Origin of the sequence: Candidatus Brocadia sinica JPN1 (assembly GCF_000949635.1) — a bacterium.
Lineage (GTDB): Bacteria > Planctomycetota > Brocadiia > Brocadiales > Brocadiaceae > Brocadia > Brocadia sinica.
The window spans coordinates 1-57,671 of record NZ_BAFN01000001.1; the positions used below are offsets into that span (position 1 = coordinate 1).

37 protein-coding genes, 2 pseudogenes and 5 riboswitches (1 of these 44 running past the window's edge) are annotated in these 57,671 nt (G+C 41.1%); of the genes and pseudogenes, 4 read left to right on the forward strand and 35 right to left on the reverse strand.

Annotated elements, in window-relative coordinates:
* Nucleotides 1–865, reverse strand: an 865-nt coding sequence (locus BROSI_RS00005; RefSeq protein ID WP_102046772.1) for an ABC transporter permease, incomplete at its 3' end; no start/stop codon positions are given.
* A 314-nt stretch (nt 866–1,179) separates the two neighbouring features.
* Here BROSI_RS00005 and BROSI_RS00010 point away from each other — a divergent pair.
* Entirely contained in the window at nt 1,180–2,580 is a 1,401-nt protein-coding gene (locus tag BROSI_RS00010) for a hypothetical protein (RefSeq protein ID WP_052561150.1), read from the forward strand.
* Nucleotides 2,581–2,645: 65 nt separating this feature from the next.
* Here BROSI_RS00010 and BROSI_RS00015 read toward each other — a convergent pair whose 3' ends face one another.
* The 10 genes from BROSI_RS00015 to BROSI_RS00060 all read right to left on the reverse strand — a co-directional run bounded on the left by BROSI_RS00015 (nt 2,646) and on the right by BROSI_RS00060 (nt 22,867).
* Nucleotides 2,646–3,875: a class I SAM-dependent methyltransferase gene (locus tag BROSI_RS00015; RefSeq protein ID WP_052561152.1), complete on the reverse strand. Its 1,230-nt coding sequence runs from the start codon at nt 3,873–3,875 to the stop codon at nt 2,646–2,648.
* Entirely contained in the window at nt 3,872–4,942 is a 1,071-nt protein-coding gene (locus BROSI_RS00020) for an NAD-dependent epimerase/dehydratase family protein (protein ID WP_052561155.1), read from the reverse strand. Before BROSI_RS00020 ends, BROSI_RS00015 begins: the two co-directional genes overlap by 4 nt.
* Before the next feature lies 1 nt (nt 4,943).
* Nucleotides 4,944–5,717, reverse strand: coding sequence for a glucose-1-phosphate cytidylyltransferase (gene rfbF / locus BROSI_RS00025; RefSeq protein WP_052561157.1), 774 nt, complete (start codon nt 5,715–5,717; stop codon nt 4,944–4,946).
* A 107-nt stretch (nt 5,718–5,824) separates the two neighbouring features.
* Complete coding sequence (locus BROSI_RS00030) at nt 5,825–6,799, reverse strand: glycosyltransferase family 2 protein (RefSeq protein ID WP_200891657.1); 975 nt, start codon at nt 6,797–6,799, stop codon at nt 5,825–5,827.
* A 51-nt stretch (nt 6,800–6,850) separates the two neighbouring features.
* Nucleotides 6,851–10,522: a LamG-like jellyroll fold domain-containing protein gene (locus BROSI_RS00035; RefSeq protein ID WP_162183207.1), complete on the reverse strand. Its 3,672-nt coding sequence runs from the start codon at nt 10,520–10,522 to the stop codon at nt 6,851–6,853.
* Nucleotides 10,523–10,558: 36 nt separating this feature from the next.
* A riboswitch (cyclic di-GMP riboswitch) is annotated at nt 10,559–10,642 on the reverse strand.
* A gap of 611 nt (nt 10,643–11,253) precedes the next feature.
* Nucleotides 11,254–11,673, reverse strand: coding sequence for a carboxypeptidase regulatory-like domain-containing protein (locus tag BROSI_RS00040; RefSeq protein ID WP_052561161.1), 420 nt, complete (start codon nt 11,671–11,673; stop codon nt 11,254–11,256).
* 178 nt (nt 11,674–11,851) lie between these two features.
* On the reverse strand, nt 11,852–13,411 hold the full coding sequence (locus BROSI_RS00045; protein WP_052561163.1) for a hypothetical protein: 1,560 nt from the start codon (nt 13,409–13,411) through the stop codon (nt 11,852–11,854).
* A 252-nt stretch (nt 13,412–13,663) separates the two neighbouring features.
* A riboswitch (cyclic di-GMP riboswitch) is annotated at nt 13,664–13,775 on the reverse strand.
* Nucleotides 13,776–14,228: 453 nt separating this feature from the next.
* Nucleotides 14,229–17,090, reverse strand: coding sequence for an FG-GAP-like repeat-containing protein (locus tag BROSI_RS00050; RefSeq protein WP_052561165.1), 2,862 nt, complete (start codon nt 17,088–17,090; stop codon nt 14,229–14,231).
* Between the two features lie 142 nt (nt 17,091–17,232).
* Entirely contained in the window at nt 17,233–20,337 is a 3,105-nt protein-coding gene (locus BROSI_RS00055; RefSeq protein WP_052561168.1) for a LamG-like jellyroll fold domain-containing protein, read from the reverse strand.
* Between the two features lie 65 nt (nt 20,338–20,402).
* A riboswitch (cyclic di-GMP riboswitch) is annotated at nt 20,403–20,500 on the reverse strand.
* A 165-nt stretch (nt 20,501–20,665) separates the two neighbouring features.
* The gene (locus BROSI_RS00060) at nt 20,666–22,867 is read right to left on the reverse strand and encodes a hypothetical protein (RefSeq protein WP_157842278.1); all 2,202 of its coding nucleotides are present in this window, start codon (nt 22,865–22,867) and stop codon (nt 20,666–20,668) included.
* 134 nt (nt 22,868–23,001) lie between these two features.
* Between BROSI_RS00060 and BROSI_RS20635 the strand changes: the two are divergent.
* Nucleotides 23,002–23,220 (forward strand): annotated as a pseudogene (locus BROSI_RS20635) (DDE-type integrase/transposase/recombinase); the annotation flags it as partial.
* A gap of 147 nt (nt 23,221–23,367) precedes the next feature.
* On the opposite strand, the gene BROSI_RS00070 reads toward BROSI_RS20635, so the two are convergent.
* The 14 genes from BROSI_RS00070 to BROSI_RS00140 all read right to left on the reverse strand — a co-directional run bounded on the left by BROSI_RS00070 (nt 23,368) and on the right by BROSI_RS00140 (nt 44,538).
* Nucleotides 23,368–24,660, reverse strand: a complete 1,293-nt coding sequence (locus tag BROSI_RS00070; protein WP_052561173.1) for a glycosyltransferase — start codon at nt 24,658–24,660, stop codon at nt 23,368–23,370.
* A 119-nt stretch (nt 24,661–24,779) separates the two neighbouring features.
* A complete protein-coding gene (locus tag BROSI_RS00075; RefSeq protein ID WP_052561175.1) occupies nt 24,780–25,676 on the reverse strand; it encodes an NAD-dependent epimerase/dehydratase family protein in 897 nt (298 codons plus the stop codon).
* Nucleotides 25,673–27,010, reverse strand: a complete 1,338-nt coding sequence (locus BROSI_RS00080; protein ID WP_052561177.1) for a B12-binding domain-containing radical SAM protein — start codon at nt 27,008–27,010, stop codon at nt 25,673–25,675. The genes BROSI_RS00075 and BROSI_RS00080 overlap by 4 nt, the downstream gene beginning before the upstream one ends.
* A complete protein-coding gene (locus BROSI_RS00085) occupies nt 27,007–28,176 on the reverse strand; it encodes a glycosyltransferase family 4 protein (protein ID WP_052561179.1) in 1,170 nt (389 codons plus the stop codon). The genes BROSI_RS00080 and BROSI_RS00085 overlap by 4 nt, the downstream gene beginning before the upstream one ends.
* A 411-nt stretch (nt 28,177–28,587) precedes the next feature.
* Complete coding sequence (locus tag BROSI_RS00090; protein WP_200891658.1) at nt 28,588–29,658, reverse strand: glycosyltransferase family 4 protein; 1,071 nt, start codon at nt 29,656–29,658, stop codon at nt 28,588–28,590.
* A 171-nt stretch (nt 29,659–29,829) separates the two neighbouring features.
* A complete protein-coding gene (locus BROSI_RS00095) occupies nt 29,830–32,061 on the reverse strand; it encodes a WD40/YVTN/BNR-like repeat-containing protein (RefSeq protein WP_052561181.1) in 2,232 nt (743 codons plus the stop codon).
* Nucleotides 32,062–32,094: 33 nt separating this feature from the next.
* Entirely contained in the window at nt 32,095–32,979 is an 885-nt protein-coding gene (locus BROSI_RS00100) for a sulfotransferase (protein WP_157842280.1), read from the reverse strand.
* Nucleotides 32,980–32,995: 16 nt separating this feature from the next.
* Complete coding sequence (locus BROSI_RS00105; protein ID WP_157842281.1) at nt 32,996–34,384, reverse strand: O-antigen ligase family protein; 1,389 nt, start codon at nt 34,382–34,384, stop codon at nt 32,996–32,998.
* A 397-nt stretch (nt 34,385–34,781) separates the two neighbouring features.
* The gene (locus tag BROSI_RS00115) at nt 34,782–35,108 is read right to left on the reverse strand and encodes a sulfotransferase family protein (RefSeq protein WP_052561188.1); all 327 of its coding nucleotides are present in this window, start codon (nt 35,106–35,108) and stop codon (nt 34,782–34,784) included.
* A gap of 53 nt (nt 35,109–35,161) precedes the next feature.
* Entirely contained in the window at nt 35,162–35,434 is a 273-nt protein-coding gene (locus tag BROSI_RS00120; RefSeq protein WP_052561190.1) for a sulfotransferase family protein, read from the reverse strand.
* A 33-nt stretch (nt 35,435–35,467) separates the two neighbouring features.
* Nucleotides 35,468–35,728, reverse strand: coding sequence for a hypothetical protein (locus BROSI_RS00125; RefSeq protein WP_052561191.1), 261 nt, complete (start codon nt 35,726–35,728; stop codon nt 35,468–35,470).
* Nucleotides 35,729–35,984: 256 nt separating this feature from the next.
* A riboswitch (cyclic di-GMP riboswitch) is annotated at nt 35,985–36,096 on the reverse strand.
* 453 nt (nt 36,097–36,549) lie between these two features.
* The gene (locus tag BROSI_RS00130; RefSeq protein ID WP_052561193.1) at nt 36,550–39,435 is read right to left on the reverse strand and encodes an FG-GAP-like repeat-containing protein; all 2,886 of its coding nucleotides are present in this window, start codon (nt 39,433–39,435) and stop codon (nt 36,550–36,552) included.
* A 116-nt stretch (nt 39,436–39,551) separates the two neighbouring features.
* Nucleotides 39,552–41,993: a LamG-like jellyroll fold domain-containing protein gene (locus tag BROSI_RS00135; RefSeq protein WP_052561196.1), complete on the reverse strand. Its 2,442-nt coding sequence runs from the start codon at nt 41,991–41,993 to the stop codon at nt 39,552–39,554.
* A gap of 65 nt (nt 41,994–42,058) precedes the next feature.
* Nucleotides 42,059–42,156: riboswitch (cyclic di-GMP riboswitch) on the reverse strand.
* A gap of 165 nt (nt 42,157–42,321) precedes the next feature.
* Nucleotides 42,322–44,538, reverse strand: coding sequence for a hypothetical protein (locus BROSI_RS00140; RefSeq protein ID WP_052561199.1), 2,217 nt, complete (start codon nt 44,536–44,538; stop codon nt 42,322–42,324).
* Between the two features lie 133 nt (nt 44,539–44,671).
* Here BROSI_RS00140 and BROSI_RS20640 point away from each other — a divergent pair.
* A pseudogene (locus BROSI_RS20640) lies at nt 44,672–44,890 on the forward strand (DDE-type integrase/transposase/recombinase); the annotation flags it as partial.
* 286 nt (nt 44,891–45,176) lie between these two features.
* Here the strand turns inward: BROSI_RS20640 and BROSI_RS00145 are convergent.
* The 9 genes from BROSI_RS00145 to BROSI_RS00185 all read right to left on the reverse strand — a co-directional run bounded on the left by BROSI_RS00145 (nt 45,177) and on the right by BROSI_RS00185 (nt 57,259).
* Nucleotides 45,177–46,475, reverse strand: a complete 1,299-nt coding sequence (locus BROSI_RS00145) for a glycosyltransferase (RefSeq protein WP_052561201.1) — start codon at nt 46,473–46,475, stop codon at nt 45,177–45,179.
* Between the two features lie 119 nt (nt 46,476–46,594).
* Complete coding sequence (locus tag BROSI_RS00150) at nt 46,595–47,491, reverse strand: NAD-dependent epimerase/dehydratase family protein (RefSeq protein ID WP_052561205.1); 897 nt, start codon at nt 47,489–47,491, stop codon at nt 46,595–46,597.
* Complete coding sequence (locus tag BROSI_RS00155) at nt 47,488–48,825, reverse strand: B12-binding domain-containing radical SAM protein (RefSeq protein WP_052561208.1); 1,338 nt, start codon at nt 48,823–48,825, stop codon at nt 47,488–47,490. The genes BROSI_RS00150 and BROSI_RS00155 overlap by 4 nt, the downstream gene beginning before the upstream one ends.
* On the reverse strand, nt 48,822–49,991 hold the full coding sequence (locus tag BROSI_RS00160; RefSeq protein ID WP_052561210.1) for a glycosyltransferase family 4 protein: 1,170 nt from the start codon (nt 49,989–49,991) through the stop codon (nt 48,822–48,824). Before BROSI_RS00160 ends, BROSI_RS00155 begins: the two co-directional genes overlap by 4 nt.
* A 410-nt stretch (nt 49,992–50,401) precedes the next feature.
* Nucleotides 50,402–51,667: a glycosyltransferase family 4 protein gene (locus tag BROSI_RS00165; RefSeq protein WP_052561214.1), complete on the reverse strand. Its 1,266-nt coding sequence runs from the start codon at nt 51,665–51,667 to the stop codon at nt 50,402–50,404.
* Nucleotides 51,645–53,876, reverse strand: a complete 2,232-nt coding sequence (locus BROSI_RS00170; RefSeq protein ID WP_052561217.1) for a WD40/YVTN/BNR-like repeat-containing protein — start codon at nt 53,874–53,876, stop codon at nt 51,645–51,647. The genes BROSI_RS00165 and BROSI_RS00170 overlap by 23 nt, the downstream gene beginning before the upstream one ends.
* A 33-nt stretch (nt 53,877–53,909) precedes the next feature.
* Complete coding sequence (locus tag BROSI_RS00175) at nt 53,910–54,821, reverse strand: sulfotransferase (RefSeq protein ID WP_052561219.1); 912 nt, start codon at nt 54,819–54,821, stop codon at nt 53,910–53,912.
* 89 nt (nt 54,822–54,910) lie between these two features.
* Nucleotides 54,911–56,341: an O-antigen ligase family protein gene (locus BROSI_RS00180; RefSeq protein WP_052561221.1), complete on the reverse strand. Its 1,431-nt coding sequence runs from the start codon at nt 56,339–56,341 to the stop codon at nt 54,911–54,913.
* Between the two features lie 30 nt (nt 56,342–56,371).
* Nucleotides 56,372–57,259 (reverse strand): IS1595 family transposase, encoded by an 888-nt coding sequence (locus BROSI_RS00185; protein ID WP_052561223.1) that lies wholly within the window; start codon nt 57,257–57,259, stop codon nt 56,372–56,374.
* 64 nt (nt 57,260–57,323) lie between these two features.
* On the opposite strand from BROSI_RS00185, the gene BROSI_RS00190 reads away from it, so the two are divergent.
* Nucleotides 57,324–57,608 carry a hypothetical protein gene (locus BROSI_RS00190; protein WP_052561225.1) on the forward strand — a complete coding sequence of 95 codons (285 nt, stop codon included), beginning with the start codon at nt 57,324–57,326 and terminating at the stop codon, nt 57,606–57,608.
* Here the strand turns inward: BROSI_RS00190 and BROSI_RS00195 are convergent.
* Nucleotides 57,605–57,671 carry the 3' end of a sulfotransferase family protein gene (locus tag BROSI_RS00195; protein ID WP_052565544.1) on the reverse strand. Its footprint extends 914 nt past the window's final position, so the window shows 67 of its 981 coding nt (coding positions 915–981); its start codon lies beyond the right edge, outside the window; the stop codon is at nt 57,605–57,607. The two genes, BROSI_RS00190 and BROSI_RS00195, sit on opposite strands and share 4 nt — an antisense overlap.

Sequence of the window (57,671 nt, forward strand, 5' to 3'; positions counted from 1 at the left end):
AGCTCGGTACCCGGGGATCCCACTCCATCCGGCGAAAATAGAAAATCCCACCTGCCAGCAGAGATAATGCGGCGAATGAAGAAACGACGATGATCGGTCCCGGCGCTGTATTTGTGCCCAATAATGCCCAACGGAACCCCTCCACCACACCAACCATGGGATTAATTCCATAAAGAGTTTGCCAGGGTTTCGACAGCAGGCTACTTGGATAAGCAATGGGTGTTGCAAAGAGCCATAGTTGGGTTAAAAAAGGTATTATATAACGCACGTCACGGAACTGTACATTCATTGCAGAAAGCAATAAAGATACACCGAGAGACGTAACGAATGCTAATAGCAACAAGAAAGGGAGCCAAATCAAATTAATCGTGGGCACATATCCATAATAGAACAGCATACCGGTTAACATAAAAAACGCCAGGATAAAGTCAACAACTCCCGATAACACTGTTGCAATCGGTATTGCCAGGCGCGGAAAATATATTTTTTTAATAAGATTGGAGCTGGCTACCACGCTGTTTGATGCCTGACTCAGTCCGTTAGCAAAAAAGGTCCATGGTACCAATGCGGTGTAACTGAAGATTGGATAAGGTATGCCGTCTGACGGCACTTGAGCAAGTCTTCCAAAGAAAAGGCTAAACACCATCATGGTAAAAAAAGGCTGTATAATTGCCCACGCCGCTCCCAATACGGTCTGTTTGTAACGGACCTTAATGTCACGCCAGGCAAGGAAGTAGATTAATTCACGATATTCCCATAATTCATGTAACTTAAGCGAAACCCATCCCCTGGAAGGAGAGATAATGATAGTAGGCACGCTATATTTTTTGCCTTCTTCCCCGATATGATGGTTATCTGTCTTCATCTATTTTTTTATGCGTATGTGATTAATTTTCTCTGGGATTAACGTGACGCAAAAATTTACATAATAAAATATCATAACTCATATCATAATATATAGCAAGGGGTAAACCATCATGAATAAACCGATCAGGAGTAAGTTCTCTAAATCTTTGGAAACTTGTCTTTATTGCAAATATTGTTTCGTTTCCTTATCTCAAACCAGATAAATCTGTTGACAACAACACATCGTCTGTTAATATATCGGCTTTTATGCAAGTTTTTTTAACAAAATAATGGCATTACATTCAATAAAATTGTTTCAAGGAAAAGGCAAACATGAGAAAAGGTTTCTGGAGAATGATGGGTGTTCCTCTCTTTATTCTAGGACTGCTCTATACCACCCAGGTAAAAGCAGACGCCCCCGCTATTCATATCTGGTATGGCCATCATCAAGTTTTTGGGCGTTTTGGCCTCCCACAGCGCTGGGTCAATATCCTTGGCAACGTATCAGACCCGGATGGAATAACCTCGTTAAATTACTCACTAAATGGCCGGCCTGAACAGCCTCTTTCTCTGGGACCCGACAAGCGCCGTCTCGTTTCCCCTGGCGATTTCAATATCGAAATCGCATACGCAGACCTCATAATCGGCCAAAATCAGGTTGTCATTAAAGCCACAAATAGTCTTGGCAATCAGACCATTGAGACGGTAACGGTTGAGTGCACAAAAGGAAACGCCTGGCCTCTGCCATATGCTATAAACTGGAGTTCTGTGGAAAAAATACAAGATGTGGCCCAGATTGTCGACGGGTTGTGGTTTTTAGATAAAAATGGCATCCGTACGCACCCGGATCATGTTGGCTATGACCGCATTGTAGCCATTGGTGATATGCGTTGGACCGACTATGAGGTTACTGTCCCGGTTACGATTCACGCTATTGATGAATCGGCTTTTGACTCGAGCACAAGCGTGGGCCCCGGACTTGGCGTTCTTTTCCGCTGGCAGGGACACACAAATTTACCCGTGGTTTGTCCGCAACCGCACTGCGGTTGGGAGCCAGCGGGAGGTTCAAACTGGTATGAATGGAAAAGGAACCAGCGCAATCTGTTGCATATTCACGCCGGGCCTGGCAATCCACCAGACAGCCCTAGCCCCAGCACCGATACACACCAGTTTGAAACCGGGCATACCTATTGGTTTAAGGCAAGAGTGGAAACAATACAGGCCGGCAGCTTATATAGTCTCAAGGTGTGGGAAAAAGACGTAGAGTATGAGCCCATAACTTGGAACATCCGGAGACTAACTACCTCGGCCAACCTGTCCAGGGGTTCTTTTTTGCTCATTGCACACCACGTAGATGCGGCTTTTGGCAATCTAACGGTTGTACCGCTGAAGCCTCAAACACACTGGATACTGGTTACCAAACTCATCAGTTATTTATCCCATTCGCCCCTTTTTCTTGCTTCTTTTGCTGGAGTAATCCTGTCCTTAATATACAAGAAACGCTTTCCCAAAGTGTCACAATCGACCCTCATTGCAATGGTTATGCTCTTTATCGTGTCACTGGGAGGTACGTACGTAAATTTACAATTGCCCGGTATACTGCACGGACATGGGTGTAGTAGTCGCCGGATATTGATTATCGTGGCGGCAAGCGAATTTATCCAGTCTTTTATCATTGCAACATCATGGGGTCTCCTGTTGATTGCTGCCTTTCGGGGGCGGCGTGAAAAATGAAAAGTGTAAATCGTAACGTGTGATAATTTTAAAGGTGAGAATACCCCGAATACACCCCATGAGTTCTAAACAATGGCGGGATAGGGAATGGGAATGATGAATTTACCGCCACGCCTCCGGTATTCCTCTTGTTGCTGCAAAATTTCTTCCGAAAAATTCCAGGCAAGCAACAATACATAGTCCGGCATGTCTTCCAAAAGCTTCGTAGGTGAAAAGATGCGCAAGCGATTGCCCCCCATATAGCGTCCATGCTTGAATTTGTTTATGTCCACCACATAATCCACAAGTTTTTTATCAATTCCGCAATAATTCAGCAATGTAGTCGCCTTCGCCGCTGCCCCATAAGCCGCAATTTTCTTCCCTGCCTGTTTCAGATCCTGTAACAGATTACACAAAGAATTCTTTATCTCCTTTACCTGGTCTGCGAAATTGCGATAATACTCAACGCGATGAATTCCCTTCTTCCCCTCTTCATTCAGGAGCAAACGGAAAGATTCACCTGCGGCCGCGCGGTGTCCGATAAACAATCGCAACGATCCTCCATGTATTGGTACGCGCTTTATTTCATTAAGAAAAAGAGAATGCCTTCTCAATAATTTATCCAATGCAGTTACGGAAAAGTAGCAGAGGTGTTGATGGTAAATCGTGTCAAATTCGCAATGTTCAATAAGGTCAACTACGTAAGGTACTTCTATCACCGCTGTGCCTTCCTCTTTCAAGAGAATTCGAATGCCTTCCACAAAGCCATTAAGATCCGGCACGTGAGCCAGGACATTGTTGGCGAGAAAGACATCGGCCATCCGTCCCTCTTCCCGAAATTGCCTGGCCAGATCCTGCCCGAAGAATGTACAAAGCGTTGGGATACCGGCTTGCTGCGCCGCCCCGGCTGGTCCCATGGCCGGATCAATTCCCAGAACAGGAATCCCTTTTTCTACAAAATTTTTCAGCATGTACCCGTCGTTGCTGGCTGCTTCAACAACCAGACTGTCCGAATTCAAATGATGTGACTGTATTATAGCCAGCGCGCTTTCCCTGAAGTGTTGTAGCAGCGCCTTCGACACGGAAGAAAAATACGGGTAATCCCTGCAAAAGAGAATCTCGGGAGAAACGGATTCCGTTATCTGCACCAGGGAGCAATCAGGGCAAAATACCAAATCAAGGGGCGCCATCAACTCCGGTTCTTTTAATTGTTCTTCCGTTAGCAATGCATCGGCTAGCGGTGTCCGGCCAAAAGACAAAATTGACTCCAGGTCTTTTCCCCCGCAGGATCTACAAGCTATCTTTGTTTGATTCATGTGTAGCTCTTCTCTTTTCTTGATGTGTTTGCTGTGGCTTCCTCTTTTTTCCACCGGAGTGTTTCATCCAAACTACCCATGCTCAGCAACTTTTTAATGTGACCAATGCGTTTGTATCTTGGCCCTTCAAAATCTTCCAGGGACAATCCGGTCTTCTTGTACGCCGCATACAATTGAGCCGCGCCCCTGCGCGCGTTCCATTGAGGCTTAAATTCCGGCAGCATACGGGCCAGTTTACTGCAATCAACACGATAGCAGCGCTTATCCGGTCCTGCGTCCTCGGCGTATTCAATATGGCATCCCGGCACTGTTTCTTTGACGATCTCCGCAATCTCCCTAATTTGATAATTCTCCCCATTGATGCCAACATTAAATGCCTGGTTATGCACGAGTTCCCTCGGCGCGCCCAGCGCCGCTATAAAGGCATGGGATATATCTTCGATATGGACAATAGGGCGCCAGGGGGTGCCGTCGCTCTTAATGTATACACGACCGGTAGTAAATGCCCAGGCGACCAGATTGTTGAGCACAAGGTCAAAGCGCAGGCGCGGCGATACCCCATAGGCTGTTGCATTACGGAGAAATGTGGGACTGAAGTCTGCATCCGCCAGCTTTGCCACTTCCCCCTCAACAAGCATTTTCGAGATACCATAGGGAGTAACCGGATGAAATTCTGCTTCTTCAGTCACCATATTCTCGCCCGCAACGCCATAGATGCTGCAAGACGATGAAAAAATAAAGCGCTTAATTCCAGTCTCTTTCGACAATTTAGCCAGGCGCACCGATGCAGTATGATTAATTTCATACGTTAATTCCGGATTCAAATCACCGAGCGGATCATTTGAAAGACCGGCAAGATGCAACACGGCGTCAAACCCATCAAGATCGGACAACTCAACATCCCGGATATCCTTTTTTAACGATGGGATGTTCTGAGTATCATCTCCAAACGTGCATTGTGCATAGAGATCGCTGTCCAGCCCCACCACCTCATGCCCCGCAGCAATAAGCATCGGCGTCATAACGGCGCCGATATAACCGTTGTGTCCTGTTACCAATATACGCATGCTATTCCCTCCAGATTTTCCAGGGCGCATTACCCTCTTGCCAAAGACTTTCCAATAATCTCTTATCACGCAACGTATCCATGCATTGCCAGAAAGATGTATGACGGTATGCCATTAACTGGCCGTCTTTCGCCAGTCTTTCCATCGGTTCTTTCTCCCACTGCGTGTCATTACCGTCGATATAATCAAATACCGTTGGCTCCAAAACAAAAAAAGCCCCATTAATCCACCCTTCGCTCGTCTGTGGCTTTTCGGAGAATTCCACCACACGATTGCCATCCAGCTCAAGATGACCAAACCGCGCAGGCGGCCGAACGGCAGTTAACGTAGCATACTTGCCGTGAGAGCGATGGAAACTGAGCAGATCATGCAAATTTACATCGGAAACCCCATCCCCCCATGTCAGCATAAACGTCTCGTTTCCCATGTATGGAGAAAGTTGCTTGATACGGCCACCCGTTAGCGTCGGTATGCCGGTGTCAACCAGATCGATTGTCCAATCTGTTTTCGCTGCACTATGGACCTTTACCTCCCCGCTACCCAAATGAACAGTCAAATTGCTGTTCAGTGAGCAATAATCCACCATATATTTTTTAATCACCTCCCCCTTATAACCGAGGGCAATCACAAAGTGTTTAAAGCCGTAATGAGAATAGTGCATCATAATATGCCAGAGAATCGGCCGGCCACCAATTTCTACCATCGGCTTCGGCTTTACCTCTGTTTCTTCAACGAGGCGGGTGCCAACGCCTCCAGCAAGAATGGCCACTTTCATAGAATGTCCTCCATCGTTTCTTCCCTCTATTTACCGGTTTTATTCCAGGCGACAGCCATAGGAATAGAATCAACACGAAATTCCGGAGCTTATCAGCGAATCATTGTTCATTTTTGCAAAAACACCCTTTTTGCTTTCCACAGAAAAATCCAAACCGCGGACCTGACGGCCATTATCAAATCTTTCAGCAACCACTGCCAGTTAAATTTCATCCCTAACCATTGCACCATGTGCAGATAACAACGCGCACGCTCATACCGGTTTAATGAGGCGCGTCTGAGCGACCTAAGATACTCTAAAAACCTTTTCCAGTGCGGAAATGCCACCTGTCTCTCTTTTGCCGGGTCAAACCACGCTGCGCGTGAGTAGAAAGAGACGTGCCTTATTGAACGTTGTGGATGGTCTCTTGAAAAGAAGAGCCGCTCAGGAATTTCATAAAATCTATTTATGAGACCAAGTTCTACCAACAAATTTCTGTCCGATCCGGTAAAGTTGCCGATAAGAGACGTCATTTTAAGGGCGCTTGCCCGAATTAACCCAAAAATCTGATAACAACCATGAAAGATACAGATAAGATCATGAAAACGTTCGTTCGGTTTCGGCGAATCCGTGTTCAATTTCACATCGTAGTTCCTTAAAAATTTCCCATGTTCATCAATAATCTCCGTCCGGGGATAACACAGGACCACGGAAGCATCATGGTCGAGCACCTCAACGCATCTCAATAAAAAGTCTGGGGTTAACAGGTCATCATGGGCTGCCCATTTAAAATATTCACCCGATGATAACTCAAAGACCCGGTTAAAATTCCTGGCAGCTCCGAGATTCTTTTCATTTCTATAGTAACAAATGCGCCTGTCTCTGGCTTCATAGGCCTTACAAATTTCTTGTGTTTTATCGGTAGAGGCATTGTCAGAGATGATCAGTTCAAAATCTGAATACGTTTGGGAAAGAATTGAATCTATCGCCTCTTCAAGGTGCATCTCGCCATTAAACACGGGTAAGCCTATGCTTACCCGTGTTTTATTTTTACTCGTCATTCCTTTGTTAATTACAACCTTCTCCCTTCCAACCCCTATCAATTCATTTCCGTTAGGCCTTTAAGGAGCATTATACTAAATTTTCCAGGGAATTCAATAACCGATGCTATTGTACAAGTCTTGTACCTCCTGGTCGCTTAAGGGTTTATTGTAAAGGCGGACTTCGTCGATCTTGCCATTAAAATAACCATTATTAACCCTCGAGTACCCTATTCCCACATCAGCATAAGATGTCGATGGCACGATTGTATTACCGGCGGGATGGAATTTTGTATCAACCAGCAGGCCACCCACATAGAGCCTCTGTTCTCCCGTTGTCTTGTTGTATGTCCCTGCAACATGATACCACTTGCCCACTGAATTGCTCAAGTCCTTTACAGCAGTTTTCTGTGTTTTCTTCCCATTCCCATCCTGCGTCACAAGAATAAATTCAAGTCTATCAGGTGTGGTATTGTAAAATCGCACATCAAACCCCTCCTGAAGTTGCACATCAGAATTCCATTTCCATGCGCCCAAAATGGCGTCAACAGCCTTTTTATCATTTACGGTCTTGTAGAACCATGCAGCAATGGAAATTTCGTCCTGATTTGTCCGTGGAACTGACACGAAATCATTAATTCCATCAAAATTCAATGCCTTACCGTTTTTACCCGTTGTCCATGTTGCCCCCACGATGGCGCCATCGTTACCATTGCCGGATGAATCTGTGGCGACCAATCCGCTTCCTTCATCGAACGTATAGCGGGACTGCATGCCATCGCTAACGGCATTATACAAATCTTGCACTTCCTGGTCGTTCAAAGGTTTATTGTAAAAGTAGACTTCGTCGATCTTGCCATTAAAATAACCATTATTAATCCTTGAGTACCCTATTCTCATATCAGCATAAGATGTCGATGGCACGATTGTATTACCGGCGGGATGGAATTTTGTATCAACCAGCAGGCCACCCACGTAGAGCCTCTGTTCTCCCGTTGTCTTGTTGTATGTCCCTGCAACATGATACCACTTACCCACTGAATTGCTCAAGTCCTTTACAGCAGTTTTCTGTGTTTTCTTCCCATTCCCATCCTGCGTCATAAGAATAAATTCAAGTCTATCAGGTGTGGTATTGTAAAATCGCACATCAAACCCCTCCTGAAGTTGCACATCAGAATTCCATTTCCATGCGCCCAAAATGGCATCAACATTCGTTGTATCATTTGCATTTTTATAGAACCATGCTGCAATAGAGATCTCTTCACTATTTATGCAGGGAATTGATACGGAATCGCTGACGCCATTAAGACTTAACCCATTTCCATTTTTCCCTGCCGCCCATGTAGCACCGTTGATCGTACCGTCGTTACCATTTCCGGACTTATCTGTAGCAATTGTCCCGGTCCCCTCATTGAAAGGATAGCATGCTTGCAGGCCGGTGCCGGTGTTCGTTTCCAACTTCTCAACGGTAATTGTATCTGTCCCTGTGTTGTTTACCCCATCAGTGACTGTAACGGTAATTACATTATCACCTGTCGATAAACTTATACCGGAGATAGACCAACCGGTCGTTCCGCTGGCCGTGCCGCTTCCCCCCTTGTCGCTACTCCATGCCACCTTGCTTACACCGCTTGCGCTGTCTGAGGCGCTTCCGCCTAGGGTGATCGTGCCACTCGTTGTTGTATGAGTGGTATTGGATGTAGGACTCGTGATTGTTATCAGTGGAATAGTCGTATCTAAAGTGATTGAGTCGCTGGTTGTGTTTGATACATTCCCGGCGGCATCCTTATACCAGGCATATACCGTCTTGCCGCCGTCCCCGGCGCTTAGGTTATACGAAACGCTGGCATAAAAACCGGTAGTGGATGATACCGTAGTCCAATCTGCTGCCGACGCTAATGGAACCGTTGAATCCATAGAGAGATAATACCCTGTCACCCCCACATCATCAGTAGCAGATAAAGCCAGGGTCACGGCAGTGGATTTGGTATATAAGTCGCCATTGTTGATACTTATGGAACAATTTGGCGCCATAGTGTCTGATGTAGTAAAAAACATTTCACTCCCGTACGCAGTTCCTGCGCTGTTCTGCGCCACCAATCTGTAATAATACGTCTTCGCTGCCGACAATCCGTTTATGTCTATGCTTATCGCTGTATCGCCTGAACCGCTGACACCCTGCGCCGATGACTTGCTGCCATATGACCCGCTTGTTGTGCCATACTCAAACCATGCTGTAGTTGATAAGCCATTGGCATTTACTGTGCCTCCCAACGTGACAGAATTTGACGCCACATCGGTCGCCGACCCCGTCGTCACATTAGGGGCTATACCGGTTGATGTTGATAATGTAAAAATGTACCCCCTCCCCTTCACCTGACCGTTGGTTGCATCGACATCAATGCCAACCCCACTCTTTAACCTTATTTCATCGCCAAGGATATCGACATCTGCGCTCCCATCACCGGACTCAATAAAGTAGCTATCGGCACGTTGTACTCCAGTGACCGTCTCACCCGCATTGAGTTTTACCACCCCATTCGTTGTGTTAAATACCGCAAAGAGTTTTCCTGTCTTCGGCTGACGTGAATACATGACATCGCTGCTGGCATAACTCTTTGTGCTCCGATACACACTGCCATCCCATGAACGATCGGTGAGAGGAACATTATTTAAATTGTCCCAATTCGGCAAGCACCGTATGAGTTTAAGTCTTGGATAAACCTCTGTGATACTTTTGAAATTCGGCATATTTCCCGTGCCTCCGAATCTCCCAAACCAATTATACCATGCCCCATTAATGCCTGCCTTGGCTGCATAAAGACGATTTTCATACTCATTAACATTATTCGGTTGAGTAACACCTACCATATCTTTTGTAATAGTTACCCCTGAATTAAAGATCCTATCATCATCGACAAATTCAGTGTTCGAACCTTCTTGCACTAACATATCGTGAGTCAAAACATCTTTATCGGCACAATCTTTTATCACATTTACCCACCCCCAGTACATACTATAAGGTTCTCCAATCCATTTAGCATCTGGAAAATCTTGCAGCATTCTCTCCCGCAACTTCTTGAAAAATGCAGCTTTTCCTTCTTGATATGTTGCATACTTATGTACAATGGCATCATGCACCCGTCCAGATTCTGTCCCTGTCCAATAGGATAAAGAAGTTACACTATTCCTGTTTTTCTCCCAACGATAAAAAATGCCATTGAGACTTGGCTCATCATCCATATATCCTGCAAAGGTAAATGGCAAACTTGCGTCTTCATAGCCATGAAACATCGTCATGACTTTCTCGACAACCATATCAATAACTGCCTGTTGTTGAAAATCCCACATGGCGGAAAATTTGGTGGAGGTGCCTTGGAACCAACCTGACGCCAAATTGTAGGGGAACGTATCATAACTTTTCCACACCATGTGTTGGTTGTAAAAATCTTTTTCTGCTTGTGAATAAGTTTTCGTAGTATCTATAAACCTTTCATATCCAAATAAGTCAAAAGCCCAGTTCTTGGGGTCAATAAAATAGAATTTAAGATTAGCGTAGTCTTGCTTACCTTTATAGGTAGTATTAGTCTGTATTGCTATAGAATCATATCCCATTTGTTTTGCATATTTTGCATGCTCTGGTGATGTTCCTGTCCAGGCAATGCCGTAGAAATTCTTCCAGCCATCGTCTGCTGAAACCATAGACACGAATCCTGTTTCAGCTAAGAAAAACCCTTGGGTAATAATTAAAAAAATAAATCCTAAAAGATCATTTTTAACTTTCATAATTACTTCTCCCAACAAAAAGATTAGTAAAACAAACATGGCAACTTGGCATTCTTCATTCTTCATTGAAGACCCATAGCTTTGCGTCCCAATCTCACGATTGGTTTGCCTTTTTCAAATTTGCTACCTCTTTTGTAGGTCTAGCAAATTTATTAATCCATTCAGGTACCCAATCACCTCGCTTTCCCAATAATTAAGTGTGGATTTAGTATCTTTAGTCGTTAGATGGTAAAATTATCGGCAGATTTGTTAAAATATTTAGTGTTTGAGCGGAAATTCGTCTGATAGGCGGGTGATGTCCTGGATATGAAGCGTGGATTTGACGAGAATAATCCGTACGATAATTTGGCGTGACTATCGGGGAATCAGGAAAAGATAGGGTGAAAGCTGTTTGAGGTAAGACGGCGAGACAAGGAGCCGAGACTGTTTTTGTATGACGTAACGACGGTAACCAAGCCGTAGATAGAGGCGTTGCAGATAAAGCCGCCAGAGGTATTACCGAACCGGAACATAGGATAGTCACGAGAAAAAAGCTTCTTAATCAACGAAAAGACCAAAAGACTAAGGCTTTTCACTGCCTTTTTATTTTCCACTTCGGGGTGAACATCGTTCTAATGGTTCCCTTGGTCCGAGGATGAAGTGTATCTTGGCTGCAGTGAAGTTGATGGAAGTTATGGGTTCGGTGCGGGGCTAACTACGGGAAGGTCGTATAATTTAAAAATATACATCATCTAACGTATGCGGGTGTCTATGTGAATATCAAGGTGTGTCTCTTTACCTTTGATAATAGTTACTACGGTAGGTAAATCTTTTGTCATCTCTGATGATGAACGGAGCATTTCAATGCGATAAGTCCCTGCAGGCAAGGTGATACTGTATCTGCCATCATTGTCAGTCGCTACGGTCTCTACGGTCTTTCCTGATAAGGTCATGACCACAATTTTTACATCTATAGCCGGTTTTGTTTGAAGGTTCTCATCTTTACTCATAGGTGAAATTGGACCTCGTGTTACGACACCCACTAACTTTCCGCTTAATGTCTCTTTTTTTTCATTATTTCGCAAGACATTGTTATAGTCTTTAACACAGCTAAAAACAAATGCCATCATTGCTACAGTTATGAATAGCCTGAACCGAACTAAGCTGATCATATCGATTGATTTTCCTGGTTTTGCGTTCTGTGCATTATCGCAGAATGCATATAAGTATTGATTTTATCAGCGTTTATCTAAGTGTATCTGTAAACATTTGGTAAAAAATAAAAAAGGGGGGAGACTTGCCACTGCTCCCCCCCTTTATGCAACAATGATCTAATCTAGAAATCATCCCTTAGAAACCAATTCTGACTATCCTCGAACCCCATGTAGTGGGATTAATGATTGTTTCATTAACAAGCCAGGCACGGAGTTCACCTGCAACGCTTGAATCAACAGTGACCGCTGAGTAATCACCCCATCGATAACCAGTATAATATGTAGGACTTGTGAATGCTGCCACACCAGCTCCGATATCGAGAGGATCAAAATTCCTTCGGCCGGAGAGCCTCACTTGGGCGTTTGTGCCCGTGCTAGGATTATTTGATGTCCATGTTACATACACATCATTAAAGTTATTTGCTACAATCGAGGCATTCCAGTCATTGGATGGACCAGCCGCAAAGAAGGAATCGGCTACGGTAAGCGTGCCAAACCACCAATCGATCAGATACCACACGGGTGTGGGAAGTCCGCCCAAGTTAACTGTGTGGACTTGATAGAGATTATTACCGATCTGGGTGCCTGCATTAACAAAACGGCAATCCAGGGTGTCAAGCACACTAGCAGTACCGGGTTGGGTGGCGCTAGGTGGTATGAAGAAATCTGGCACATCCAGATAATACGGTCCCAACAGAGCAGCGAATGCTGGATTTTCCGCATTTTCCAAGTAATAAAGGTATAATCCCGTATTATCGGTAAATGGATCTGCAACTGCTAAAGTCGCCCACTCATTCTGGTCGCGCACTATAGGTGGTGCAATGGTTCCCATAAGGCCTCCCCAAAATGGGACACCAAGACCTAATCCGTTGTATGCGCGAGCCTTTGACATAGTGAACAAAGCTGATCCAATATAAAAAGGATCAAAAAGATTTGCCGTAATAATTAACGCATCCTGATCCATGCCAAGTTGAGGATAGTCCCAAAAAGCGCCACCGTAAATAGCTCCCACATTGAAAGCATAAATATACCATCCGCTAAAGGCATTCCAGTTCTTGGAAATTGCAATAAAATGCCATTGATCGCCATCTATTTCTGGAAACGACTCTGCGGTAATTATAAAACGATTCCAATCTTTATCATGAACGCATCGAGGATCAAAAAGAGCTTCTTCGAAATATCCAAAAAAAGCGTTCATTGAGACACTGCTTTGCAAAACCTGATCTGATTTCCTGTAGATACTAACATTAGAATTTGTTACCTCAACAAAATGTTGTTTTCCTACTGCCCCATGGGTATCAGGTGGATACCACCCTCCCGCTGCCGTTTGGTTAACTCCATTGAAATTAATCCCCATAATAATCGGTGGCGCCAAAGGGCCCTTTGCTTCTGGACGACCCTGAGGAGCTTTTGTCTTATCTTGCGCCTGTTTCTTCATTTCCTCGTATTTTTGGGGATCTCCGTGCGGACGGAATGATATCTCCTTTACCTGCAGCGGTTGCTTGGTTGCATTATCCGCCAGCATCTCTTCCATCGTTCTCGATTTTGCAGCCTCTAGCTGATGAGTTTGTTTTTGCATTTCTATTTTATTTTCTTCCACAAGCCTTGGAGCAGCAGCATTTGCTCCAACGTGAATAAGTGCAGGCAATAACAAAGTAGCTTGCGATAGTAACAGTAACCTACATATTTTACGCATATTCTCCTCCTTCTCTTCTTTAAATTAAAAAACAAAGTACGCTCCAAAATTACTATTTACAAATTGATTTTTTTGATGCACCCCCCTTTCTTAAGTTAAACATGGACAAACAAAGTTTGTCGTTCGATTGAGCGCTTACGACAAAGTCCATGCTACCCTGTAACCCGCTCAAATAAAATGAGAATTCTTATACAATTAAATTTTAAAATGCCAAAAAAAAGGCCTTACTGCAAAGATATTCTAAGATACATCTTCGGCAGTAAGGCTGTCTCATGAGCGGTTTAAATTGTTTAAACTGCTTAAATGGCTGACGAGATCCTTTACTTTGCGCCCCCTGATCACTCAGGGTTTGCCTTTTTCGGGACGGTATTTTTCGTACGAATCCTAATTTTTTGTTAAATTATGTCAACAATAATTCTATCCATAGATCAGGTTAAAAAAACTTGTAAAAAATGACTTAGAAGGCATCAACCAAGCATACTTTTAATTGTCAAAAAGAATGCCACAAACAAGACCAAAATGTTTATCGTGTAATATTTATCATAAACCATTTGGATGCAGTCTATTATAAGATACCATAAAGCAGAATCGTCCGTTGCTAAGGCAAAGGAAAAGTGTGACATGGCACACAAGTGTGACGTCGCACTTATGTGCCATGTCACACAAAACCCTTTTTTATTTGTTCATCGATATAAACTTCACCAGCTTCAATTGAACTGCCTATTTGAAATTGTTTTGAATTTCTGATTTCATGCCTTGGTGTTAACGGTTTTCTATGAATAAAACTTACAAAAAAGTTTTTAAAGGTAACACTCTACTACAGGGCATTATACAAATCCTGCACTTCCTGGTCGGTCAAGGCACGTTTGTAAATTCTAACATCATCAATCGTACCATTAAAATAACCATTAAACCCTGTATGCCCTATTCTCATGTTGGAATACAATGTCAATGGCACAACCGTATTCCCCGCCGGATGGGTTCGAGTATTGGCCAGCTGCCCATTTACATAGAGCATCTGTTTCCCTGTAGCCTTGTTGTAAGTGCCAACTACATGATACCAACCACCAACCGAATTGACCAAATCCTTTATAGCAGTTTTCTGTGTCTTATTTCCACTTCCATCCTGTGTCACGAGGATAAATTGAAGTGTATCAGGTGCGGTTTTATAAAATCGCACATCAAAACCCTCTCGAAGTTGCAAACTTGGATTCCATCCATATCCACCAAATATGGCATCAACACCCGTTGCATCATTTGCATTTTTATAGAACCATGCAGCAATGGAAATCTCTTCATGATTCATACGGGAAATTGATACGTAATCGTTGATTCCATCAAAGCTTAATCCATTTCCACTCTTCCCGGTCGTCCATGCGGCTCCGTTCACAGCGCCATCATTACCGTTGCCAGACGCATCAGTTGCAATCGCTCCTGCCCCCTCATCAAACGGATAGTGGGCTACCATAGAGTCATTTATATTCGTCTCGACAGTTGTTAGCTCCTGGTTCGCTGAAATCTGGCTTAATGTCTGGACGGCGCCACTTGGCCAGAATATATTAATAGTATCTACCACACTTATATTCCCCAAACCAAAATGAAGTGGGGACACCCCCTGTGAATAAACTTCACCTCCATTCCCATTTAGCTGGCGTGTTTGAATCCCCTGAGAAGTATTTAATACTACCCTGGCGCCAATTCCTGATCGGTTACTCTTTGTGCCTACCAATTTAATTTTTATCCAGTTATTACCATTCCCAGGATTTTTGTAAAGTATTGCCTTCCCATTTGATAGAGGAAATCCCCATCCAAATCCGTTCGACAAAAACAAATCCAGATTTCCGTCATTATTAAGGTCTCCCCATGAGGCGCCGTAATGACGCCCAACTGCATCTGCAGCGCCAACCCCGGCCGTCTCGGTAATATCCTCGAAAGTTCCGTCTCCCAGATTACGATAGAGGGTATTTGTCCTGTTTCCCAGGATATCGCTTGCGTCTACAACATATAAGTCTAAATATCCATCATTATCGAAATCTCCCCATGCTGCCCCGCCGTTATTGCCAATGTGCCCCGTACGTGATTCCTCGGTTACATCGGTAAAAGACCCATCCCCGTTATTCCGATAAAGGGTAGATTTGTAATTTGTAAGTAATGTTAAACTATTAGTCTTCACTTGCGAAAAATTCCCATCGGATACAATATGCCCCCAAAAACCCGGTCCAATTGCATTTGTAGCCTCGGTCCATTGTATATGCCAAACATTATCCGTATCTTCTTTCCAAACGAAGAAGGCGTCTTCTTGTCCGGTATTAATTACCGGCGTCCCTGTAACCTCATCGGAACTCAGATTGAAAGGAATTTGAGAGGGATTCCTTTTTTCACTTCCTATGTAGACAGAAGCGGGTTTTAATCTATTTCCTATGAGCAAATCAAAAGTTATCGTACTGCCCGAATCACATCGGAAGGTTACTTCGCCAGGATCAGTAAATTTTGTGAAACTAAAGACAATCTTTGTTTGATCCCAAAACAGTGTTTCATGATAATCATTATTACCTCTGGAAACATAAAGGTCAACGAATCCGTCGTTGTTGTAATCGCCCCACGCAACACCTCGACAAAGGACATTTTCATTTTTGACAATAAAAGAACTATTCAAACTATAAGTGCCATTTCCATTATTACGATATAATTTATCTTTGCCATAACCACCAGAAAAATAATCCATATCGCCATCATTGTCATAATCCGCAACAGACTGTACTATATTAAATGAATTGGCTAGTCCAATTGAATCCGTAACATCGTGAAAATAACTACCTTTGTCATTTTTATATACTACACCGACACCAGCACTCCCTTCAAAAGATTCAAACAAATCTAAATAACCGTCATTGTCATAATCTGCTAAACTTATTGCACGTGCATGAGGAGATATCTTATCAATACCTGTCTCATTTGTAACATTTGTAAATTTGCCTGTACCATCTCCTTTCCAAAGCTGGTCACCATGTATATTTATACCAATGAACAAATCCAGATTCCCGTCGTTATCATAATCGCCCAAGCCATATCCATGTCTATCAATATAATCAGTATTTATACCTGAGCTGTTAATTATATTCGTGAATGTTTCATCCCCCTTATTCTGGTAAAGCGAAGGACTCCCGCCGTGATGGGGGTCTACAATATCCAAATTGCCATCATTGTTGATATCTCCCAGCAAAGGATTTCCAAATGCTTGCTTTGTAGTCTGTTCTAACCCGGAGATCACTGAAATATCGTTAAATTGAACCGGACTAACCAGAGATGTCGACGGGATTGCAGAAACTTCAGTTGATGATAAGCTTTCACCAGACAAATTTTTTGCAGTAACAACGAAATAATACGTTGTTCCATTGTTAAGACCTGTTAGTTGATAGGGTGATGTGTTTCGACTTATTCGCATTCCTGCAAGATCTCTCCAATGTGATTTATTTATTCCAGGGTGTCTTGAAAAATATATGTTATAATCGGTTGCTCCAGCAACACTGTCCCATGAGAGGTTAACCATGCCGCTTCCAGCCGTCGCCTCAAGGTTAGCAGGAGTTCCTGGCGCCTCGCCATTGACCTTCGATTCCACAATAAAATTAAAAATCAACGACAGCATTAATGTAACAGCCAATAAAGTGAATTTTTTCATTGCCATTTTCTCCTTATAGAGACAAATTCTCCTCTCAAAATAATTTCAATGGGAAACACTTTTTTACCATCCTTTAGCCCCTTCCTTAGCAAGGAGGGGCTAAAGGACGATTCATTTTGGTCGCATTTGCAAACCAAATGCCTCACAAGGCATTATACAAATCCTGCACTTCCTGGTCGGTCAAGGCACGATTATAGATTTTGACGCCATCAATCTTGCCATTAAAGTAACCATTACCATTCATTGAGTGCCCTATTCTCATATCGGAATACCATGTCAATGGCACAACCGTATTCCCCGCGGGATGGATTCGTGTATTAACCAACTGGCCATTTACATAGAGCTTCTGCTCCCCTGTAGCCTTGTTGTAAGTACCTGCTACATGATACCAGCTACCCACCGAATTGACCAAATCCTTTACTGCAACTTTCTGCGTCCTATTCCCACTTCCATCCTGTGTTATAAGAACAAATTCAAGCCTGTCAGGCGAGGTTTTATAAAAGCGCACATCAAAACCCTCCCGAAGTTGCACATCTGAATCCCATCTATGCCCACTCAATATAGCATCAGCGCTCATTGTATCATTTGCATACTTATAGAACCATGCGGCAATAGAAAGCTCTTCATTATTCATGCGGGGAATTGATACATAATTGCTGGCGCCATTAAAGCTTAACCCATTTCCACTCTTCCCCTCTGTCCATGTGGCCCCACTGATGGCGCCATCGTTGCCGTTGCCAGACGCATCAGTAGCAACCGTCCCACTCCCTTCGTCGAACGGATAGCTGGCCTGCAAACCCGTGCTAAAGGCATTATACAAATCTTGTACTTCCTGGTCGGTCATGGCTTGATTGTAAAGGCGGAAGTCGTCAATCTTGCCATTAAAGTAACCGTTACTAATCATTGATTGCCCTATTTTCATGTCAGAATATAATGTCAATGGCACAACCGTATTTCCTGCGGGATGGTTTCGTGTATTAACCAACTGGCCATTTACATAGAGCTTCTGCTCCCCTGTAGCCTTGTTGTAAGTGCCAACTACATGATACCAGCTACCCACCGAATTGACCAAATCCTTCACAGCAGCCTTCTGCGTCCTATTCCCACTTCCATCCTGTGTCACAAGGACAAATTCAAGCCTATCGGGTGTGGTTTTATAAAATCGCAGATCAAAACCCTCCTGCTGTTGCACATCTGAATTCCATTTGTAGCCACCGAATATTGAATCAATATTCGTTGTATCCTTTGCATTTTTATAGAACCATGCAGCAATGGAAACCTCGTCATGATTCATCAGAGGAACCGACACGAAATCATCAATCCCATCAAAACTCAACGCCCCACCATTCTTGCCGGTTGTCCATGTGGCCCCATTGATAGCGCCATCGTTGCCGTTACCTGATGTATCGGTTGCAGTCACCCCACTTCCTTCATCGAATGTATAGCGGGCATGCAAACCCGTGCTAAAGGTGTTATACAAATCTTGTACTTCCTGGTTGGCCAAGGCTTGATTGTAAAGGCGGACGTCGTCAATCTCGCCATTAAAGTAACCGTTATTGCCGGAATTTCCTATTTTCATGTCAGAATAATATGTCAATGGCACGACCGTATTTCCTACCGCATGGAATTTGGTATTAACCAGCAGTCCATTTACATAGAGCTTCTGCTCCCCTGTAGCCTTGTTGTAAGTGCCAACTACATGATACCAACCACCAACTGAATTGACTAAATCCTTTACGGCGGTTTTCTGTGTCCTATTCCCATTTCCATCCTGTGTCACAAGGTTGAATTGAAGTATATCAGGAGCAGTTTTGTTAAATCGTAAATCAAAGCCTTCCTGAAGTTGTACATCTGAATTCCACCTATATCCACCGAATATGGCATCAATATTTGTTGTATCATTTGCATTTTTATAGAACCACGCAGCAATGGAAACCTCGTCATGATTCATCAGAGGAACCGACGCGAAATCATCAATCCCATCGAAACTCAACGCCCCCTCGCTTTTACCCGTTGTCCATGTGGCGCCATTGATGGTACCATTATTTCCGTAGATTGAAGAATCAATAGCAATCGTCCCGTTCCCCTCATCAAATTTATAGTACCCTACCATACCGGCTTTAAAAACGGTAATATTCACTGCGCTAGAAGTCGTCGTTGCTCCATCGTTATCTGTTGCTTTTGCTGAGAGTACATAACTGCCAGCGGTTACATTGTTCCATGTGAGAATGTGAGGTTCGGAAGTTGTTTCACCAAGTTTTGTGCTCCCCGCGTAATACTCAACCTTGCTCACGACACCATCAATATCCGAGGCCGTTGCCGTTATCATTATGTCCGTTGGTGTTGTAAATGTCGTCCCCTCAGTCGGGTTGGTAATAGCCACAGTGGGCGATGCATTATCTCCCAAACCATCAGCAAGATTTTTCCCCCTTGAGAGTATTTCATTGGCGCCTCCACCCGTCACGACAAATAAATATGCAGTGTAGGGTGAATGTGTCCTGTTAAAAGTAGGGAAAAGTTCAAAGCCTTTGTTCCACAAAAGCTTTATAATATCTATCTGCGATACAGGCGCTACCCTACCAAATCCTCTCCCATTTGCCTCGTTGTATACACCCATGATAAACCATCCGTGATAATCCAGAGGCCCTGGTTGATCTATTTCGGTAATATTTTGGTAACCCACATCACCCGGATACCGATCAAAATAAATATTGGGATAAATTACGTAACCTCTTTTCCACTCACTCGCGCCATATATTTCGTACACCCCACTACTACTACCACCGCCTCCAGGAGATCCCTGGTCCACAATATTTGTGCCATACTTTAGGTATTTCGTTTTTATATAATGACTGTCTGGATAGATTGATACCTCTGACACCTTGGCTCCATTATCCCACTCGAGTCGAACGGTCTTGACATTTGCATCATCCTGCACAACAACCGCTGTTGTAAGTGTTCCACGATTAGCGCATGCATCAAGGTAAAGCCCTGCCTGATCCTCATTGACACTCTTGATTACCAGATCCTTGATCGCATGTTCATAATGGTGTCCGCCGAAAAAACGTCCATATTTCAGTCTTATCTTACTATTCTCTAGAGATACTTCCAATGCTCCATCTGTATCTGTCCCAATGCTAATACTTCCCCATTCTTGCGCAAAAGAGGGAAAAGACAGAATGAATAAAAATCCTAATATGCCGGTGAAAGAAATCGCCCCTAATATTAATTTATGTCGAATAGCCATTTTCTTACTCCCCAATTAACATTCAAATAAAAAAGCCTTACTGCAAAGATATTCATAAAAACATCTTCGGCAGTAAGGCTATCTTGTTTAAACTACTTCCCTGTATGTTTAAAGACCCTTTACTTTGCGTCCCCTGATTACTCAGGGTTTGCCCTTATCGTTCTGTTTTTCTTTATTTTTTGTTTTAAAAAGGTCGTTATTTTAAAATCACACAGATCATATTTTCTCCTTTTTAGCATAAATATTATTTTATGTCAAGAAATAATATAATAAATTTTTACAATGCCGGTTTATTTATAACGAAGAACCTTTTCCTCTAAAATAGTTTTTATTTTATCGTTACATCATCAATCCATAGGGTTCCAGGCCCATAGAGCCTGAATTCTACCCGCAAATATGCCGCATTGGATAGCGCCGTACCCTGAACGGTAATTTTCGTCCAACCCGACGTACCGCTTACCAGGCCGGATGATTTATAGCCTCCCAAATACTTTAAGGAGGAATCCCAGAAGTTTATGACGAGTTTTCCATATTGATTTATACTGCCCGCCTTCATCCAGACAGAAGCTGTATAATAAGCGCCGGCGAAGGCCCCAATCTCTGTCGTTTTGCTCATCCAGCGCGCAAATGTTCCAGTTGATTGGCTAGAAACTATTTTGAGGGATCGACTTCCGGTATATGCAGCATCAGCAGTCCAGGTGAATGCTCCATTGCCATCGGTAAAGTAGTTTACCATGGGGTCTGTTTCAAAGCCAGGATTGGGGGCAAGATTGGTTGTTGTGGGGTTGGTAGTAAAGGACCTTTCGCCTCCGTATTTGATTCCGGCGCTATTTTTTGCCACCAATCTGTAGTAATACGTCTTTGCCGCCGACAATCCGTTTACACCCATGTTTATCGCTGTATTGCTTGAACCGCTGACACCCTGCGCCGATGACTTGCTGCCATATGTCCCGCTTGTTGTGCCATACTCAAACCATGCTGTAGTTGATAAGCCATTGGCATTTACTGTGCCTCCCAACGTGACAGAATTTGACGTCACATCGGTCGCCGACCCCGTCGTCACATTAGGGGCTATACCGGTTGATGTTGATAATGTAAAAATGTACCCCCTCCCCTTCACCTGACCGTTGGTTGCATCGACATCAATGCCAACCCCACTCTTTAACCTTATTTCATCGCCAAGGATATCGACATCTGCGCTCCCATCACCGGACTCAATAAAGTAGCTATCGGCACGTTGTACTCCAGTGACCGCCTCACCCGCATTGAGTTTTACCACCCCATTCGTTGTGTTAAACACCGCAAAGAGTTTTCCTGTCTTCGGCTGACGTGAATACATGACATCGCTGCTGGCATAACTCTTTGTGCTCCGATACACACTGCCATCCCATGAACGATCGGTGAGAGGAACATTATTTAAATTGTCCCAATTCGGCAAGCACCGTATGAGTTTAAGTCTTGGATAAACCTCTGTGATACTCTTGAAATTCGGCATATTTCCCGTGCCTCCGAATCTCCCAAACCAATTATACCATGCCCCATTAATGCCTGCCTTGGCTGCATAAAGACGATTTTCATACTCATTAACATTATTCGGTTGAGTAACACCTACCATATCTTTTGTAATGGTTACCCCTGAATTAAAGATCCTATCATCATCGACAAATTCAGTGTTCGAACCTTCTTGCACTAACATATCGGGAGTCAAAACATCTTTATCGGCACAATCTTTTATCACATTTACCCACCCCCAGTACATACTATAAGGTTCTCCAATCCATTTAGCATCTGGAAAATCTTGCAGCATTCTCTCCCGCAATTTCTTGAAAAATGCAGCTTTTCCTTCTTGATATGTTGCATACTTATGTACAATGGCATCATGTTTCAATCCGGATTCTATCCCTGTCCAATAGGATAAAGAAGTTACACTATTCCTGTTTTTCACCCAACGATAAAAAATGCCATTGAGACTTGGCTCATCTTCCATATATCCTGCAAAGGTAAATGGCAAACTTGCGTCTTCATAGTCATGAAACATCGTCATGATTTTCTCGACAACCATATCAATAACTGCCTGTTGTTGAAAATCCCACATGGCGGAAAATTTGGTGGAGGTGCCTTGGAACCAACCTGACGCCAAATTATAGGGGAACGTGTCATAACTTTTCCACACCATGTGTTGTTTGTAAAAATCTTTTTCTGCTTGTGAATAAGTTTTCGTAGTATCTATAAACCTTTCATATCCAAATAAGTCAAAAGCCCAGTTCTTGAGATCAATAAAATAGAATTTAAGATTAGCGTAGTCTTGCTTACCTTTATAGGTAGTATTGGTCTGTATTGCTATAGAATCATATCCCATTTGTTTTGCATATTTTGCATGCTCTGACGATGTTCCTGTCCAGGCAATGCCGTAGAAATTCTTCCAGCCATCGTCTGCTGAAACCATGGACACGAATCCTGTTCCAGCTAAGAAAAACCCTTGGGTAAATACTAAAAACACAAATGCTAAAAAACTATTTGTAATTTTCATAATTATTTCTCCCAACAAAAAGATTTTTAGGTTGTTTGCAACAGAAACGCATACAATATGTCATATGGTTATCAGCTTGGCAACTATTACAACTAAATCTTGTGATAGGAAGAGAAAGAGTACAGAAGTTAATGCAAGTATGGAGCACCTATATAAGGCTCCAAGAGGAGTTCTTGTATCTTGTAGCTATCCTTGATTGGTATAGTCGATATGTTCTGTTGTGGAGGTTAAATAATTCGCTGGATGTTCATTTTTGAGTAGAGGCATTGGAGGATGTCTTGAAGAAAGGTTGTCCTGGAATATTTAACAGTGACCAGGAATCGCAGTTTACAAGTAATGATTTTACGGGTATCTCTTAAGCAAGGGGATAGCTGGTTTATCCATTCCCGACTTGGATGTATATCTGTGCTTCCTTGAGAGAAACATGGGTTTGGTGTTTATTGGCCAGTAAATTTTTCAACTGAAATGACTCTTATTACCGGAAAAGTCACTGACTAAGGCTATTCCTTATCATGTTCAATAACACCATCAATGGTTTTTTCCAGTTTCCTCGCTAACGATTGCCAATCATATTCTGCCAGAGAAGAATGATCAAAATGATTTTCAATTTGTCCCGACTGTTTCAGATTATACAAATGCTGAATGACATTGATTATATCTTCTTTTCTATTATTCACCACCACACCACATTTTTGTTTACTAATGATCTTCGCCGCAATATCTTGCTCATCATATTTAATCGCTAAAATAGGACGTTGCGCGCCAAAGTATTCATAGATTTTCCCTGGTATCTGATAACCATTCAACCATCCAAAGAGCAATAATACATCAGCGCCTTTTTGTAATGCGATAACTTTTTGGGAATTTTGATGGCCAAGAAAGATAATCTTTGTGTTCAATTGCTTTTCTTCGACCCATTTAGCGTAGTGAGAGTCAATATGCCCGGCTATTAATACTTCCACATTTTGATTGCTTAAGGATTTAATCGCTTCAAAAAAAACGTATGGCTCACGAAGCCCATTATAAAACGAACCTGTGTAAACTATACGAAATATCTTACCTTTTTCAGGTATTATTTCCTGATATTTCCGAATATCACAACCCTGAGAAATAACATCAATTCCTTTAGGGTCGAGAAACGGATAATGTTTTACAAAACCTTTTGCCGTCGATTCTGTAGTTACTATGATATGGTCTATGTTTTTTAATAGGCGCCCTTCAATGTGTTTATCGATATAATATCTCCATCGATGGAAGCCCGGGTAGAATGACCAGGGATCTCCATAATCAACAATCCATTTGGTTCCTGTCCACTTTTTGAAATAATAACCAAGGATATGATCGGTAAAAGGGTACCCTGATGAAATAATGAGATCATACTTCTTTTTTTTCAGTTTCAGGAGCGCAATAAGCGCATAAGGCAGCCATACGATGCATTTATCAGGGATGAGGAGGGGTTCGACAATCCTGGTAAAAGCTTTCTTTATATGGCTTCGCACTGTAGTTTGAAGAAATGTCCCGAAGGTCTTCACTCCATTACTTTTTGGAGGTAAATGATCGTAACTAAAGCTATAAATTGGACCCGGGTAGGTGCGAATGACATTTACCTCTTTTGGGATGGCATCAAGCAGCTTTTCATCATAAGCAGGATGTTTTTTTGACGCGAGTGTTGTTAGGATATCAATTTCGTACCCCTGACAAATTAAATATTTAACAAACTGCCCCCAACGCAAGGCTCTCGGGCCGGCGATAGGAAGGAACGTGTGACAAATCAAAAGAAGTCTTTTCCCCATAAAAATAGCCTTATCAGTCAAGATATTTTATCTTATTTTGTGTATATACGGTTTTTTGGGTATATTTATGTTATGGAAACAGGCATATTGCCCTAATAATTATCGGCAACAAGTATAATTTAATTAGCAATATACCTGGAAAGACCTTCTTTTAATGGTGTCACCTGTAACGGAAAAATATCCTTTTGCAACAATTTATCAACTATTATTTTATCATGGGGATACGTTTTTAGCTTATCTTCGAGTTGAATCCCTTTTTTGGAAAACAGCGAAAATACTTTTATTATAATATCTATAACCGATAGAGGGATGTAGCATTTATATTTTTTAACACCAATAATCTCAGAAATTACATCAACAAGCCCGGTATAAGAAACGATTTCCTTCCCCACCAAAAACAGCGTCCTGTCTTTGAACTGGCACAAATTGTTTAACGTCTCACAGATTGCTTTTATTACATCATCAATATAAACAGGTTGAAGTTTATATTTTCCATTTCCCAGGAGATAAATTATTTTTCTGTTTTTAACAGCATGTACGAGCCTTGCAATAGTTCCGTCATCCCCGTTGCCGTAAATAACAGATGGCCGTAAGATAGTAAAATTCAATCCGGATTTCCGAACAATGTCTTCGGCTTTTTCCTTAGACTTTGAATAGTGGTTTTTTACAGGCAACACGGCATTAAGTGTGCTAAAAAACACAAATTGTTCGACACCGTATTGTCTACTTGACTCAACTAAATTTCGGGTTCCCTCTACATTAACCTGGCAAACAACTTCCGGATCAGGGCTTTGTATGACCGCTGCCAGATGCACAACCTGCCGCGCCCCTTTTACAGCGCTATCTATTACCTTCTTGTCCCTTATGTCCCCTTGAATGACCTCAATGTGTTTATCGCAAATATTTATTTTTGCCGGTTCATTTCTGACCAAACAACGAACCCTTTTCTGCTGTCCCGCCAGGGCATTAACAAGATGATAACCTACGAACCCGGCGGCGCCTGTTACTAAAATCATGACGCCAATACCTTAGTCTTAATAAATTTCGATATCCACTTAAGTCTAAAATAATAGGAATTATATGCCTTCCCTTTCAGTTTGATTAGCTGCTCTTTGGAAAGATTTTTGTGCTTATACACCGGCGTATGGATATCATAATTTTCAAAGTCATAATCCAGAATGAGATTCGCCTTATCCATGTCCTGGAAGAACTGTGTTCCGGGATATGGGGTGCTGATAGTAAATTGTGCGCCAATGGTATTGAGTTTTTTGGCGTATTCAATCGTCTCTAAGATTGATTGTTCCGTATCGTCGGGCAAGCCTAAAATATAAAATGCGGTCACTGCGATTTTCTTTTTGTCACAGTAACTCAAAATTCGTTCCTGATGTTCGGTATTAATTGGTTTTCTTCCCGTATTGCTCAGGATTGTTTTGTTGGCAGACTCGATGCCAACCTTTATTGCGCGCAATCCTGAATCGTAAAGCAGATCAATCAGCGCTTCATCCAGACAATTCAGGTGAGTTTCACAAACATAATGGACATCTATGTTTCTTTTCATTATTTCTCTTGCAATAAGAGAGACCCTTTCCTTGTTAATGGTAAATATGGGATCTCTGAAGAGAAGGAGACACGCGTTTAATTTCCTTACGAGGAACTCAATCTCATCTACCACATTGTTTGGACTTCTATCACGCCATTTTTTCCCAGCCGTGATAGGATACGGGCAATAACTTGCACAAGAGAACGTGCAACCTCGGCTTGACACAATAGGAAAAAACCGTTTACCTTTGGAGAACATGAAATAGGGCTTATATTTGAAACTATCCAGGGGGAAAATCTCCCAATCCGGAAACGGCAATGTATCAAGGTTTTCTACGATACCGGCTTCAACAATACCGTTTGGAAGTGGAGAGCGTAAATCAAATTTCATGAAAAATGACTCAGGTTCTCCTTTTATTACAAAATCAACATGTGGCAAATAAATCTCCGGCTTTACTGTCGCGAAAGGGCCGACGATACAAATTTTGGCGCATATCTGTTCCTTAATTCTCCTCACGTACTCGATTTCATTTCTAAAATCCACTATAGAACTATAGATAATAACCAAATCAGTTTCCTCCGGAGGCACTGCATCACTGACCACGGAAACCACATGACCTCGTTCTTTCAGTATTCCCGCAAGATAGCCCATGGCAAGGACCGGATAATTAATCCCTTCTTTCTTCAAAAATGTCAAAATTCTCGCCATGAACGAATCGCCAAAATGACTGACCGTTCCCATGCCGCCTGAAACATCTTTATTGACAAAACCTTTTTTCCGGGACTTTGTTTGTAAAAGCGCTATTTTCATCTTGTTTGCCTCTTCTCGATAACAGATTCCAAAACCCTTTGAAACTTGTCAGCTTGTTTTTCCCACGAAATGCTTTCGATAAATTTTATCCCACTTTCAGACATTTTTTGTAGTTGCGCCGGCGAAGCTTTGAGCCTGGCTATACTATCTGCAATTTTTTCGGGATTATTTACTGGCACCAGTTCAATAGCGCCTGATATTTTAGCAAGATAGGGCACATCACCGACGGGCGTAGCTATCACCGGCGTTCCAAATGACATCGCCTCTAAGTACGTAATTGGAAATACCTCGTGATAAGACGTCCGTATCATCAAATCCGCCCGTTTTATTAATTGGTTCTTGATGTCACCCAGAACCGGACCAATCACGGAAATATACTCTTCTATACCAGAGCGGCTTGATTCTTCTCTGATTTCCTTTACCAGTTCACCACTTCCCGCGAAAATCAGCTTAACCTTAATACCCCTCGTTTTCAAAATTTTTATCGCCTCTACCAAATCAAAAATTCCTTTTTCTTTAATAAACCTTCCAAGATAGAGCAATACAAAGGCCTCATCCCCAATACCGTATTTTTTTAAAACATCGGTATCGGGTTTTACTTCCTGAAAATCCATTCCTGGATGAATCAGAAAGAGTTTATCCTGAGACAGCTTATGAACATCCAGCAAAAATTTTGCAAGCGAATCCCCCACCGAAATTACCGCGTCTGCATAATTCAGCGTTAATTTCTCGATAACAAAGTATACACGGGCAAAAAGATTATTACCGGCATGCTCTTTTGTAGAACCGAAAATGTGAACGCATACGACATAGGGTTTTTTCAAAAAGAACTTGCAAAAGGCTCCAATTAAAGCGCTTAAAGGGGTTTGTGCATTGATCACATCGGTCTGTTTTATGAGTTTTAGTGTCTTAAAGAAGGAGGAAACGGTCAGGCTTACTGGCTGCAAAACAGAATTTCCTAAAATTGCAGCATCATACACTTTGATATCTTTAGAAAACGTTTTATCGTTCATTTTACCGTTTTTCCCTTTGATCAATGATATGTCCAGCCGTCCGGCAAGTCTCTTCACAAGTTCATACGTATATACTTCCATTCCTCCGGAGATTATTTTTTTGTTATAGAATGGCGGAAAATCTTTACATCCAAGAATAAGCAGGCGGATCATTGGGCCCCTTTCTTGTGATTATACTAAACGTGTTTATTTATTGTGATTTATTAAGAATATGAAAACAAGAACCCCGAAGGGGTAAAATGATTATAGATGAAAAAACCGAAAACAACACCCAATCCCAAGGGGATGACATAATAGACACGCCGGGCATTTCACGGAAAAACGATCATATCACCCCTTCGGGGTTTATCGGCTGGTTTTTATGCTATCGTCTATAATCATTTCATCCCTACGGGATTTATAGCGCTTTTATTGAATAGTATTAAATCTATAGTAAGGAATTTCAAAATAAAATCACAATCTATAAACCTTCTTAAGTATCTATGCCCCGGCTTTTTATTCGCGATAGTAGCGCTGAAACGAACGTCGTTCCCATACTTGTAACATTACGCTGCTTCCACAGTCTTACAAAGCAATTTGCCCGTATATCTCCATCAGCCTCCGGTAATGTTTTTCCTGGTTGAGTTCGTCTTCAACAAATTTTTGGGCTTTTTCTCCCATCTCCGCAAGCGGAGAGCTATCCGCTAAAAGTGTTTCTATTTTTTCACTGAGATCCTCCGCATTTCCCGGCTGGAAGGTCAAACCCGTCTCATTATCCCTGATGAGTTCCGGAATACCGCCTATCCTTGCGCCAATTACCGGTATGCCCATCGCAAAAGCCTCAATAACGGACATGGGATTATTTTCATACCATTCCGATGGAAGGATTGCCGCCATGCTGTTTTTTATTTCCCGATACAAGTCTTCTCCCTTCATATACCCAAGGAATCTAACATTATCAATACCATCGGACTTGACCTTTTCCCGGAGTTCTTCTCTCATAGGCCCGTCTCCGATGATCTTGACCGTAATGCCATTGTTGTGCTTATGCTCCCGGAACACTATTTTAGCCGCTTCAATCAACGTCAGCAGCCCCTTTTCCGGAGAAAGTCTTCCAAAATAAACAAGAGTCTTCTCCTTCCCCTCTTTCCCGTGCTTTACATCTCCGGAAAGCCCGCTGAACTTCTCGCTATCAATATAATTTGGCAGACAGACAATTTCTTTTTTAAACCCCATCTCCGAGAGTTTATCTTTGAGAAAACGGCTTGGGGAAATGAAAATATCCACATTATCATAAATATCAAGCGCTTTATGATGAAGGTACATCTCTGAAGTGCTTAAAAGAGTTTTAGCAAGCGACTCTTTAACGCACCTTTTTTTTATCGCCATAAAATATTTTCCGCCATAACAGGCTTCACAGGGTTTCTCAAAGGCCTGAAGATGGTAAGAGGCGCACACCATCTTATAGTCATGAAGCGTCATTACCACAGGTATCTTTCTCTTTTTAAGCACGTGAAGAATTGATGGAGAAATATGGTGGTAAATATTATGAAGATGGGCAATATCCACGGGATATTTATCCAATAACTGAGAGAGAAGTTTCTTTGCCTCAAAAAAATAGAGTATTCTGCCGCCAGTCTTAAGTTTAGACATCATCCCGCTGTTATTAGTATGTAACTCTACATAAGGCAAAAAATAACAACTCGTCTCGCAAGGGATGTTTTGAGGGTGATGCATTGAAAAAAAACGGAACGGTGGCCTTTTGATTCTAAAAGACGGGCTGTATTTAAATAGACCGCCTCTGCCCCGCCCCGAAAATAATGAAATTTATTTATATGAAGAATATTCATATGGCTCTCCAACGATAACCCCATTTCCTTGTGTAGTTAAATATATCTTCCCTTTGCCATGCGGATCTATTGCTAAACAGATAATCTTTAAAGAAATCGTTAACAAATCATCGTTATGGATAGGAACCCAATTTCTGCCACCGTCGGCACTTTTATACATTCCCGATGTAAATCCTTTGATATCTTCGTCTCCTGCACCGGGAACAGAAGCAAGATAGAGGGCGCCATCATGCGGATCAATACCCATTGCGCCGCCATGGAATATATAAGGCGGTGTAACCTTCTTCCATTTTTTTCCACCGTCAGTAGTCTTGTAAACCCCGTGTTTTCTTAATCCGACATAGACAATATCCGGATTATCAGGATCAAGCGCCATACCGCCAACAAATTGATCCATCCCCTTTATGCCATCCTGTGGCAAATCTTCGCTGATAATTTCCCAATCTTTGCCACCGTTTACAGTCTTGTATACTCCATTGCCTTTATCTAAAATATAAATTACCCCGGATGATTTGGGATGAATCAGGATTAAGTTCCCTTTTCTTTGGAAAATAGTATCTGTCTTCCCTGTGGTAACTTTCTCCCACTCTTTTCCACCATTGATTGTTTTATAAAGCCCCTTTTCTGTCAGAGCGGCGAATACCGTATCGTAATTTGCAGGATCAATAGCCAAAGCTGTTACCCCGGCAACCGGGAGACCTTTATTTGCCTCATGCCAATCTTTCCCGCCGTTTGTACTTTTAAAAATTGTGCCGCTGTTTATTTCCGTTGCATCTCCCCCCAGATAAACGGTTGAAGTTTCATGACGTGGATCAATGGCGAAACATAAACCGTTTTTCATTCTGTATTTTTCCCATATATTTTTATCCTCTTTTTCATCCCAATTGCCAATGCCTTTTAAAGAACGCTCAAAGGTCTTTCCCCTTTCCCCGCTCTGGAGGAATACCCAATCACTGGCTCCTACAAAGAAAATATCCGGTTTTTTCGGATCGAAGGTTATCTGGTGCAGACAGGTAGCTTCCAGACCTTTTACCTTTGCGCGCCAGGTTACACCTCCATCATCGCTTCTCCATATACCGGATCTCCCTGCGGAATAAATTCGTTTGCTGTTAGTTGGATCGACCAACAAGCAATTTGCAAAATATCCGGCGCCCCCCGGCCAATTTGTTTCCTTAATCCACCAACCTTCAGGGTAAATATTTTCTCTCTTACCGGTAAGTTTAACCCAATAATCCCCCCCATTCACGCTTTTATAGATTTGTCCTCTTCGCTCACCGGATCCTGCATATATTATTTCCGGATTTTGAGGATCAATAGTTAATGAAACATATTTTATATTGCTCAAATTGAGCTTTGTTGGCATCAATTCTTCCAATCCTTTATTTTTCGCTACCCATGTATTACCCCCGTCTATTGTCTTAAATATTCCTTGTCCTCCGCAAGCTGCATATATTATGTTGGGATTTATAGGATCCATGACTAATTGATGCGCATCACCGATCATATCTCCTATCTTTATCCAACCATCCCCCCCATCGCTGCTTTTGAAGATGCCTCCCTGAAAATCTTTTCCTCTTTCCTTTCCTATGACCGAAGATGCATAAACTATTTGTGGATTAGCCGGGTTTATCAGGAGTGACGATACGCATTTCCCATCGAGACCCTTTCTTAACCAGGTAATCCCCCCATCTGTAGTTTTGAAAATGCCGTCTTTGTAACTACCTGCATAAATAATTTTAGAATCTCCAGGATCGACAACAATTAATCCCCTCCCTTTGGGCCTGCTCACTCCTATTCTATCGAATTTTACCTTTCGGGTCAAAAGTTGCCAGGATTTTCCATGATCTGAACTTTTGAATATCCCCCCCTTCTGAGAATTACCAACTCCGAGATACATGATTCTCTGTTTCTGGTCAATTGTCAGCGCCGCTGCCAGCCTATCCGTGGGCCACTGTAATCCTTTATTAACCGGCATCCATGAGTCTCCATAATCCGTGCTCTTGTAAATACCCCCAACATCAATGCCTGCATACACAATGTTTGGTTCCTTCTGGTTAATAATTACAAAATTTGTAAATCCTCCCCCATTGATATTAATTGGGGACCAACGATAATTAACGTGCGTCGATGGGCTGGTTTCATCAGCCTTGAGGATGCAGACGCTTAAAATAGCTAATGAACAAATGAAAAGAAAAATTGTTTTTTTCATGGCAATTTTTCTATAAACATAAAAATCTGATTCTTATGTTAGCCATTGCGTTAAATCCTTATGTATCAAATCCTGTAATTTCAATATATCTTCTCTATAGATCTCTTTCAGAAGTTTTCTGTTAGAACCTTCTAATTGGGACTTGTGAGCAAAGCTTTCCAAAATCTTATTTCTTATGCTTGTCCTGGCTCCTGCGGGTAGGAATTTTTTGATTAGCTCTTTCAACAAGTTCTGCTTGTATATGAGCTTTCCCAAAAGTTTATTCTTGTCACCCACCGATACATTATGTTTCAGGCTAGTTTCAATATTGAAAGAGCTATCCACACCAAGGAACTCCAGTAAATCATGAACAAGCTGTTTAGAATTCACCTCTAAATTTTCAAAAAGATATACTCTCACCTGGTCAAAAGTATCTTTATAAGACTTTATCTGATTATAGTAAAAACCATAATCAATATAGTTATAATATTTTGATAATTGCCTTGATTTCCATTTTTCGATTACCTCTTCAAAAGGAAAATTAAGCAAACCACCCGCTCTGTCATTCAAATAATGAGAAAAGGCCCTCTCTGCAGGATCACGAATAATTATGATAATTTTTAATTCTTTCCAATGGGGATGATATTTTTTTATATTTTTTATGGTTTCCTCATAGAGATATAAATAGACCGTTGAAGCTTCTCCTGCTATCCGTGAATCTCCTGCATCTTTAAATAAATCCAGATATTTATGAAAATCACTTACTATATTTATCCGGTTAAAAATATCTTCGTCCTTTTCCTTTGCCTCCGCAAAGGAGAAAAAACACGGCTCTTTATTCTTTGACATAAATATCTGAGGATGCTGTTGTAAGTAGGAATAAAGGGAAGTCGTACCGCTCTTTGCTGCGCCAACTACCAGAAAGTCTGGCAAGCTCATTCCTCCCCCCGAGGCTTTAACGTACATTAGCATTTGCCTCGAATTTTGGGTTTTGCGCATCGGAGCTGATCCTATTTTTTTCATCCAGGATATTAGCGGCAATTACAAGACCGGCAAAAGCCGAAAAATAGTACTGAAAATTAATCTTCCATAGCATATGGGTGAAAAAGCATATAATTACATAAGCAAAAAGAACGGAGATAAAAACTACGGAAAGACATTTAAAATAGAACTGCTTTGTATAACGGAACAATTTAAAAGATTCCCGAAACAACGTAAAGAGATACAACAAATAAACAGATAAGCCGCAGATCCCCGTAGTCATTAGTAAGGTTAAATAATTGTTGTGTTCTTCTACAGAGTCTTTCGTACGCAAATTTGCTATTGCAGATTGAATATCAAAACCATTGCCAAGCAGCTTCTCCATTATGGTGCTATTGTTAAGAAAATAATGAAGATTCGATTGCCATATGCCCACCCTGGCGCTTAATAAATCGGGATCGAGATTAAAAAAATTTCCCGTTTTTAAAATTACATATATATCGCTAAACCGGTCCCGAACGGTAGGGTTAAAAACCGCCATGAAGATAATCAAACAAAGAACAGGCGCCGTAATCTTAAAATTCTTTCTAACCAGATTCCATACAAGAAGCAGAACAGCTATCCCTATCCACACATTTCTGGTATAGGTTTTATATATTGAAAAAAGCAGCAGCGCCATAAAAACAAACCAGAATATTTTCCTGGAACTTCTTGCAGATATTGAATAGAAAAAAAGACAAACGGGAAAGACTGACAATAAATAATAAGAAATGAGATTAGCATAAGAACCAAAGGTACCATAACGAATATACCCCCCCATCATATAATAAGTTCCCTGCATGTAATTCTTTATGAAGAGGGCATACGGTATCAAAAAGGCTATAAAAATACTCCAGCATATTGTATCTATCCTCTTTCTATAAGTTTTATCTCCCCCGCGAAGAACCACTAAAATAGTTATATTAAGGATCAAAAATCCTTGAAGCAACTTAAGCCAGTATCCGAAACCCGTTATGAAGTCCTGGGTAAAAAATATCGGAACAATACTTAAACCCATGAAGACGCCATAGACCTTGTTTACACTTAAACGGAAGATATTATAACCGGAGAAAAGAAAATAACATAAAGAAAGCGCTGCGACTGAAACTCCCATATATTGCGTTATTCTAATATCTCCAGCTGCTTCAACATCATAAAAGACATCAACAATACTTCTGCTTGCCAAAAGAAAATAAAAGGCATACTCTATCTTAGTAAAAAAAATAAGCAGAAAGACCATGGCGCCCAGTATGGCAAAGGCTTTGAAATCGTGCTGTAAAATCATGAGGCCGAAAAAACAGGATATCAGCCCTGCAAAAAACATGTTGAGAGATTTTTCATTAATCGCGCTTTTTATTAGCATATGAGGATATATACAAGGATAATTATTGAATGAATCAGTTGTCATCCATTTTACGAACGGCGCTTCCCAAGATTCTCTTTACTTGCATTATACGAATTAGCCGTTGTGGTAAACCAATGAGTAAACTCATCATCATAAATAAAATATCAGATACGTTTAGAACATTATATTCAATTTCATAGTTGTATTTCTTCAGATAATGCCCTGCCAACATATTAAAAATCTTGACTTCTCGGGGAAGCAGATTCTTTTTCCATTTATTCGTATTTTCCTTGTTCAGTGGTTTGAATATTAACTCTGAATGATGTGGTATCGTATGTTTGTGACTAGTCTTATAAAAATCCAGCAGTGGGATCCTCTAGAGTCGACCTATCCCTATTACAGAACAAATGGATTTTATTGTATTCTCAGGATTTTCCAACAAATCTTCATAGCGAATGGTTATTTTATTTTCTTCGGGTATTTTCTTAAAAGATTTTTCAATTCTGAATAGTTTATACCTCCAATCCAGGGCAGCAGCGGCAACATTATCATTGAAGGAATTCATTTTCCGCCAGCTATCAAACACATCTCTTCCATCACGCACGATGTGTATAAACTTAGCATCAGGAAACAACGTTTGTAAAATATCTATTTTCCGGAAAAAAGAGGGTGTCTTGTTACCCCAAATACTTTTTTCCTTCACTCCGGCAATATGCAGAGAATATCCTGTCTATAAGCTCCCTTAGTGTTAATTTTTCATGGTGAGAGAATTGTGAGAAAAAAATCGTTATAATGACCATCAACATATGTCGATTGAAAGTCGGATTTTGATGAAAGAAAATTGCCAAAAGACCTTAAAGCGCTACCGGAGATAGAGCGTTTAAGATATTTCTTTCGTAAAAATGGCATTAAAAAAAAAGATTCTCTCGGTATGGCAATCTGAGAATGGGTATTTAAGATCAGGCGAAGCAACGTGGTACCAGACCTCTGGGTACCTACGATAAAAAATTGTTTTTTTACTGAATTCATACGACTTCTTTTCCGGCCGCAATAACCCCTTGTTTATAAAAGTTTTATATAAGTCTCTCCGTGCGGACGGAATGATGTCTCCTTTACCTGCAGCGGTTGCTTGGTTGCATTATCCGCCAGCATCTCTTCCATCGTTCTCGATTTTGCAGCCTCTAGCTGATGAGTTTGTTTTTGCATTTCTATTTTATTTTCTTCCACAAGCCTTGGAGCAGCAGCATTTGCTCCAACGTGAATAAGTGCAGGCAATAACAAAGTAGCTTGCGATAGTAACAGTAACCTACATATTTTACGCATATTCTCCTCCTTCTCTTCTTTAAATTAAAAAACAAAAGTACGCTCCAAAATTACTATTTACAAATTGATTTTTTTTGATGCACCCCCCCTTTCTTAAGTTAAACATGGACAAACAAAGTTTGTCGTTCGATTGAGCGCTTACGACAAAGTCCATGCTACCCTGTAACCCGCTCAAATAAAATGAGAATTCTTATACAATTAAATTTTAAAATGCCAAAAAAAAAGGCCTTACTGCAAAGATATTCTAAGATACATCTTCGGCAGTAAGGCTGTCTCATGAGCGGTTTAAATTGTTTAAACTGCTTAAATGGCTGACGAGATCCTTTACTTTGCGCCCCCTGATCACTCAGGGTTTGCCTTTTTCGGGACGGTATTTTTCGTACGAATCCTAATTTTTTGTTAAATTATGTCAACAATAATTCTATCCATAGATCAGGTTAAAAAAACTTGTAAAAAATGACTTAGAAGGCATCAACCAAGCATACTTTTAATTGTCAAAAAGAATGCCACAAACAAGACCAAAATGTTTATCGTGTAATATTTATCATAAACCATTTGGATGCAGTCTATTATAAGATACCATAAAGCAGAATCGTCCGTTGCTAAGGCAAAGGAAAAGTGTGACATGGCACACAAGTGTGACGTCGCACTTATGTGCCATGTCACACAAAACCCTTTTTTATTTGTTCATCGATATAAACTTCACCAGCTTCAATTGAACTGCCTATTTGAAATTGTTTTGAATTTCTGATTTCATGCCTTGGTGTTAACGGTTTTCTATGAATAAAACTTACAAAAAAGTTTTTAAAGGTAACACTCTACTACAGGGCATTATACAAATCCTGCACTTCCTGGTCGGTCAAGGCACGTTTGTAAATTCTAACATCATCAATCGTACCATTAAAATAACCATTAAACCCTGTATGCCCTATTCTCATGTTGGAATACAATGTCAATGGCACAACCGTATTCCCCGCCGGATGGGTTCGAGTATTGGCCAGCTGCCCATTTACATAGAGCATCTGTTTCCCTGTAGCCTTGTTGTAAGTGCCAACTACATGATACCAACCACCAACCGAATTGACCAAATCCTTTATAGCAGTTTTCTGTGTCTTATTTCCACTTCCATCCTGTGTCACGAGGATAAATTGAAGTGTATCAGGTGCGGTTTTATAAAATCGCACATCAAAACCCTCTCGAAGTTGCAAACTTGGATTCCATCCATATCCACCAAATATGGCATCAACACCCGTTGCATCATTTGCATTTTTATAGAACCATGCAGCAATGGAAATCTCTTCATGATTCATACGGGAAATTGATACGTAATCGTTGATTCCATCAAAGCTTAATCCATTTCCACTCTTCCCGGTCGTCCATGCGGCTCCGTTCACAGCGCCATCATTACCGTTGCCAGACGCATCAGTTGCAATCGCTCCTGCCCCCTCATCAAACGGATAGTGGGCTACCATAGAGTCATTTATATTCGTCTCGACAGTTGTTAGCTCCTGGTTCGCTGAAATCTGGCTTAATGTCTGGACGGCGCCACTTGGCCAGAATATATTAATAGTATCTACCACACTTATATTCCCCAAACCAAAATGAAGTGGGGACACCCCCTGTGAATAAACTTCACCTCCATTCCCATTTAGCTGGCGTGTTTGAATCCCCTGAGAAGTATTTAATACTACCCTGGCGCCAATTCCTGATCGGTTACTCTTTGTGCCTACCAATTTAATTTTTATCCAGTTATTACCATTCCCAGGATTTTTGTAAAGTATTGCCTTCCCATTTGATAGAGGAAATCCCCATCCAAATCCGTTCGACAAAAACAAATCCAGATTTCCGTCATTATTAAGATCTCCCCATGCTGCGCCATAATGACGTCCAACTGCATTTACCGCCGCGCCAACTCCGGCCGTCCCAGTAATATCCTCGAAAGTTCCGTCTCCCAGATTACGATAGAGGGTATTTGTCCTGTTTCCCAGGACATCGCTTGCGTCTACAACATATAAATCTAAATACCCATCATTATCAAAATCTCCCCAAATTGCCCCACTATTATTGCCGATGTGTCCGGTACGTGATTCCTCGGTTACATCGGTAAAAGACCCATTTCCATTATTCCGATAAAGTGTTGATTTAAAATTTGTCTTTATTATAGGTGAATTAGTCTCCACTTGCGAAAAATTCCCGTCAGATATAATATGCCCCCAAAAACCAGGTCCAGATACACTTACAGTCTTAGTCCATTGTATATGCCATGTATTACCCGTTTCTTCTTTCCAAACGAAGAAGGCATTTTCTTTTCCAACATTAATCATCGGCATGCCGGTAACTTCATCGGAATTCAGAGTAAAAGGAATTGTGAGGGGATTTTTTCTATCCTTCCCAACGAATACAGAAGCGGTATTTTTCTGACCATTTATCCGGAGATCAAAAGTAATATTACTACCCGGCTCACATCGAAAGGTCACATCCCCGGGTTCGGTGAATCCAGCTAATGTATTACTAAAATCAATCCTTGTTTGATCCCAAAACAGTGCTCTATGATAATCATTATTGCCCCTGGCAACATAAAGGTCAATGAATCCATCATTATTATAATCCCCCCACGCAACACCCCTCACCGTTTCCTTGTTTCCAACAATAAAGGAATTATTCAGATTGTAGGCACCATTTCCATTATTGCGATATAATTTGCCCGCTTGCCACCCCCCCGCAAACAAATCCATATTTCCATCATTGTCATAGTCAGCAAAAGACATTATATAATCAAATAAATTAGTTAGTCCCGTTGAGGCCGTAACATCATAAAAAGATCCACTTTTATCGTTTTTATATACAACCCCTGTGCCTTCGTCGCCACCAAAAGACACAAACAAATCTAAATAGCCGTCATTATCATAATCTATCCAATTTGTCCCTCGGGCAGAAGTAATGTCAATGCCTGCCTGATTCGAAACATCCGTAAATTTGCCTGTGCCATCTCCTTCCCAAAGTTGACTACTATGATCAGTACCTATTCCACCACCACCGACGCCAATAAACAAATCTAGATTTCCATCGTTATTATAATCTCCTATAGCATACCCATGTCTATCAATTTGACTATCAGTCTTTATACCCGAGTCGTAAATTATATTCGTGAATGTTTCATCCCCCTTATTCTGGTAAAGCGAAGGTCGCCATGTGTGATGAGGGTCCACGATATCCAAATTACCATCATTGTTGATATCTCCCAATAAAGGATTTCCAAATGCATGCTTTTTAGTCTGCTCTAGCCCGGAGATCACTGAAATATCGTTAAATTGAACCGGACTAACCAGAGATGGCGATGGAGTCGCGGAAACTTCATCTGATGATAAACTCTCGCCAAACGAATTTACTGCTGTAACAACGAAATAATATAAAGTCCCATTATTAAGACCTGTCAGTTGATAGGGAGATGTAATTTGCTTTATTTGCATTCCTGCAAGAGTTATCCAGTTTGATTTATTTATTCCAGGGTGTCTTGAAAGATATATATTATAACCAGTTGCTCCAGCAACACTGCCCCACGACAGGTTAACCATGCCGCTTTCGGCTGTAACTTCCAGATTAGGGGGGATGCCAGGCACCTGTCCGTTTGCTTTCAATTCCACGATAAAATTAGAAATCAACGACGGGGTTAATATGATAGTTAATAAAATGAATCTTTTCATCATTGCTTTATCCTCAAAAAACAGATTTGTCCCTATAAATAATTACGATGTAAACAAAAAATATCCTTTATCCACCCGCTACACTTCGCACTTTTAAGTTCCTTTGCGGGCAAAACATCTCATAAGGCATTGTACAAGTCCTGGACTTCCTGACTGGTTAAGGGTTGATTGTAAAGGCGGACGTCGTCAATCTTGCCCTTAAAATAACCATTATTGCCGGAACCCCCTATTTTCATGTCAGGGTATTGAGTCGATGGCATAACCGTGTTTCCCGCCGGATGGTATTGGGTATTAACCAGCTGTCCATTTACATAGAGCTTCTGTTCCCCTGTAGCCTTGTTGTAAGTACCTGCAACGTGATACCAACTACCAACTGAATTGGCCAAATCCTTTATCGCGGTTTTCTGTGTCTTATTTCCACTTCCATCCTGCGTCACGAGAATAAATTGAAGCTTATTGGGAGTAGTTTTGTTAAATCTCAAATCAAACCCCTCCCGCAGTTGTACGTCTGAATTCCATTTATATCCACCGAATATGGCATCAACGCCTGTTGTATCATTTGCATTTTTATAGAACCATGCGGTAATGGAAATCTCGTCATGATTCATACGTGGAATTGATACGTAATCATTGATTCCATCAAGGCTTAACCCATTTCCACTCTTCCCAGTTGTCCATGTGGCTCCATTGATAGCGCCATGATTTCCATTGCCAGATGTATCAGAAGCAATTGTCCCGCCCCCTTCTTCGAACGGATAGTGAGCCTGCAGGCCAATACTAAGGGCATTGTACAAGTCCTGAACTTCCTGGCTGGTTAATGGTTGATTATAAAGGCGGACGTCGTCAATCTTGCCCTTAAAATAACCATTATTGCCGGAACCCCCTATTTTCATGTCAGGATATTGAGTCGATGGCATAACCGTATTTCCCGCCGGATGGTATTGGGTATTAACCAGCTGCCCATTTACATAAAGCTTCTGTTCCCCTGTAGCCTTGTTGTAAGTACCTACAACGTGATACCAACTACCAACTGAATTGACCAAATCCTTTATCGCGGTTTTCTGTGTCTTATTTCCACTTCCATCCTGCGTCACGAGAATAAATTGAAGCTTATTGGGAGTAGTTTTGTTAAATCTCAAATCAAACCCCTCCCGAAGTTGTACGTCTGAATTCCATTTATATCCACCGAATATGGCATCAACACCCGTTGTATCATTTGCATTTTTATAGAACCATGCAGCAATGGAAATCTCGTCATTATTCATACGTGGAACCGACACAAAATCATCAATTCCATCGAAACTCAACGCCCCCTCGCTTTTACCGGTTGTCCATGTGGCTCCATTGATGGTACCATTATTTCCGTAGATTGAAGAATCAATAGCAATCGTCCCGTTCCCTTCATCAAATTTATAGTACCCTACCATACCGGCTTTGAAAACTGTTATATTCACCACGCTAGAAGTCGCCGTTGCTCCATCGTTATCTGTTGCTTTTGCTGAGAGTACATAACTGCCAGCGGTTACATTGTTCCATGTGAGAATGTGAGGTTCGGAGGTTGTTTCACCAAGTTTTGTGCTCCCCGCGTAATACTCAACCTTGCTCACGACACCATCAATATCCGAGGCCGTTGCCGTTATCGTTATGTCCGTTGGCGTTGTAAATGTTGCCCCATTAGAGGGGTTGGTTATAGCCACAGTGGGCGACGCATTATCTCCCAAACCATCGGCCAGATTCCTCCCTCTCGAGAGTATTTCATTGGCGCCTCCTCCGGTCACTACAAATAAATATCCAGTGTAAGGCGAATGTGGCCGGGAAAACGTGGGAAAAAGCTCAAAGCCTGTTTTCCACAAAAGCTTTATAATGTCTATCTGCGATACAGGCGCTACCCTACCAAATCCTCTCCCATTTGCCACATTGTATACCCCCATAATAAACCACCCGTGATAATCCAGAGGCCCTGGTTGATCTATTTCGGTAATATTTTGGTAACCAACATCACCCGGGTACCGATCAAAATAAATATTGGGATAAATTACGTAACCTCTTTTCCACTCACTCGCGCCATATATTTCATACACCCCACTACTACTACCACCGCCTCCGGGAGACCCCTGGTCTACAATATTTGTACCATACCTTATATATTTCGTTTTTATATAATAACTATCTGGAAAGATCGATACCTCTGATACCTTTGCCCCATTATCCCACTCGAGTCGAACGGTCTTGACATCTGCCCCATCCTGTACAACATACGCAGTTGTTAGTGTACCACGATTAGCGCATGCATCAAGGTAAAGCCCTGCCTGATCCTCATTGACACTCTTGATCACCAGATCCTTGATCACATGTTCATAATGGTCTCCGCCAAAAAAACGCCCATATTTCAGTCTTATCTTACTATTCTCTAGAGATACTTCCAATGCTCCAGCTGTATCTGTCCCAATGCTAATACTTCCCCATTCTTGTGCAAAAGAGGGAAAAGACAGAATGAATAAAAATCCTAATATGCCGGTGAAAGAAATCGCCCCTAATATTAATTTATGTCGAATAGCCATTTTCTTACTCCTTAATTAACATTCAAATAAAAAAGCCTTACTGCAAAGATATTTATAAAAACATCTTCGGCAGTAAGGCTATCTTGTTTAAACTACTTCCCTGTATGTTTAAAGACCCTTTACTTTGCGTCCCCTGATTACTCAGGGTTTGCCCTTATCGTTCTGTTTTTCTTTATTTTTTGTTTCAAAAAGGTCGTTATTTTAAAATCACACAGATCATATTTTTTCTTTTTTAGCATAAATATTGTTTTATGTCAAGAAATAATATAATAAATTTTTACAATGCCGGTTTATTTATAACGAAGAACCTTTTCCTCTAAAATAGTTTTTATTTTATCGTCACATCATCAATCCATAGGGTTCCAGGCCCATAGAGCCTGAATTCTGCCCGCAAATATGCCGCATTGGATAGCGCCGTACCCTGAACGGTAATTTTCGTCCAACCCGACGTACCGCTTACCAGGCCAGATGATTTATAGCCTCCCAAATACTTTAAGGAGGAATCCCAGAAGTTTATGACAAGCTTTCCATATTGCTGTATATCGCTTGCCTTCATCCAGACAGAAGCTGTATAATAAGCGCCGGCGAAGGCCCCGATCTCTGTCGTTTTGCTCATCCAGCGCGCAAATGTTCCGATTGATTGGCCGGAAACTATTTTAAGGGATCGACTTCCGCCATGTGCGGCATCTGTCGTCCAGGTGAATGTTCCTTTGCCAGCAGTGAAGTAATTTACCATGGGGTCTGTTTCAAAGCCAGGATTGGGGGCAAGATTGGTTGTTGTGGAATTAGTAGTAAAGGACCTTTCACCTCCGTATTTGGTTCCGGAACTGTTTTTTGCCACCAGCCTGTAGTAATACGTCTTCGCTGCCGACAAGCCGTTTATGCCTATGCTTATTGCTGTGTCGCCTGAACTGCTGACACCCTGCGCCGATGACTTGCTGCCATATGTCCCGCTTATTGTGCCATACTCAAACCATGCTGTAGTTGATAAGCCATTGGCATTCACTGTGCCTCCCAACGTAGCGGAATTTGACGTCACATCGGTCGCTGACCCCGTCACAACCTTTGGAGGTATACCGGTTGATGTTGATACTGTAAAAATATATCCCCTCCCCTTCACCTGACCATTGGTTGCATCGACATCAATACTAACCCCACTCTTTAACCTTATTTCATCGCCAACTATTGCAACATCGGCGCTCCCATCCCCGGACTCAATAAAGTATCCATCGGCACGTTGTACCCCGGTGACCGTCTCACCCGCATTGAGTTTTACCACGCCGTTTTTCGTCACAAACACCACAAAGAGTTTTCCTGTCTTCGGCTGACGTGAATACATGACATCGCTGCTGGCATAACTCTTTGTGCTCCGATACACACTGCCATCCCATGAACGATCGGTGAGAGGAACATTATTTAAATTGTCCCAATTCGGCAAACACCGTATGAGTTTAAGTCTGGGATAGACTTCCGTGATGTTCTGAAAGCTCGGCATATTTCCCGTGCCGCCGAACCGCAGGAACCAATTATACCATGCCCTGTTGATACCAGCATTGGCCGCATAAAGACGATTTTCATACTCGTCGACACTGTTGGGCTGACTGATGCCCATCATATCTTTCGTAATAGCCAATCCTGAATTAAAAATAGCGCTATCATCTACAAATTCCGTACTAGAGCTTTCCTGTGAAATCATATCAGGGGTTAATTCATCTTTGTCTGTACGATCTTTTATCTGATTTATCCATCCCCAGTACACATCATATGGCTCTACGATCCATTTAGCATTAGGAAATTCAGCCAGCATTCTTGCCTTCAATTGTTTGAAAAAAGCAGCTTTCCCATCTTGATATGTTGCATATTCATGCGTTATAGTTCCGTGTAGTAAACCAGACTCTGTCCCCGTCCAATTGGACAAGTAAGTTACTTTGTTACGTCCACTTACCCAACAATAAAAATAACCATCAAGAGGGGATTCATCATACATATGTCCGGCAAAGGTAAATGGCAAGCTTACATCTTCATAGTCATGGCACATAGCTATAACTCCCTCAACAACCATATCGATAACCGCCTGTTGCTGAAAATCCCAAAGTGGATTAAATTCCGTTGATGTGCCCTGAAACCAGCCCGTTGCTATATTGTCCGGAAACGGATCATAGCTCTTCCACGTCATATACTGATTGTAAAAATCTCGTTCTGCTTGTGAATAAGATTTTGTAATGTTTATATTCCTATCATATCCCATACTACTAATCAGCATTTTATCAGGATTAATGAAATAAAATTTAAAACCTGAAAAGTCTTGTTTGCCTTTATAGGTATCAGGGGAGGCATAGATACCGGATTTTATGTTTATAGAATCATACCCCATCTGCCTTGCATATTTTGCGCCACTTTCTGCTGATCCATCTACAGTAATACCATACCAACTTTTCCATGTATCATTCGCTGAAACCGCGGATATTAGCCCTGTTTCAAACAAGAAAAACACTTGAGTGAATACTAAAAACACATATCCTAAAAAAGTATTTGTAATTTTCACAAGTACTTCTCCTAACAAAAGATTTTTAGGTTGTTTGCAACAAAAACTGATACAATATGTCATATGGTTATCAGCTTGGCAACTATTACAACTAAATCTTGTGATAGGAAGAGAAAGAGCACAGAAGTTAATGCAAGTGTGGAGCACCTATATAAGGCTCCAAGAGGAGTTCTTGTATCTTGTAGCTATCCTTGATTGGTATAGTCGATATGTTCTGTTGTGGAGGTTAAATAATTCGCTGGATGTTCATTTTTGAGTAGAGGCATTGGAGGATGTCTTGAAGAAAGGTTGTCCTGGAATATTTAACAGCGACCAGGAATCGCAGTTTACAAGTAATGATTTTACGGGTATCTCTTAAGCAAGGGGATAGCGGGTTTATCCATACCCGACCTGGATGTATATCTGTGCTTCCTTGAGGGAAACATGGGTTTGGTGTTTATTGGCCAGTAAATTTTTCAACTGAAATGAGTCTTATTACCGGAAAAGTCACTGTACACAGCGTCATTAATCAGATACGAATCCCCGTTTTCACGGGGACAAGCATGTCATTCCCGTGAAAGCGGGAATCCAGAAAAATACTGGATTCCGGGTCAAGCCCGGAATGACAGACAGTTATAAACTTATGTCGCTATGTATGACTAAGGCAATTCCTTATCATGTTCAATAACACCATCAATGGTTTTTTCTAGTTTCCTCGCTAACGATTGCCAATCATATTTTGCCAGAGAAGAATGATCAAAATGATTTTCAATTTGTCCCGACTGTTTCAGATTATACAAATGCTGAATGACATTGATTATATCTTCTTTTCTATTATCCACCACCACACCACATTTTTGTTTACTAATGATCTTCGCCGCAATATCTTGCTCATCATATTTAATCGCTAAAATAGGGCGTTGCGCGCCAAAGTATTCATATATTTTCCCGGGTATCTGATAACCATTCAACCATCCAAAGAGCAATAATACATCAGCGCCTTTTTGTAATGCGATAACTTTTTGGGAATTTTGATGGCCAAGAAAGATAATCTTTGTGTTCAATTGCTTTTCTTCGACCCATTTAACGTAGTGAGAGTCAATATGCCCGGCTATTAATACTTCCACATTTTGATTGCTTAAGGATTTAATTGCTTCAAAAAAAACGTATGGCTCACGAAGCCCATTATAAAACGAACCTGTGTAAACTATACGAAATATCTTACCTTTTTCAGGTATTATTTCCTGATATTTCCGAATATCACAACCCTGAGAAATAACATCAATTCCTTTAGGGTCGAGAAACGGATAATGTTTCACAAAACCTTTTGCCGTCGATTCTGTAGTTACTATGATATGGTCTACGTTTTTTAATAGGTGCCCTTCAATGTGTTTATCGATATAATATCTCCATCGATGGAAGCCCGGGTAGAATGACCAGGGATCTCCATAATCAACAATCCATTTGGTTCCTGTCCACTTTTTGAAATAATAACCGAGGATATGATCGGTAAAAGGGTACCCTGATGAAATAATGAGATCATACTTCTTTTTTTTCAGTTTCATGAGCGCAATAAGCGCATAAGGCAGCCATACAATGCATTTATCAGGGATGAGGAGGGGTTCGACAATCCTGGTAAAGGCTCTCTTTATATGGCTTCGCACTGTAGTTTGAAGAAATGTCCCGAAGGTCTTCACTCCATTACTTTTTGGAGGTAAATGATCGTAACTAAAGCTATAAATTGGACCCGGGTAGGTGCGAATGACATTTACCTCTTTTGGGATGGCATCAAGCAGTTTTTCGTCGTAAGCGGGATGTTTTTTTGACGCGAGTGTTGTTAGGATATCAATTTCGTACCCCTGACAAATTAAATATTTAACAAACTGCCCCCAACGCAAGGCTCTCGGGCCGGCGATAGGAAGGAATGTGTGGCAAATCAAAAGAAGTCTTTTCCCCATAAAAATAGCCTTATCAGTCAAGATATTTTATCTTATTTTGTGTATATACGGTTTTTTGGGTATATTTATGTTATGGAAACAGGCATATTGCCCTAATAATTATCGGCAACAAGTATAATTTAATTAGCAATATACCTGGAAAGACCTTCTTTTAATGGTGCCACCTGTAACGGAAAAATATCCTTTTGCAACAATTTATCAACTATTATTTTATCATGGGGATACGTTTTTAGCTTATCTTCGAGTTGAATCCCTTTTTTGGAAAACAGCGAAAATACTTTTATTATAATATCTATAACCGATAGAGGGATGTAGCATTTATATTTTTTAACGCCAATAATCTCAGAAATTACATCAACAAGCCCGGTATAAGAAACGATTTCCTTCCCCACCAAAAACAGCGTCCTGTCTTTGAACTGGCACAAATTGTTTAGTGTCTCACAGATTGCTTTTATTACATCATCAATATAAACAGGTTGAAGTTTATATTTTCCATTTCCCAGGAGATAAATTATTTTTCTGTTTTTAACAGCATGTACGAGCCTTGCAATAGTTCCGTCATCCCCGTTGCCGTAAATAACAGATGGCCGTAAGATAGTAAAATTCAATCCGGATTTCCGAACAATGTCTTCGGCTTTTTCCTTAGACTTTGAATAGCGGTTTTTTACAGGCAACACGGTATTAAGTGTGCTAAAAAACACAAATTGTTCGACACCGTATTGTCTACTTGACTCAACTAAATTTCGGGTTCCCTCTACATTAACCTGGCAAACAACTTCCGGATCAGGGCTTTGTATGACCGCTGCCAGATGCACAACCTGCCGCGCCCCTTTTACAGCGCTATCTATCACCTTCTTGTCCCTTATGTCCCCTTGAATGACCTCAATGTGTTTATCGCAAATATTTATTTTTGCAGGTTCATTTCTGACCAAACAACGAACCCTTTTCTGCTGTCCCGCCAGGGCATTAACAAGATGATAACCTACAAACCCGGCGGCGCCTGTTACTAAAATCATGACGCCAATACCTTAGTCTTAATAAATTTCGATATCCACTTAAGTCTAAAATAATAGGAATTATATGCCTTCCCTTTCAGTTTGATTAGCCGCTCTTTGGAAAGATTTTTGTGCTTATACACCGGCGTATGGATATCATAATTTTCAAAGTCATAGTCCAGAATGAGATTCGCCTTATCCATGTCCTGGAAGAACTGTGTTCCGGGATATGGGGTGCTGATAGTAAATTGTGCGCCAATGGTATTGAGTTTTTTGGCGTATTCAATCGTCTCTAAAATTGATTGTTCCGTATCGTCGGGCAAGCCTAAAATATAAAATGCGGTCACTGCGATTTTCTTTTTGTCACAGTAATTCAAAATTCGTTCCTGATGTTCGGTATTAATTGGTTTTCTTCCCGTATTGCTCAGGATTGTTTTGTTGGCAGACTCGATGCCAACCTTTATTGCGCGCAATCCTGAATCATAAAGCAGATCAATCAGCGCTTCATCCAGACAATTCAGGTGAGTTTCACAAACATAATGGACATCTATCTTTCTTTTCATTATTTCTCTTGCAATAAGAGAGACCCTTTCCTTGTTAATGGTAAATATGGGATCTCTGAAGAGAAGGAGACACGCGTTTAATTTCCTTACGAGGAACTCAATCTCATCTACCACATTGTTTGGACTTCTATCACGCCATTTTTTCCCAGCCGTGATAGGATACGGGCAATAACTTGCACAAGAGAACGTGCAACCGCGGCTTGACACAATAGGAAAAAACCGTTTACCTCCGGAAAACATGAAATAGGGCTTATATTTGAAACTATCCAGGGGGAAAATCTCCCAATCCGGAAACGGCAATGTATCAAGGTTTTCTACGATACCGGCTTCAACAATACCGTTTGGAAGCGGAGAGCGTAAATCAAATTTCATGAAAAATGACTCAGGTTCTCCTTTTATTACAAAATCAACATGTGGCAAATAAATCTCCGGCTTTACTGTCGCGAAAGGGCCTACGATACAAATTTTGGCGGATATCTGTTCCTTAATTCTCCTCACGTACTCGATTTCATTTCTAAAATCCACTATAGAACTATAGATAATAACCAAATCAGTTTCCTCCGGCGGCGCTGCATCACTGACCACGGAAACCACATGGCCTCGTTCTTTCAGTATTCCCGCAAGATAGCCCATGGCAAGGACCGGATAATTAATCCCTTCTTTCTTCAAAAATGTCAAAATTCTCGCCATGAACGAATCGCCAAAATGACTGACCGTTCCCATGCCGCCTGAAACATCTTTATTGACAAAACCTTTTTTCCGGGACTTTGTTTGTAAAAGCGCTATTTTCATCTTGTTTGCCTCTTCTCGATAACAGATTCCAAAACCCTTTGAAACTTGTCAGCTTGTTTTTCCCACGAAATGCTTTCGATAAATTTTATTCCACTTTCAGACATTTTTTGTAGTTGCGCCGGCGAAGCTTTGAGCCTGGCCACACTATCTGCAATTTTTTCTGGGTCATTCACTGGCACCAGTTCAATGGCGCCTGATATTTTAGCAAGATAGGGCACATCACCGACGGGCGTAGCTATCACCGGTGTTCCAAATGACATCGCCTCTAAGTACGTAATTGGAAATACCTCGTGATAAGACGTCCGTATCATCAAATCCGCCCGTTTTATTAATTGGTTCTTGATGTCACCCAGAACCGGACCAATCACGGAAATATACTCTTCTATACCAGAGCGGCTTGATTCTTCTTTAATTTCCTTTTCCAGTTCACCACTTCCCGCGAAAATCAGATTAACCTTAATACCCCTCATTTTCAAAATTTTTATCGCCTCTACCAAATCAAAAATTCCTTTTTCTTTAATAAACCTCCCAAGATAGAGCAATACAAAGGACTCATCCCCAATACCGTATTTTTTTAAAATATCGGTATCGGGTTTTACTTCCTGAAAATCCATTCCTGGATGAATCAGAAAGAGTTTATCCTGAGACAGCTTATGAACATCCAGCAAAAATTTTGTAAGCGAATCCCCCACCGAAATTACCGCGTCTGCATAATTCAGCGTTAATTTCTCGATAACAAAGTATACACGGGCAAAAAGATTATTACCGGCATGCTCTTTTGTAGAACCGAAAATGTGAACGCATACGACATAGGGTTTTTTCAAAAAGAACTTGCAAAAGGCTCCAATTAAAGCGCTTAAAGGGGTTTGTGCATTGATCACATCGGTCTGTTTTATGAGTTTTAGTGTCTTAAAGAAAGAGGAAACGGTTAGGCTTACTGGCTGTAAAACAGAATTTCCTAAAATTGCAGCATCATACACTTTGATATCTTTAGAAAACGTTTTATCGTTCGTTTTACCGTTTTTCCCTTTGATCAATGATATGTCCAGCCGTTCGGCAAGCCTCTTCACAAGTTCATACGTATATACTTCCATTCCTCCGGAGATTATTTTTTTGTTATAGAATGGCGGAAAATCTTTACACCCAAGAATAAGCAGGCGGATCATTGGGCCCCTTTCTTGTGATTATACCAAACGTGTTTATTTATTGTGATTTATTAAGAATATGAAAACAAGAACCCCGAAGAGGTAAAATGGTTATAGATGAAAAAACCGAAAATAACACCCAATCCCAAGGGGATGACATAATAGACACGCCGGGCATTTCACGGAAAAACGATCATATCACCCCTTCGGGGTTTTTCGGCTGGTTTTTATGCTATCGTCTATAATCATTTCATCCCTACAGGATTTATAGCGCTTTTATTGAATAGTATTAAATCTATAGTAAGGAATTTCAAAATAAAATCACAATCTATAAACCTTCTTAGTATATATGCCCCGGCTTTTTATTCACGATAGTAGCGCTGAAACGAACGTCGTTCCCATACTTGTAACATTATGCTGCTTCCACAGTCTTACAAAGCAATTTGCCCGTATATCTCCATCAGCTTCCGGTAATGTTTTTCCTGGTTGAGTTCATCTTCAACAAATTGTTGGGCTTTTTTTCCCATCTCCGCAAATGGAGAGCTATCCGCTAAAAGTGTTTCTATTTTTTCACTGAGATCCTCCGCATTTCCCGGCTGGAAGGTCAAACCCGTCTCATTATCCCTGATGAGTTCCGGAATACCGCCTATCCTTGCGCCAATTACCGGTATGCCCATCGCAAAAGCCTCTATAACGGACATGGGATTATTTTCATACCATTCCGATGGGAGGACTGCCGCCATGCTGTTTCTTATTTCCCGATACAAGTCTTCTCCCTTCATATACCCAAAGAACCTTACATTATCAATACCATCGGACTTGACCTTTTCCCGGAGTTCTTCTCTCATAGGCCCGTCTCCGATGATCTTGACCGTAGCGCAGTTGTTGTGCTTATTTCCCTGGTACAATATTTTAGCCGCTTCAATCAACGTCAGCAGCCCCTTTTCCGGAGAAAGTCTGCCAAAATAAACAAGAGAGTTCTCCTTCTTGTCTCTCTGGCGCTTTACATCTCCGGAAAGCCCTCTGAACTTCTCGCTATCAATATAATTTGGCAGACAGACAATTTCTTTTTTAAACCCCATCTCCGAGAGTTTATCTTTGAGAAAACGGCTTGGGGAAATGAAAATATCCACATTATCATAAATATCAAGCGCTTTATGATGAAGGTACATCTCTGAAGTGCTTAAAAGAGTTTTAGCAAGCGACTCTTTAACGCACCTTTTTTTTATCGCCATAAAGTATTTTCCGCCATAACAGGCTTCACAGGGTTTCTCAAAGGCCTGAAGATGGTAAGAGGCGCACACCATCTTATAGTCATGAAGCGTCATTACCACAGGTATCTTTCTCTTTTTAAGCACGTGAAGAATTGATGGAGAAATATGGTGGTAAATATTATGAAGATGGGCAATATCCACGGGATATTTATCCAATAACTGAGAGAGAAGTTTCTTTGCCTCAAAAAAATAGAGTATTCTGCCGCCAGTCTTAAGTTTAGACATCATCCCGCTGTTATTAGTATGTAACTCTACATAAGGCAAAAAATAACAACTCGTCTCGCAAGGGATGTTTTGAGGGTGATGCATTGAAAAAAAAACGGAACGGTGGCCTTTTGATTCTAAAAGACGGGCTGTATTTAAATAGACCGCCTCTGCCCCGCCCCGAAAATAATGAAACTTATTTATATGAAGAATATTCATATGGCTCTCCAACGATAACCCCATTTCCTTGTGTAGTTAAATATATCTTCCCTTGGCCATGCGGATCTATTGCCAAACAGATAATCTTTAAAGAAATCGTTAACAAATCATCGTTATGGATAGGAACCCAATTTCTGCCACCATCGGCGCTTTTATATATACCCGGCGTAAATCCCCCGATATCTTCATCTCCTACACCGGGAACGGAAGCAAGATAGAGAGCGCCATCATGCGGATCAATACCCATTGCACCACCATGAACAATACAGGACGGTGTAACCTTCTTCCATTTTTTTCCTCCGTCAGCAGTCTTGTAAACCCCGTGTTTTCTTAATCCGACATAGACAATATCCGGATTATCAGGATCAAGCGCCATACCGCCAACAAATTGATCCATCCCCTTTATGCCATCCTGTGGCAAATCTTCGCTGATAATTTCCCAATCTTTGCCACCGTTTACAGTCTTGTATACTCCATTGCCTTTATCTAAAATATAAATTACCCTGGATGATTTGGGATGAATCAGGATTAAGTTTCCTTTTCTTTGGAAAATAGTATCTGTCTTCCCTGTGGTAACTTTCTCCCACTCTTTTCCACCATTGATTGTTTTATAAAGCCCCTTTTCTGTCAGAGCGGCGAATACCGTATCGTAATTTGCAGGATCAATAGCCAAAGCTGTTACCCCGGCAACCGGGAGACCTTTATTTGCCTCATGCCAATCTTTCCCGCCGTTTGTACTTTTAAAAATTGTGCCGCTGTTTATTTCCGTTGCATCTCCCCCCAGATAAACGGTTGAAGTTTCATGACGTGGATCAATGGCGAAACATAAACCGTTTTTCATTCTGTATTTTTCCCATATATTTTTATCCTCTTTTTCATCCCAATTGCCAATGCCTTTTAAAGAACGCTCAAAGGTCTTTCCCCTTTCCCCGCTCTGGAGGAATACCCAATCACTGGCTCCTACAAAGAAAATATCCGGTCTTTTCGGATCGAAGGCTATCTGGTGCAGACAGGTAGCTTCCAGACCTTTTACCTTTGCGCGCCAGGTTACACCTCCATCATCGCTTCTCCATATACCGGATCTCCCTGCGGAATAAATTCGTTTGCTGTTAGTTGGATCGACCAACAAGCAATTTGCAAAATATCCGGCGCCCCCCGGCCAATTTGTTTCCTTAATCCACCAACCTTCAGGGTAAATATTTTCTCTCTTACCGGTAAGTTTAACCCAATAATCCCCCCCATTCACGCTTTTATAGATTTGTCCTCTTCGCTCACCGGATCCTGCATATATTATTTCCGGATTTTGAGGATCAATAGTTAATGAAACATATTTTATATTGCTCAAATTGAGCTTTGCTGGCATCAATTCTTCCAATCCTTTATTTTTCGCTACCCATACATTACCCCCGTCTATTGTCTTAAATATTCCTTGTCCTCCGCAAGCTGCATATATTATGTTGGGATTTGTAGGATCCATGACTAATTGATGCGCATCACCGATCATATCTCCTATCTTTATCCAACCATCCCCCCCATCGCTGCTTTTGAAGATGCCTCCCTGAAAATCTTTTCCTCTTTCCTTTCCTATGACCGAAGATGCATAAACTATTTGTGGATTAGCCGGGTTTATCAGGAGTGACGATACGCATTTCCCATCGAGACCCTTTCTTAACCAGGTAATCCCCCCATCTGTAGTTTTGAAAATGCCGTCTTTGTAACTACCTGCATAAATAATTTTAGAATCTCCAGGATCGACAACAATTAATCCCCTCCCTTTGGGCCTGCTCACTCCTATTCTATCGAATTTTACCTTTCGGGTCAAAAGTTGCCAGGATTTTCCATGATCTGAACTTTTGAATATCCCCCCCTTCTGAGAATTGCCAATTCCGAGATACATGATTCTCTGTTTCTGGTCAATTGTCAGCGCCGCTGCCAGCCTATCCGTGGGCCACTGTAATCCTTTATTAACCGGCATCCATGAGTCTCCATAATCCGTGCTCTTGTAAATACCCCCAACATCAATGCCTGCATACACAATGTTTGGTTCCTTCTGGTTAATAATTACAAAATTTGTAAATCCTCCCCCATTGATATTAATTGGGGACCAACGATAATTAACGTGCGTCGATGGGCTGGTTTCATCAGCCTTGAGGATGCAAACGCTTAAAATAGTTAATGAACAAATGAAAAGAAAAATTGTTTTTTTCATGGCAATTTTTCTATAAACATAAAAATCTGATTCTTATGTTAGCCATTGCGTTAAATCCTTATGTATCAAATCCTGTAATTTCAATATATCTTCTCTATAGATCTCTTTCAGAAGTTTTCTGTTAGAACCTTCTAATTGGGACTTGTGAGCAAAGCTTTCCAAAATCTTATTTCTTATGCTTGTCCTGGCTCCTGCGGGTAGGAATTTTTTGATTAGCTCTTTCAACAAGTTCTGCTTGTATATGAGCTTTCCCAAAAGTTTATCCTTGTCACCCACCGACACATTATGTTTCAGGCCAGTTTCGATATTGAAAGAGCTATCCACACCAAGGAACTCCAGTAAATCATGAACAAGCTGTTTAGAATTCACCTCTAAATTTTCAAAAAGATATACTCTCACCTGGTCAAAAGTATCTTTATAAGACTTTATCTGATTATAGTAAAAACCATAATCAATATAGTTATAATATTTTGATAATTGCCTTGATTTCCATTTTTCGATTACCTCTTCAAAAGGAAAATTAAGCAAACCACCCGCTCTGTCATTCAAATAATGAGAAAAGGCCCTCTCTGCAGGATCACGAATAATTATGATAATTTTTAATTCTTTCCAATGGGGATGATATTTTTTTATATTTTTTATGGTTTCCTCATAGAGATATAAATAGACCGTTGAAGCTTCTCCTGCTATCCGTGAATCTCCTGCATCTTTAAATAAATCCAGATATTTATGAAAATCACTTACTATATTTATCCGGTTAAAAATATCTTCGTCCTTTTCCTTTGCCTCCGCAAAGGAGAAAAAACACGGCTCTTTATTCTTTGACATAAATATCTGAGGATGCTGTTGTAAGTAGGAATAAAGGGAAGTCGTACCGCTCTTTGCTGCGCCAACTACCAGAAAGTCTGGCAAGTTCATCTCTTTCCCTGCGGCTTTAACGTGCATTTGATAAAACCTTATCGTAGCATCCTGCAAGAGTATGTGCTTTTTGTAACCCCAAAAATGCTTCGTTGCAGATTGTATTGTTTGGCATTTTATTCATTAGCGTTTGCTTCGAATTTTGGATTTTGTGCATCAGCGTTAATCCTGTTTTTTTCTTCCAGGATATTAGCGGCAATTACAAGACCGGCAAAAGCCGAAAAATAGTACTGAAAATTAATCTTCCATAGCATATGGGTGAAAAAGCATATAATTACATAAGCAAAAAGAACGGAGATAAAAACTACGGAAAGACATTTAAAATAGAACTGCTTTGTATAACGGAACAATTTAAAAGATTCCCGAAACAACGTAAAGAGATACAACGAATAAACAGATAAGCCGCAGATCCCCGTAGTCATTAGTAAGGTTAAATAATTGTTGTGTTCAGGAATAGAATCCTTCAACCGTAAATTTGCTATCTTCGACTGAATATCAAAGCCATTACCAAACAACTTTTTTATTATGGTACTGTAGTTAAGAAAATAATCAAAATTTGCCTGCCATATACCAATCCTGGCACTTAACAAATCGGGATCCAGACGAAAAAAACTTCCCGTTTTTAAAATTACATATATGTCGCTAAACCGATCCCGAACGGTAGGGTTAAAAACCGCCATGAAGATAATCAAACAAAGAACAGGCACCGTAATCTTAAAATTCTTTCTAACCAGATTCCATACAAGAAGCAGAACAGCTATCCCTATCCATACATTTCTGGTATAGGTTTGATATATTATAAAAAGCATTATTGCTAAAATAATAAACCACAATACTTTCCCAGAATTTTTCACAGATTTTGAATAGAAAAAAAGGAAAATGGGAAAGACAGCTAATAAATAGTAAGAAAAGTTATTTGTATAGCCACCAAAGTCCTGCGTGCTATAACGAATATAACCACCTAATTCTGTATGGATTCCTTTGAGATAATTCCTTAAGAATAGAACAAACGGTATCAACAAGGCTATGATAATACACCAACAAACTGCATTCATTCTTTTTTTATACGATTTATCCTCCATCTTGAGAACCACCAAAATAGTTATATTAAGGATCAAAAATCCCTGAAGCAACTTAAGCCAGTATCCGAAACCTGTTATGAAGTCCTGGGTAAAAAAAATCGGAATAATACTTAAACCCATGAAGACACCATAGACCTTGTTTACACTTAAACGGAAGACATTATAACCGGAAAAAAGAAAATAGCATAAAGAAAGCGCTGCGACTGAAACTCCCATGTATTGCGTTATTCTAACATCTCCAGCAGCTTCAACATCATAAAAGACATCAACAATACTTCTGCTTGCCAAAAGAAAATAAAAGGCATACTCTATCTTAGTAAAAAAAATAAGCAAAAAGGTCATGGCGCCCAAGATGGCAAAGGCTTTGAAATCATACTGTAAAATCATGATTCCGAAAAAACAGGATATCAGCCCAACAAAAAATGTATTGAGAGATTTTTCATTTATTGCGCTTTTTATTAGCATATACATTACCTTGTTAAAAAACGTAAATGGTTATTGAGTTAGCTCAGCAATGTAAATAGCTTGGGAGTTAACACTGGCAATAACTAATCTATCAAAGAGTTGAAGCTCCCATTTTCTGCGATTAAACCGATAACAAAATTCATTAAGATATGCTTGTAAATGTTTTTTCCCGAATCTATGGAAAGTTCCCATGATAAATGATTTGGCGTTAGAGATCAAAATGTGTGTCCATTTGAGTACTTTATGGGCATTTTTACTTTTAACAATTTCTTGTATGTGATTATGTCCACTTTTGCTAACAATAGTATAGACAGGCAAACCATCGGTCTTAGCCGGTCGATTTCCTCTCACACTCACTTTTACGAGGTGGTCAATGGTAGCACTGTCTACTTTGTCTACAACGGTCATTTTGGCAAAGCCAACGGCATCTCCATGGGTAGATGCTTCAACAATTACAGCTGTTTTCGAAGTGTCACGACCGCGATTACTACTTCCCTTTGTGGAACTGCCAAAGAAAGAGTCATTAATCTCAACAATCCCAGTCAATTGATAGGTAGAATCATGACTCTTCATCGCATGGCGAATCTTGCGCAACATCGTCCAGGCTTTCCAATAGCTCAGACCAAGCCTCTTGGAAAGAGACAAAGCAGAGAACCCACGTTTATCCATACTTGTCAGATATATTGCACAGAGCCAGAGCAGAAGCGAAGTCCTCGTATTATGCATTACCGTTCCGGCTGTCAAAGATGTCTGATGCCGACATTTTTTGCACTGATACAATTTACGCTTAGTAACATGGTAATATTCTTGATGCCCGCAACTGGGATAAGCAAATCCTTGTGGCCAGCGGTGTTCAAAAAGCCTTTTTTCACAATCATCTTCTGTTTGATATTTTGTCTGAAATTCAAAACGACAGATGACTCTGAAGTGTTCCTAGAGAACACACTCCTTTGAGGCAAAACTGAAAGATTATGATATCCCTTTGAAGTTCGCGGCGGTTCCTGGCAGGTGGAACAAGGATGATGACAATACGTGTCACATCCTTATTGCCAGCCAACTCACTGCGTTTGCAAAGACCGTTATCGCCAAACTACCTGTTCCTGCAAAAATCGGCAGTCTTGTCTTTTGGCCATTCTATATGAGTTTTCCTTTCAAAATACAAAACGAAGCCCGCAATCTCGACACTGATCTACCAACTCCTGCCTGCCATCACGCAAATATTCATATTCACAAAGAACAACATGGATGCTCTTTCGCAATGTCCTAACCGGACAATGCTGACTTAAAAGGGCTATTATGCTCCTTCATCTTCTTTGCCTCGATCCAATGG

Coding starts and splice junctions, on each gene's coding strand:
- BROSI_RS00155 (WP_052561208.1), bottom strand. CDS start 48,825: ATGAAAATAGCGCTTTTACAAACAAAGTCCCGGAAAAAAGGTTTTGTC.
- BROSI_RS00085 (WP_052561179.1), bottom strand. CDS start 28,176: ATGATCCGCCTGCTTATTCTTGGATGTAAAGATTTTCCGCCATTCTAT.
- BROSI_RS00125 (WP_052561191.1), bottom strand. CDS start 35,728: ATGCGTAAAATATGTAGGTTACTGTTACTATCGCAAGCTACTTTGTTA.
- BROSI_RS00160 (WP_052561210.1), bottom strand. CDS start 49,991: ATGATCCGCCTGCTTATTCTTGGGTGTAAAGATTTTCCGCCATTCTAT.
- BROSI_RS00040 (WP_052561161.1), bottom strand. CDS start 11,673: ATGATCAGCTTAGTTCGGTTCAGGCTATTCATAACTGTAGCAATGATG.
- BROSI_RS00075 (WP_052561175.1), bottom strand. CDS start 25,676: ATGATTTTAGTAACAGGCGCCGCCGGGTTCGTAGGTTATCATCTTGTT.
- BROSI_RS00095 (WP_052561181.1), bottom strand. CDS start 32,061: ATGAAAAAAACAATTTTTCTTTTCATTTGTTCATTAGCTATTTTAAGC.
- rfbF (WP_052561157.1), bottom strand. CDS start 5,717: ATGAAAGTGGCCATTCTTGCTGGAGGCGTTGGCACCCGCCTCGTTGAA.
- BROSI_RS00150 (WP_052561205.1), bottom strand. CDS start 47,491: ATGATTTTAGTAACAGGCGCCGCCGGGTTTGTAGGTTATCATCTTGTT.
- BROSI_RS00170 (WP_052561217.1), bottom strand. CDS start 53,876: ATGAAAAAAACAATTTTTCTTTTCATTTGTTCATTAACTATTTTAAGC.
- BROSI_RS00130 (WP_052561193.1), bottom strand. CDS start 39,435: ATGATGAAAAGATTCATTTTATTAACTATCATATTAACCCCGTCGTTG.
- BROSI_RS00045 (WP_052561163.1), bottom strand. CDS start 13,411: ATGCGTAAAATATGTAGGTTACTGTTACTATCGCAAGCTACTTTGTTA.
- BROSI_RS00020 (WP_052561155.1), bottom strand. CDS start 4,942: ATGCGTATATTGGTAACAGGACACAACGGTTATATCGGCGCCGTTATG.
- BROSI_RS00180 (WP_052561221.1), bottom strand. CDS start 56,341: ATGCTAATAAAAAGCGCAATAAATGAAAAATCTCTCAATACATTTTTT.
- BROSI_RS00175 (WP_052561219.1), bottom strand. CDS start 54,821: ATGCACGTTAAAGCCGCAGGGAAAGAGATGAACTTGCCAGACTTTCTG.
- BROSI_RS00105 (WP_157842281.1), bottom strand. CDS start 34,384: ATGTTTTTTGCAGGGCTGATATCCTGTTTTTTCGGCCTCATGATTTTA.
- BROSI_RS00135 (WP_052561196.1), bottom strand. CDS start 41,993: ATGGCTATTCGACATAAATTAATATTAGGGGCGATTTCTTTCACCGGC.
- BROSI_RS00055 (WP_052561168.1), bottom strand. CDS start 20,337: ATGGCTATTCGACATAAATTAATATTAGGGGCGATTTCTTTCACCGGC.
- BROSI_RS00080 (WP_052561177.1), bottom strand. CDS start 27,010: ATGAAAATAGCGCTTTTACAAACAAAGTCCCGGAAAAAAGGTTTTGTC.
- BROSI_RS00015 (WP_052561152.1), bottom strand. CDS start 3,875: ATGAATCAAACAAAGATAGCTTGTAGATCCTGCGGGGGAAAAGACCTG.
- BROSI_RS00060 (WP_157842278.1), bottom strand. CDS start 22,867: ATGAAAATTACAAATAGTTTTTTAGCATTTGTGTTTTTAGTATTTACC.
- BROSI_RS00145 (WP_052561201.1), bottom strand. CDS start 46,475: ATGGGGAAAAGACTTCTTTTGATTTGCCACACATTCCTTCCTATCGCC.
- BROSI_RS00035 (WP_162183207.1), bottom strand. CDS start 10,522: ATGAAAGTTAAAAATGATCTTTTAGGATTTATTTTTTTAATTATTACC.
- BROSI_RS00010 (WP_052561150.1), top strand. CDS start 1,180: ATGAGAAAAGGTTTCTGGAGAATGATGGGTGTTCCTCTCTTTATTCTA.
- BROSI_RS00050 (WP_052561165.1), bottom strand. CDS start 17,090: ATGAAAAAATTCACTTTATTGGCTGTTACATTAATGCTGTCGTTGATT.
- BROSI_RS00120 (WP_052561190.1), bottom strand. CDS start 35,434: ATGAATTCAGTAAAAAAACAATTTTTTATCGTAGGTACCCAGAGGTCT.
- BROSI_RS00090 (WP_200891658.1), bottom strand. CDS start 29,658: ATGATGTCTAAACTTAAGACTGGCGGCAGAATACTCTATTTTTTTGAG.
- BROSI_RS00100 (WP_157842280.1), bottom strand. CDS start 32,979: ATGAGCTTGCCAGACTTTCTGGTAGTTGGCGCAGCAAAGAGCGGTACG.
- BROSI_RS00070 (WP_052561173.1), bottom strand. CDS start 24,660: ATGGGGAAAAGACTTCTTTTGATTTGTCACACGTTCCTTCCTATCGCC.
- BROSI_RS00165 (WP_052561214.1), bottom strand. CDS start 51,667: ATGAATATTCTTCATATAAATAAGTTTCATTATTTTCGGGGCGGGGCA.